The sequence below is a fragment of the Leeuwenhoekiella sp. W20_SRS_FM14 genome, assembly GCF_052119605.1.
Lineage (GTDB): Bacteria > Bacteroidota > Bacteroidia > Flavobacteriales > Flavobacteriaceae > Leeuwenhoekiella.
The window spans coordinates 115,344-169,205 of record NZ_JBGQOK010000008.1 but is presented as its reverse complement, the minus strand read 5'-3'; the positions used below and the strand labels follow the sequence as shown (position 1 = coordinate 169,205).

Sequence of the window (53,862 nt, the reverse complement as noted above, 5' to 3'; positions counted from 1 at the left end):
TAATCTGAAAGGTGAGTACGGCTCGCTGTGAGTTATCGACTTTTAAAGCTACAGGGTTTTACCGGACAATTGGTATTTAAGGAAAAACTTTAGGAAGCTCGCCACCCCAATTTGGGTCAAATAAAAAAGGTGGATAAATCCACCTTTTTTGCCCCAAATCTACCATGAACTTAACCTACTTATGCTCTGGTAGAAACTAAAATACCATGTATAATTTACAGTAAACAAACTTTTAGATAAACTGCGAAATTATCAGTTTAAGTACCGTTTTAATACGCTCTTTTTAAACTTCCCTCAACATAATTGATAAAAGCACGGTTTACAACGCGATTTCCTCCTGCAGTTGGGTAATCTCCTGTAAAGTACCAATCTCCTAAATTCTTAGGGCAAGCTAGATGTAGGTTAGATACTTTTTGATAAATAACGCTTACCTCTGTCTGTATTGTTTCATCTACAAGTAGTTGTGCAATCTTATCAGAAATTTGCTCATCTGTAAAAGGAGCATAAATTTCTTTTACATAATTGATCACATCTTTATCTTCAAAACCAGTTTGAGATAATGATTTTTTATAAACCTCATTTATTATGTGTTCTTGTTTTGTTTCTTCAAGTAACGCAATAGCGGCTCTAAAAGCTATAAAATCTTGCAACTTTGCCATATCGATTCCATAGCAATCTGGATATCGTATTTGAGGTGCAGACGATACCACAACGATTTTCTTAGGGTTTAAGCGAGATAACATTTTGATAATACTCTTTTTAAGAGTAGTTCCCCGTACAATACTGTCATCTATAATAACCAGATTATCTGTGGGCTTCACTACTCCATATGTTACATCGTAAACATGTGCAACAAGATCATCTCTACTGCTATCTTCCGTTATGAAGGTACGTAGTTTAACATCTTTAATAGCAATTTTCTCTGTTCGTAGTTTTTTTGCTAAGATCTTATTTAACCCTTCCTTGTCAAGAGTTTCGCGATTTTCAAGAATCTCTGCTGTCTTTTGCGTGTCAAGCTCTTCTTGTGCTGCTTCAACCATACCGTAAAATGAAGTTTCAGCAGTATTGGGGATATAGCTAAAAACAGTATTCTGGGTATCGTGATTGATATGTTTTAAAACTTCGGGCATTAATAAACGGCCCAGTTCTTTGCGCTCTTGATAAATTTCGGCATCACTACCTCTTGAGAAATAAATACGCTCAAAAGAACAGGCTTTGCGCTCACGAGGTTCCTGAACTTTTTCTATAGAAGTTGTTCCACTCTTTTTAATTATGATCGCATGGCCAGGATCTAATTCCTGAACATCTTCAAATTTTGCATTAAAAACAGTTTGTATCACAGGTCGCTCACTTGCAACGACAACCACTTCATCATCTTGATAGTAATAAGCAGGTCTAATCCCAGAAGGATCACGCAATACAAAGGCATCACCGTGACCTAACAGACCGGCCATAGCGTAACCACCATCCCAATCTCTTGAAGCTTTCTTTAATATTTTTGCGATATTTAAACGCTCTGCAATTTGTGGAGAAGCTTCAAATTTTGAAAACCCCTCTTTTTTTAACTTCTTATAAATTTTAGCAACCGCATCATCAAGAAAGTGACCTATTTTTTCCATTACGGTAATAGTGTCTGCTTTTTCTTTAGGATGCTGACCCAGTTCTACAAGCTTATTAAAAAGCTGAAAAACATTGGTCATATTAAAGTTACCTGCAACGATAAGATTACGATGCATCCAGTTGTTTTGTCTTAAAAACGGATGTACATTTTCAACACTGTTTTTTCCGAAGGTACCATACCGTACGTGCCCAAGCAATAATTCACCTATGTATGGTACATACTTTTTTTGCAAGGCAACATCATCTGCATACTCGGGGTGCTCTAGAAGAGTCTCATTAATTCTTGAGTTTATCTGAGCAAATATATCTTGAATAGGTTGTTGTGCTATAGATCGTTGTCTGCTTATATAACGCTCTCCCGGCGCTACGTCTAATTTAATGCTGGCAAACCCTGCGCCATCCTGACCGCGGTTGTGCTGCTTTTCCATCATTAAATACATCTTATTTACACCATAAAATGCACTGCCATACTTCTCCTTGTAATACTCTAAAGGTTTTAGTAAGCGTATTACCGAAATTCCACATTCATGCTTAATTGCATCACTCATAGCTTAGTCAAATGTTTGCGCCCCCTTCGTTAGAAGAGGGCGCGGTTGTTTTATAGGTCTATATTAAATTGCGTTAACGCTTTAAATTTTAGTAAACGCTGGTTTATTTCGTCTGGTTTTAAATCCTGCATTCGCTCGGTGCCAAATTTTTCTACACAAAACGAGGCTAAATTTGAGCCGTGTATAATGGCCCGTTTCATATTTTCAAAAGAAAGATCTCCAGAACTTGCTAGATATCCTGCAAAGCCTCCTGCAAATGTGTCACCTGCTCCGGTAGGATCAAAAACTTCTTCTAAAGGCAATGCGGGTGCAAAGAAGATATTACTACCTTCAAATAATAAAGCGCCGTGCTCTCCTTTTTTAATTACTACAAAGCGAGGTCCCATTTCTGATATTTTTTGGGCGGCAACTACAAGTGAATATTCTCCACTTAGCTGTCGTGCCTCTTCATCATTTATAGTTATGACATCAACGCGAGCGATTACCTTTTTCAAATCTTCTAATGCACTATCCATCCAGAAATTCATAGTGTCCAGAATAGCAAGTTTAGGCTTAGTATTCATCTGCTCTAATACAGAAAGTTGAACTAAAGGATGCAAATTGCCCAGAACTACAATCTCTGAATCTTTATAAGCTTCCGGCACTATAGGGTTAAAATCTGCTAATGTATTTAATTCTGTAACTAAGGTATCTCGCGAATTAAGGTCGTTATGGTATAGACCTTTCCAGAAAAATGTCTTTCCGTCTTTAACAACTTCAAGACCTTCCAGGTTAATACCTTTATTTTTTAAGATGTCTATATATTCCTGAGGGAAATCTGACCCAACAATAGATACTATAGCCTGGTCTATCTCAAAATTAGATGCTGCAAGACCTATATAAGTACCTGCGCCACCTAAAATTTTTCCTGTTTTTCCAAAGGGAGACTCTATTTCATCAAAGGCACATGTGCCTACAATTACCATTTTCTGCATTCAAATAATTTTTGCAAATATACAGTTTTGCCAGTGCAATTTTAAACAATGGTCGTTAGAGTAAAATTAAACTTACTTTCTGCCAAAATCTGCAGGAATTTCTCCCCAGGCTTTTGTTTCCCATTTAACAATTACAGTAGTATATGTATTTGTTTTTAACCAATTTTCGGCACGTCTAACCAGATCATAAACATCTTTGTTGCGCGGGCTCTCAGTAAGTTTTGTATTGCATTTTTTCTTTTGTACCCAGCCTATGGCAATTTTGGAGTCTGAGTAAATGATGCGATCACTGTTATTTTTCTTTAGAAAAGCGAGGCCGTGAACAAGAGCTAGAAACTCACCTATGTTATTAGTGCCTTGTTTAAACGGGCCTTGATGAAAGAGTTGCTTTTGGGTCTGTGTATCAACGCCCCGATATTCCATAATGCCGGGATTGCCAGAACTGGCTGCATCAACAGCAATAGAATATAGATTAGGCTCACCGTATTTTTGTTTTTCTGCTTCGGAAAGTGTTTTTTTTGTTTTAGACCTTCCTTTTACATCTTTAAAATCTTTGTTATAAGCCGCTTTCGCTTCAGTAAATGACTCAAAAGATTTAAACTGCGCACCTGCAAAACCATCTATCATAGCTTTGCAATCTTTCCACTTCGTGTAGATTCCTGGTTTTTTACCTTGCCAAACAACGTAGAACTTTTCTTTTTTAGCCATTGAAAAATTACTTTTCATTTCCACACAGGCAGAAATCTCAATAATATTTTAATTGTTTACTGCTTTTCTAAAAGTTCTGCAATAACTCTGGGAAAATGCTCGTATTCTAATTTGTGAATTTTAGCAGCAAGACTATCTGCCGTTTCTTCTGTATCAAGTTTTGTCTTAGCCTGAAAAATTATTGCACCCTCATCATAATTTTCGGTTACATAATGTATAGTAATACCAGATTCGACTTCTTTTGCCTCCACCACAGCTTTGTGTACGTGTGCACCATACATTCCTTTACCCCCGTAAGCAGGTAGTAGTGCAGGGTGTATATTGATTATTTTTCCTTTATAAGATTGTATAATCGATGTGGGAAATAACCATAAAAAACCAGCTAGTACAATTAAATCTGGTTTAGCAGACTTCACAAGATTAAGAACGTGGTCATTCTCATAAAACGCCGTTTTATTAAAACTAAAGGCACTAATATTAAGATTTGCCGCGCGATCTAGAACTTTTGCAGTCGCTTTATTGCTTAAAATGAGCGCTACCTCTACTTCATTTTGATCTTTAAAATATTCTACGATGCGCTGTGCGTTTGTGCCACTGCCTGATGCAAAAATTACGATTCGTTTCATACATTACTGGTGTTTACGAGATACAAAACAAGGTATAATAATCCTTTAATTGAAGGTTTTTTATCTAAAGTTAAAAAGGAAATGTTTATTTTAACGACACATTTTAGAGAGGGAATGTGGTAAAACCGTAAAGTTTGCTATTTTTGCCTCCTAATTAAAATTTAAAATTAAATATTATGTCAGACATTGCATCAAGAGTAAAAGCCATCATCGTAGATAAATTAGGCGTTGATGAAAACGAGGTTGTTGCAGAAGCTAGCTTCACAAACGACCTAGGAGCAGACTCGTTAGATACAGTTGAGCTTATTATGGAGTTTGAAAAAGAATTTGATATTCAGATTCCAGACGACCAGGCAGAAAATATAGCTACTGTAGGTCAAGCTATTTCCTATATAGAAGAAGCAAAATAAGAAGAAAGCAAATTACCTTATGGAGTTAAAGCGAGTCGTTGTAACAGGTCTTGGTGCGCTTACGCCAATCGGGAACAATATTGAAGAATATTGGGAAGGATTGAGTACAGGTAAGAGTGGCTGTGCCCCAATTACGTATTTTGACGCAGAGAAGTTTAAAACCAAATTCGCTTGTGAGCTCAAAAATTTTAATGCCGAAGATTTCTTTGACAGAAAAGAAGCCCGTAAACTAGATCGCTTTGCACAATATGCATTAGTATCTTCAGATCAGGCTATCAAGGATGCAGGAATAAATCTTGATGAGGTTGATAAATTTAGAGTTGGTGTTATTTGGGGAGCTGGTATTGGTGGACTGGAAACCTTTCAGGATGAAGTTACAAACTTTGCCCAGGGTGATGGTACTCCAAGATTTAACCCATTCTTTATACCAAAGATGATTGCAGATATCGCCCCGGGCAATATCTCTATCAAACATGGTTTTATGGGACCTAATTATACGACAGTTTCGGCTTGCGCATCATCTGCTAATGCAATGATAGATGCTCTAAACTACATTCGTTTAGGACATTGTGATATCATTGTTACAGGAGGTAGTGAGGCAGCAGTAACAAAAGCAGGTATGGGCGGGTTTAATGCTATGCATGCTTTGTCAACCAGAAACGAAAGTCCGGAAACCGCTTCACGTCCTTTTGACTCAACCCGGGATGGTTTTGTCTTAGGAGAAGGTGCAGGAGCTTTAATTCTTGAAGAATACGAGCACGCTAAAGCAAGAGGCGCTAAAATCTATGCAGAAATTGCCGGAGGCGGTATGTCTAGTGATGCGTATCATATGACAGCTCCTCATCCTGAAGGTATAGGAGTAGAACGTGTAATGCTTAATTGCTTACGCGATGCTAACATACGACCTGAAGAAGTAGACGCTATTAATACTCACGGGACTTCAACACCCTTAGGAGACGTAGCAGAACTTAAAGCAATTACTAAAGTTTTTGGAGAGCACGCTAAAGATATCAATATCAATTCAACAAAGTCAATGACAGGTCATTTACTTGGCGCTGCCGGTGCGATTGAAGCAATTGCTTCAATACTAGCAATGCAGCACAGTCTTGTACCACCTACTATAAACCATACGACTGTTGATGAAAATATTGATTCTTCATTAAACCTAACTTTGAACAAGGCTCAAAAACGTGAGGTAAATGTTGCTATGAGCAACACTTTTGGTTTTGGAGGTCACAATGCTTGTGTCATATTCAAAAAGTTTAGCGAATAATTATATATGAGTGCGATTCGCAACATATTTACTTCCCGTCCTGAAAAGGACGGGAATTTTTTTGCCACGATTAAGGCAATAATTGGGTTCAAACCCAGAAACATTAGACACTATGAAGAAGCATTTACACATAGGTCTATGGGATTACAAAACAGTAAAGGCCACGCCTTTAACTATGAGCGCTTAGAATTTTTAGGCGATGCTATGCTAGGGAGTGTTATAGCAGCGCATCTCTTTGATGAAGTAGGTAAAGGAGATGAAGGTTATCTTACTAAAATGCGATCTAAAGTTGTAAGTCGAGAGCATTTAAATGAATTAGGCAGAGATCTCAATTTATTAAATCTCATGAGAGCTGCAATCCCTAAAGAAAATTTCGGAACAAATATACACGGTAATTTATTTGAGTCGCTTGTAGGTGCTATTTATCAGGATCGCGGGTATAAATATTGTTGTAAATTTATAGGAAAGCGTGTTATTGACCCATATGTTGATATAGAGAAACTGGAGGGCAGGGTAATTAGCTACAAAAGTCTCTTAATTGAGTGGTGTCAAAAAGAGAAGCGCAACTTTGAATTTGATACGTATGAAGATTCAGGGCTTGATGTTATACGACACTTTTCTGTTAAGTTATCTATTGACGGTAAGCAAGTTGCAAAAGCAAGATCTACTTCAAAAAAGAAAGCTGAAGAAAAAGCTGCAAAACGAGCCTACTATGTTTTTCAGAATAAAATAGATTTGCATCGTTTTAGCTAAATCAATTTAGCATTGATTCTCATTTTACATTTAGTTAAGGTTAAACACATGCTTATCTATTAGACTTTAACTATATTTAAAAGCTCAAATAAGTCTATGGCAGCTTTAAAACTTTTATTGGACGATACGTTTGAATATGATTTTGCGTTAATCGCAATACATTGCTCTTTAGAAGATTACCGCATTGCATTTATGCTCAATAAATATGCGGGTTTGCGCCTTAAAAGCGCAAAGGATATAAATTATTATACAAAGAACGATACATATAGTTTTCCTACATTGCAATATGATGATGTAAAAAACTACGTCTATTATACATTAATAAGTAATAAACATAAGTTTAAAGATGTATCTCGGGTTTTAAATAATGATCTCTTTGCAGAATCTGCAGGAGAACATTTCAAAACCTTTAATTTAGTTCCTGAAGTTAAAAATGCAGATTATTTGCTGAAAATTGAAAGCGATTCAGGTAAAGTTAGTATACAGAATCTGGTAAATCAATTAAATCAAATATCCCAAATAATAACGGCTTACGATGTTAACGTAAGTTCCTTAAAATCTAAACAAAATTTAATTTTTGAATAATGTCAAATAAGAAGAAAACTAAAATTGTTGCAACCCTAGGACCCGCAACCAGTAAGAAAGAAGTACTACACGAAATGATTAAAGCGGGTGTAGATGTATTTAGAATTAACTTCTCCCATGCAGATTATGATGCTGTTAAAGAGCGTATTCAAATGATACGTAGCTTGAGCGATGAGTTTGGTTACAACACGGCAATACTTGCAGATTTACAAGGACCAAAACTTCGTGTAGGTATTATGAAAGAAGGGATAGAGGTTAGCCCGGGTGATATCATAACGTTCTCTACTAAAGAAGAGTTTGAAGGCAGCAAGGAGCGTGTTTATATGAACTATCAACACTTCCCAAGAGATGTAAATAAAGGCGAGCGTATTCTTCTTGACGACGGAAAGTTAATTTTTGAAGTTCTTAAAACAGATAACGAGAGCGAAGTAGAAACTGTTGTAATACAGGGAGGACCATTAAAATCTCGTAAAGGTGTAAACCTACCTAATACAAATATTTCGCTTCCGGCTTTAACCGAAAAAGATATTGAGGATGCCATTTTTGCAATAGGTCAAAAAGTAGACTGGTTAGCGCTTTCATTTGTGCGTCACGAAGGCGATTTAATTCAACTTCAGGATTTAATTAAAGAACATTCTGACCATAAAATTCCGATTATATCTAAAATTGAGAAGCCAGAAGCTGTTAAAAATATAGATAAGATTGTTGCTTATAGTGATGGTCTAATGGTTGCTCGTGGAGATTTGGGTGTTGAGATTCCTGCAGAAGAAGTTCCGCTAATTCAAAAAGAACTTGTGCTTGCTGCTAAAAAAGCACGTATCCCGGTTATTATCGCTACCCAGATGATGGAAACGATGATTGAAAGTCTTACTCCAACACGCGCAGAAGTTAACGATGTTGCAAACTCGGTTATGGATGGGGCAGATGCTGTAATGTTAAGTGGCGAAACTTCAGTAGGTAAATACCCGGTACAGGTTATTGAGCGAATGTCATCTATTTTGCGCAAGGTAGAAGATTCTGATCTTATCAAAGTACCACATACGCCACCGCATATACGTACTAACAGATACATTACTAAAGCGATTTGTTATCACGCAGCTTTAATGGCTAACGAAATTGATGCAAAAGCGATTACTACTCTTACAAATAGTGGTTATACTGCTTTTCAAATATCTGCCTGGAGACCAAAATCTCATATCCTTGTATTTACTTCTAACCGAATTATCTTAACTCAATTAAACTTACTTTGGGGAGTTAAGGCATTTTTCTACGATAAATTTGTTTCTACAGATGAGACCGTAAGAGATATTAACCGTATAGCAAGAGATCAGGGGTATTTAGAAGTAGGTGATATGGTAATTAGCCTTGCAGCGATGCCTATTAGTGAAAAAGGTATGGTTAACACATTACGTGTAAGAGAAATTCAAGGTACCTAATAAGAAGTTATTACATAAAATTAAAAGCCTTTCAGTTTTAATTGAAAGGCTTTTTTTAATTCTAAAAGTCAAATTTAAGCTGTACCGCGATTACTTTTTGTTCTACACTTTTTTGATCCCGATCTTCGGTATTCAAATTAGCAAGTGTAATACCCAGTAAGCGCACGCTGTTTTCCATCTTTTCCTGAAAGAGTAGTTCTCTGGCAGTTTCTAAAATTACTTCTTTAGAACGTATAAAATAGGGAAGGGTCTTACTGCGTGTTTTTAAGGTAAAATCGCTGTATTTTATTTTTAAAGTAACTGTTTTACCTGCTACATCAGATTTTTTAAGTCGGCGTTCTATTTCATCTGCAATATTTTCAAGACGTTCAATCATAAAAATTTCTGAAGATATATTCTCACTAAAAGTACGCTCGGCGCCTAATGATTTGCGTATGCGGTCTGGCTTAACCTGGCTGTTGTGAATTCCGCGTACCACATTGTAGTAAAACGTGCCACTTTTGCCAAATTTCTCCTGAAGATACTCGAGCGATTTTAATTTTAAATCATTCCCTGTAAAAATGCCTAATTGATACATCTTCTCAGCCGTAACCTTACCTACACCATAAAATTTACGAATATCAAGCTTTTCTAAAAACGGAATAACCTCTTCGGGTCCTATTGTTTTTTGACCATTTGGTTTGTTGATATCGCTGGCTACCTTAGCTATAAATTTATTGATAGAGATACCTGCTGAAGCATTGAGACCGGTTTTCTCTTTAATCTTTGCTCGTATTTCTTTAGCAATTAGACTTGCACTGGGATTGCCTTTTTTATTTTCGGTCACATCGAGGTAGGCTTCATCGAGTGATAGTGGTTCTACCAGGTCTGTATATTCAAAAAACACTTCGCGTATTTGTGCGCTAATTTCCCGATACCGTTCAAAACGAGTTTTTACAAAAATAAGTTCTGGGCACAGTCTGCGGGCAAGGCTACCGGCCATTGCACTACGCACACCAAATTTACGAGCTTCGTAACTAGCCGCACTAACCACGCCGCGCTCTGAGCCGCCGCCTACGGCCACAGGTTTACCGCGAAGCTCAGGATTGTCTAGCTGCTCTACAGAAGCGTAAAACGCATCCATATCAACGTGAATAATTTTTCTTTTTTTAGCAGACTCTTCCATAGCAGTCGTAAAGTTACCTACTAAGTCGTATTTATAGATAGCTTAGGTTTTATTTGGCAGTATTTTAATTTGCTTTTAGTAGTTTTCAAAACACATTTATTACAGTTTGTTTTAATGTATTAAGTTGAAAATAAGCAATAATGGGAAAGACAGCATTACTTTTAGGAATCACCGGTTTAGTAGGAGAGGCATTAGCAAAATCGATTTTAGCTGATGCCAGATATGATAAATTAATTAGTTTTCACCGAAGAAAATCGGGTATTGCGCATCCTAAACTAGAAGAGCACGTTGTTGATCTTTTTGAGTTGCAAAACCATGCAGACTCTTTTAAAGCAGATGTGGTTTTTTGCTGTATAGGAACAACGCAGGCTAAAACCAGTGATAAAGAAGAGTACAAAAAAATAGATTACGGGATACCTCTTGCTGCCGCAAAACTATGCAGCATAAACAACATTCCTAAACTCATTGTAATTTCGGCTTTAGGTGCAGATCCTAAAAGCAGTGTGTTTTACAATAAAACGAAAGGAGAGATGGAGCGTGATGTTTTAAAACAGAATGTAAAAGAAACGTATTTTCTTCAGCCTTCATTACTGGCCGGCAATCGTGAAGAACAACGCACTGTTGAGAAATTAGCTATTGGCGCTTTTAAACTGTTCAACTTATTTTTAGTGGGTCCTTTAAAAAAATATCAAAGTATAAAGCCAGAAGCAATTGTGCGAACTATGCAGTATCTAGCATTTAATACCTACAGTGAAAATCGAATTGAATCTGACGAAATAAAAAAAATAGCGAATTAGGATGCTGGAGATCGAACGTAAATTTTTAGTAAAAAGTGATGCTTTTAAGAACGAGGCTTTTTCGCAAAGCGAAATAAAACAGGGTTATTTAAACAGTAATCCTTCTCGTGCGGTACGCATTCGCATTCACAATGACAAAGGGTATCTTACCATTAAAGGAAAGTCTGATGAAAGTGGTACCACGCGATTTGAGTGGGAAAAAGAAATAGACCTAACCGAAGCAAATGCGCTTTTAAAGTTATGTGAGCCTGGAGCAATATCTAAAACCAGATATGAGGTTAAGGCAGGAGAGCATACCTATGAGGTAGATGAGTTTTATGATGATAATCAAGGACTCTGGTTGGCAGAAATAGAATTAAAGGATGCTAATGAAGCATTTATAAAGCCAGATTGGCTAGGCGATGAGGTAACAGGTGATGTGCGGTATTATAATTCACAACTTAGTAAGAACCCATTTACTAAATGGTAGAGATTTTAAATTCTAATCAAATAAAAAACCGGTAACCTTTAATAGCGTTACCGGTTTTTTTGGATATATAATTTACTTAGGGGTAAAAGACACTCCAATTTTTGTTATTCTAATCCACCGCCTAAAGCTTCATATAAATTTACTATCGCTTGTAGTTGATTAAATCGTGTATTCACAACATCAAGACTAGAATTTAGGGCATTCTGTCTTGCAGTTAATACTTCAAGATAATTTACCAGACCATTGTCTAAAAGTTCTTCAGAATAGCTTGTAGCAAGATCATAAGCCTCAAATTCGTTCTTCTTAACTTCTAGTTTTTCTGTGGCAATCTCATAGGAGTAAAGGGCATCAGAAACTTCGCGTGTAGCCGTTAAAAGGGTTTTTCTAAAATTAAGCTTCGCCTGTTCCTGCTGTGCTTGTGATACTTCATATTGCGTACGTATTTTTCGACCATTAAATATAGGCTGAGTTAAACCACCTACTATTGTTGCAAATAAAGAGCTTGTGTCAAATAATTTTTCAAAATCAAGACTTTGAAAACCACCAGAAGCCGTTAACGTCAACGAAGGATAAAAACTACTTCGGGCTATGTTAGTCAGCTCAAAGGCATTCATCAAGTCAAATTCTGAAGCTCGTACATCTGGGCGATTGCTTAAAAGCTCTGCAGGCACTCCTGTTTTAAGCGGAGTGGTTATTGACTGCTCACTAAGTTTGCTGCGAGATATAGGTCCTGGTTGTTTACCTAAAAGTATAGATAAACTATTCTCCTGTAAACGTATCTGATTTAAAATGTCAAGGCGTAGTGCTTGTGCGGTGTATAATTGCGCCTCAGTTTGTTTTACACCTACTTCGGTAACATTACCTGCCTCTTTAAGCGCTCGGGTAGTTTCTAAACTACTACTACGGGTTTCAATTGTTTCTTCAGTAACACGTAACTGCTCATCAAGTGATAAAAGCTGAAAATAAGCAGAAGCGATATTAGCAATCAGCTGTGTTTTAACCGCGCGGTGCGCTTCAATAGTTTGTAAATAAGAAGCTGCAAAAGCGCGTTCGTTACTGCGTATTTTTCCCCATATATCTGCTTCCCATGATAAATTTCCGGCAAGTTGATACACGTCAAGTTTAGAAAATTGATTTCCAAACTGACTGTTTGAAGACAGTTCTTGATGTGTGTATTGAGGAGTTACGCTCAAAGTAGGAAAATAACCTTGCTTCCCCTGTTTAAAATATGCCTGAGCGGCTAGTATTTGCTGTAAAGCCACCCGAATATCTATATTCTGCTCCAAGCCTTCCTGTATATGTTGTTGAAGCAAAGGGTCTGTAAACAGATCCCGCCACGCAATCATAGAAACATTAGAGCTGTCTGCCGCAACAGTATCTGTACGATAATTTAGATCATTCACTAACTCTTCGGGTCGCTCATAATCTTTAGCAGCAAAGCAAGACGCAAGTAGAAATGGTACAGCTCCTAAAAGGAAAAATCTATATACAATTTGTTTTTTCATAATTAGTGAGTTTCTTCAGTTTTAGGGGTTGGAGCTCCTGAAATTTTTTCTTGTAACCATTGAAAGAGAATGTATAATACGGGTATTATAAATACACCTATAACTGTACCTATCAACAGACCACCTACTGCACCTGTACCTATAGAGCGGTTACCTTCGGCACCTACTCCAGAAGCAAATACCAGTGGAAGAAGTCCCATAATAAAGGCAAATGAGGTCATCAAAATGGGTCGTAAACGAGATTCTGCGCCGTGTACTGCAGCATCTACAATACTTTCACCGGCTTTACGCCTTTGTATAGCAAACTCCACGATAAGAATTGCGTTCTTGGCGAGAAGACCCAGAAGCATTATTAGTGCAATCTGAAAGTATATGTTGTTCTGCAGTCCTGTAAACTGTGTGGTAATGTAAGCCCCAAATACTCCAAAGGGTAGCGAAAGAATTACCGCGAGCGGAATAATATAACTTTCGTATTGAGCCGCAAGTAAGAAGTATACGAAAACCAGAGACAGAATAAATATTGTCGTCGTTTGGTTACCAGCATTTACTTCTTCTCGTGTAAGACCAGAATATGCTGTTGTATAATTAGACGGAAGCGTTTTAGAAACCTCTTCTACAGCTGCAATCACATCTCCAGAACTAAAACCGGGGTTAGATGCTGCAGTAATTTTAGTCGAATTAAACAGGTTGAATCGAGTTACAGACTGTGGACCATAAACGCGTTTTAAATTTATGAACTGTGTAATAGGAGTCATCTCACCACTATCTGTTCTTACATAAAGGCCATCTAGGTCATCTAGATCTGCTCGGTCTTCTGGCAGGGATTGTATATATACTCGGTATTGTTTACCAAAACGTGAGAAATCTGAAGCAAAAATACCTCCTATATAACCTTGAAGCGTTGAGAATATGCTGCTAACCGGAACACCAAGTTCTTTAGCGACGGGCACATTAATTTCTAACTCGTATTGAGGATATTTTGTGTTAAATGAAGACTGTGCATATTGAATTTCGGGGCGCTGATTAAGCTTGCCTATAAATTCCTGATTGGTTGCGTCGAGTTCTTCAAAACTACCTCCCGAGCGGTCTAGTAAGTTTACTTCGGCACCAGCGGAGTTACCAAAACCGGGAATAGATGGTGGTGCAAAGAAAATCACCTGTGCTTCCGGAATTTGTGCGGCAATGCCAAAAAGTTTTCCGGTTATTGCTTCGATTGTAAGTTCGTCACTATCTCGTTCTGACCAGTCTGCCAATTTGATAAAGCCAAGACCGTAGTTGCTACCCGCACCGTTAATAATACTTCTACCTTCAATAAAAGACATACTTTCTACGCCTTCCATACCGTTAATCATATTGTAAAGTTTCTCATTTACTTCGTGCGTACGGTCTATAGAAGAACCTGCAGGTAATTCAGTATTTACAAATAAGAAGGCACGATCTTCATCGGGTACAAATCCTGTTTTTACAACTGATGAAGACCAGAAGATACCTCCAATTGCAAGCGCAAAGATTAAAATAGTAACCCATTTATTTCGGTATAAAAAGTGAACCGAACGACCGTAACGTTTTATGGTTGCATTAAAGCCACGGTTAAATGCGTCAAAAAAGCGCTGTGCAAAATTTTTCTTTTTACCACCCTGTTGGTCGTCATGACCCTTTAGTAATAAGGCACACAATGCAGGACTCAGCGTTAATGCGTTAATTGCAGAAATCACAATGGCAACAATAAGAGTTATACCAAATTGCTCGTAAAATACACCCGTAGGTCCCTGTACAAAGGTAACCGGTATAAATACCGCAGCCATTACCAGTGTAATTGAGATGATTGCACCTGAGATCTCGTGCATCGCTTCTGAAGTCGCCTTCTTGGGGTCATTTTCACCTGCATCAAGTTTGGCATGCACGGCTTCAACAACTACAATGGCATCATCTACCACAATACCTATCGCTAGAACTAATGCAAACAGGGTTAATAAGTTGATAGAATACCCAAACAAACTCAGGAAGAAAAATGTTCCAATAATAGAAACCGGTACCGCAATCGCAGGAATTAGGGTAGACCTAAAATCCTGTAAGAAGATAAATACAACAATAAATACCAGAACAAAAGCTTCAATGAGTGTGTGTATTACTTTTTCTATGGAAGCTGTTAAGAATGTATTAGTGTTATAAGGTACAATTACTTTAATACCCTCAGGGAAATCACCTTTAATGGTCTCTAATTCTGTTTGAATTTGCTCAATAATTTCTTGAGCATTAGAGCCTTTAGTCTGAAAAATACCCAGGTTAACCGCAGGGTTGCCATTTGTAACCGCACCGCCGGTATACGATTGCGCGCCCAATTCAATTTCAGCGATATCTTTTAGGCGTAAAAACTCACCGTTTCCTAAAGCCTTTATAACAATGTCACTGTATTGCGTTTCTGTTTTAAACCTTCCGCTATATTTGATTACATAAGAAAAAGATTCACCATCATTTTCTCCTAAAGAACCTGCAGCAGCTTCTAAACTTTGCTCTTTAAGAGCAGCGCTTACATCTGAAGGCATTAGGTCATATACAGCTAGTTTCTGAGGATTAAGCCAGATACGCATAGCATAATCTTTAGATCCAAAAACCTGAACGTTACCTACCCCATTAACACGTTGTATTTCTGGAATGACGTTTATTTTCAGATAGTTTTGAAGATAAATGTCATCATAATCTTTGTTTTCACTGTAAAAAGACAAGAACATTAAGGCACTGGTCTGTTGCTTTTGTGTAGTAACTCCCGTTTGAATAACAGCCTGTGGTAATAAAGAGTTAGCCTGAGACACCCGGTTTTGTACGTTTACTGCAGCTATATCAGGATCAACATCCTGATCAAAGAAAACAGTAATTGCAGCTGTACCGTTATTAGTAGCCGTTGAGGTTATATAGGTCATTCCCTCAACACCATTTATTTGCTCTTCAATAGGGATTATTACACTTTCTAGAATAGTCTCTGCATTAGCTCCGGGATAGGTAGCACTCACCTGGATTGTAGGTGGAGCAATATCGGGATACTGGGTAATGGGAAGAGATGAAAGGCCTAAAACCCCTAGAATTACGATAATAATTGATATTACCGTAGAAAGAACGGGACGTTCTATAAATTTTTGTAACATAATTTATTTTGTTCTGGGATTATCTAAACACTTTATTTACAGGTTTGGCAATACTGTCAAACGGAGTTTCCTGGGGCTGAATTGTGGTTTGACCACGTAAGGTATTTGTACCTTTAGCTACAATACGATCTCCTTTTTGTACACCAGAAGAGATTACATAAAGATTGTCGACATCTCCTTTAATTTCAATTTTTGAAGAGGTTGCCAGATTATTTGCATCAAGCTTGTAAACGTAAACACTTCCTTGTTGTTCAAAGGTTGCTTCTTTAGGAACCACGACTACATCTGTGTATGTTTTAGGTATTCTTATTTTACCGCTGTTTCCGTTAGTTAAAATTCGTGATGGGTTATCAAACACAGCTCTAAAAGAGATGGTTCCTGTATTTTTATTTATTTGAGAATTTATAGTCTCTATTTTACCTTCAACGTCGTATTCAGCGCCATTTGCCAATATTAATTTAACAGGAGGCAAATTTTTAATCTTTTCATCAATAGATATACCATCAGCATTTTGAATAAAATCGATATACTCTTTTTCATTCATAGAGAAGTAAGCATAAACTTTACTAATGTCAGATACCGTAGTTAAGGGCTCTTGACTAGAAGGGCTAACTAAAGAACCGGTTCTGAGGTTAATAGAACCCACAAAACCATCTACAGGACTTTTTATATTTCCATAATCAATATTAGCAGCAATACCATTGTAACCGCTTTTAGCTTGTTGCAATTGAGCTTTAGCAGTTTCTAGCTGCACATTGCTAATAATGTTTTTTTCAACAAGTGGCTTCAGTTTATCAACTTCAACCTGAGCAGCATTTACGTTTGCTTTTGCTGCAGCAGCATCCTGGTTAAGAGATTGCGTCTCTAATCTGAAAAGGGTCTGCCCTTTTTTTACTTTTTGACCTTCATCAACAGCTACACTTGTAATGTAACCTGAAATTTTTGCGTAAACCTCTGCATTTACAATACCTTCAATACGAGTAGGGTATGAGGTAAAACCGGTAACAGTCTGAGTGGGTAAAGTGACAACCGGTAAACTGGGTGCTTTAGGTGCACTTTGTGCCGGTTGTTTTGCATTGCCGTCTCCACAAGATGTTGCGGTTAACAGAATACTCAATAGTACAGGGATACAATTAATTAAAACTCTCTTTCTCATTGTTACAGATTTAATCTTAGTTTGTTTTTGAGGCTAATTTTTGACGTATGTTCTTTATTGAAGTAGTTGCTTGATTTAGATAATTGAGAAAATCATTATGAAATTCCAGATCAAACTCCAGATCGTCATTAGCATCATTAATTTGATTTGTTTTTTGCTTGTATTCTATAATTTGAATATGCAACTGCATTTCTTGCTCCCAGGTAGCTATCATTTTATCCATATTGATGATTAATCCATCGGGATTCATGATGAAATATTTTTTGCGGTCTCCACAAATCGTGTAATACGTAATGTTTTTAGAATTCTGAAGACTGTTGAGGTGCGTAGAAATAGTGCTCTTACTCGCTTTTAGACCAACAACCAGCTCCTCAAAAGTGGCTCCTTTTTTACCGGTAAGCACGAGTGTTGAAATGATTCTGGCAGCTAAAGGAGGTAATTGATCTTTGCGCTCAATGTGCACTCCTAAGCTTTCAATCAATCGTTCTTTAGATTCTTTAAGTTCTTCTTGATCCATAATATAGATTCTAAAGTGCAAAATTATAGTTAGTTCGTAAATCACCGAACTAAGCAAACTTAAATCTTTGTTAAATGAAAGGTATCGTTGTAGTAATTAAAAATGACCTTCAATATTCTCTAATTAATTTGCAGTTAAGAGGAAGCAAATTTGATCTGTATGCGCTGTTTGATTGTGTTTCCGGCAGAATCTGTAGCTGAAAGTATGTAGCTTCCGGGAGAAAGCGCTAATGATAGTTCGTGAAAGGCTTCGGTGCTGTTAATGAAAGTATTGTCTAAATACCAAAAAACAATTGTGTCTGGGTTACGGTGTGCAAGTTTAAAAATTACCTCTTGTTGCTGATCATTAAAATCTTTAGGAATAAGAATGGTTTCTCCTCGTTTAGGATAAATAAACTCCATAATTTTTTCGCTTTCGCGGAAGCACCCCAACTCAAAATCGGGAAGTGGTTTATATTCGGGATGTAGAGGGGCATAATAATATTCCCAAACCGGCGGAAGGCTAAACCACGATTGCGAGATCATTTCACCTAAGGGGTAACAATCTGCATTTACTCTATGATCACCTTCTTTATTCAAAAAAATTTGTGTGTGAAATGTGCAGGCTTCGGTACGTGTGCCTTTTTTAGGAATCCATTGAAGTTTTGTTTCTGGGCAATACAGCCCAGCGAGATTTCCGCTTTGCGTACACAGTTCTGCTTCTACCAGCTCATCAAAGGGTTTTTGAAACCAGGGAGAAGCCGGTAAAATAGATAATACATCAAAAAGAATGGGAGCGGCTGCCTGTATTCCTGTAATTCCGGGTCTGCCTTCGCCATCTGCATTACCTGCCCAGACGCCTATGGCATAATTACCTGTTACTCCTACAGCCCACGCATCTTTAAAACCATAACTGGTGCCGGTTTTCCAGGCAATGGGCTGTGCTTCATTAAAAAATTCCCAGTTTTCAGAACCTGTGGGGCGGTTTACTTCGCGTAAGGTTTGTAGTGTTTGATAGATAGCACCGGCATCAACAAATTCCGGTTGTGTAATGGTTTCTATTTCTGGGTTTTTATCGTTACAGATATAAACCGGATCATTAAATAAGCCATCACGGTATTCACTGGAGTGGGTGTTAAAATAGTTAAGCGTTGCAGCCATACCTGCATAGGCATTTGTGAGTTGCCAAAGATTACTTTCTGCACCCCCTAGGATGAGCGATAGGCCATAGTAGTCTGCAGGTTTTGTAACGGTTTTAAAATTGAGTTTCTGAAGCACATTGTAAAAACGTTTTAAGCCATATTCCCGCAACAAATTTACTGCCGGAACATTTAAAGAGCGTGCTAAAGCTTCTGAAGCCGGTACTGCTCCCTGAAAATTACGATCAAAATTCTGTGGATTATAGCCATTAATACTTGTGGGTACATCAGCAACTAAGGTGTTTGGAAGTAGCTCTCCTGCGCTCAATAAAGAAGCAAAAAGAAATGGTTTTAAGGTGCTGCCTGTACTGCGGTTACTGGTAATAATATCAACATAGTTCGCATGTTCTGCAGTTGTGGGAGCATTGCCTATATAGCCTAAAACCTCGCGGGTATTTACATCGAGAACCAGAATTGCCAGATTGTGTGTGTTATTTTGATCTAATTTGTAATGGGCTTCTGCTGCGATTTGATTCAAGCGGGATTGTAAATTAAATCGCAGCGTACTCTTAATAAATTCTCCAGATTTCTCGCGTGCTACCCGTTCTGTAAAATGAGAAGCAGCGTCAGGAAGTTCCTGAGGTTTGCCGGGTAGTTGTTCAGATAAAGCCAATTCATAAGTTGTTGAATCAATGTGTTTTTCGATATATAATTTTTTTAAAAGGCGATTGCGTTTAGCTTTAAATATGCGTTCGTTTTTCCCCGGAAAAACCAATGCAGGATTATTAGGTAAAACAGCAAGAGCTGCTGCCTGCCCCCAACTCAACTCACTCGCAGGAATACCAAAATACCGCCAGCTCGCACTTTCTAATCCTACTACATTTCCTCCAAAAGGTGCGTTTGAGGCATATAATTTTAAAATTTCAGATTTACGATAACCGGCTTCAAGTCTCGTGGCCATTGCAAGTTCAATGAATTTTTCAAAATACGTACGCCCGGGATTTTTACGTGAAAGCCGAATTACCTGTTGGGTTAGGGTGCTTCCGCCGCGTTGTTTTTTTGTGGTAAGATTTGCCCACAAGGCTTTGCTCATCGCTATGGAACCGGGATGTTTATAAAAATAAGCATCTTCAAACTCGAGAATAGCCACTTCAAATCTGTGAGGAACACTATCATTTGCAGGAAACCGCCATTGCCCGTCATCTGCAATACGAGCACCTAGTAGCAGCCCTTCTTTGCTTGTTACTACGGTTGCTGTAGGATCTTTAAATAAAGGTTTTGGTAAGCAAAATAGCCATACAAGCAAAATAATTAAAAAGGCACCAATAGATATTCGGTGCCTTTTTAAGAAGATTAAAGAAGTAGTTAATACTGCGTTATTCACACTAATTTTATTGATTAACTAAAATCCATTTTCCTTTTGTTCTTGCAAAATAATTGTGGTCATACATCGCTTCAACCTGCGTTCCCGGTAAATAGTACGTTCCTAAATACGATGCATTAAGATCAATTTCAAAAGTTTTTGAAGCTTTAGCTTTTAATTCAAAATAGAAATTTACACGGTCGTCTCGTATGTCTTTGTAGCGGGCATTGCCACTTGCTCCACCGCCAAGGCTTGTAAAACTCGTATTCACAATTTCCCATCCGCTCGGGAAAATCTGAGTTAATGCCACATTATCTATTATATTGAGAGAGGTGTTGGTTACTGTAATACGTGCTTTTATAGCGGTACCCTGACGTAACTGAGAAACATCAATAGGTTTATTTTGACCATCTAAAAACTGAGTGGAGACATTAAAATTACGTTGCTCTACAAGTTCTTTTCCTAACGGAAGTTGCCCTTGTTGAATGATACTTACGTAAACCCGATTGTTTTTATTGTTCTTTAAAGTTATCGTGTTTTTGCCTTCCATAATTTTTAAATCCGCTTTAACAAAACCTTTTTCACTCTTTAAGGCTTTTTTCAATTGTGTTTGCAAAGTGGCATCAATAGATTTTCCACCATTAGCCAAAAGCATTTTTGACAAACTCAATAATGCATAAGAAGTTGTTTGCGTGCTGTACCAGCCAGAAGTAGAAAGGTCTTTTGCGATAGAAGTCGCTAAATCTGTCTGCTGGGCATCAGCTAATAATACCATAGTTTCTAAAGCCATTGCTTTATTGCGTAAAACAGAACCATATGTAAATCTCAAATCGTCATTTTCTACAAAATTTAAATTGGCTTTTTTAGCGAGATCCTGTGCGACTTGTTTTTTACCGGCAAGAGCATAGGCGGCTGCCAGCCTCCATCTCGAATCATTTGTCAACGTACCAGACTCCCTTAGACGATTCATAGCGGCCAGTTCTGGCTGTCCTGCAAGAGCCAATGTGTACAGGCGATACGCCTGTGTAAGGCTGTTGTTGTAAGATGTTGCGCCGTTACGCCATTGTCGGGCGGCATTTTGTTGATAAGTCAACCAGTTTGATAAAAAGGTTATAGGAGGAGCAAATCCTTGTTTTTGAGCCTCAAGTATAAAATGACCGGCATAGGAAGTTGCCCACGCGTCAGAGTCGCGCTCACCCGGCCAATAGCTTACACCTCCAGAGGTGTTTTGAAGCATGCCCAGACGGCTTATGGTAGCTTTGATATTCTTTTGCGTGTCTTGCTCCTGATCTGCATTTAAATCAAAAATGCTTGATAAATAAATCTGCGGAAACCCACTTGATGTGGTCTGTTCTGCACAACCATACGGGTAGCTAATCAAATACTGCAGGCGTTTTGTGAAATCTATTTGAGGTAAAGTAGAAAGTTCTACAGTTGCTGTATTGCTTGAGGGAACACCGAAGGTTTCAAAAGAAATTTCAGTTTCAGTATTAGGCTCTAAAGTATAATAGGTTGCTTTTTGTGTTAATGGATTCGGATTTTCAACATCTATTTCGACAACGTATGAAGCTTTTTCTCCTGCACCTGTAACCGAAATCTCAAACTTTTCTACCCGGTCTGACGGAAGTACTTCAAATTCAAAATTCACAATTTGTTCTCCCGGCTCTTTAAACTGAATGGTTTTAGAAGTGCCGTTTATCGCTTTAAGAGCATTACTGGTTTTCACAGTTATGCTAGCCTGCTTTACTTTATTTTCCATAGCAAAAACAGTAACGGGCAGGGTGAGTGTTTCTCCCGGCGATAATTTGCGCGGTAGCGATGCCAGTACCATTAACGGCTTATTAACAGGTGTAGATTTTTCTACGTTACCATAAGCTCCGGTTGTATTATTACCTGCAATTAGCATGGTGCGTACGGCTCCTACATAATTAGGCATATGGAGTTTATGAGTAGCGGTTGCTCCTGCCTCAAGATTAAACGGCCCTAAAAATTGCACCACAGGCTTAAAGCGATCTGCTTTCTTATTTTTAGCTCCTGCTGCTGCGTCACCACCACCTATAGCGTAAATGTTATCAACACTGCCCGAATATGCACCTATAACATAATCGTAAATATCAAAGGTTTTTACACCCAGCGCCTGGCGAGCATAAAATGCCTCGTGTATTTTAGGAGTAGCAAAACCGGTAAGGTCTAAGAGTCCTTCATCTACCACAGCCAGTGTATAGGTCATTTTTTTATTAGAGGCTTCACTCACTTTAATTGTAAAATCCTGTTCAGGTTTGAGAACCTTTGGCATTTTAAGTTGCGGTTTTAAAAGGGTTGCCGGGTTTTCTACCAGAAGCGGAATCACACCATAAAGTCTAATGGGCCTATCATTAAGTGTTTGTGCATGTTTTTGTAAAAGAGTAATGTTTACATAAACATTAGGAGCCATATCCTGAGTAATAGGGATTTTTACTGAAGTTTCTCCTTCACGAGTTTCTACCCAATTTTTACTCAATACCTGTGTGCCATTTTCAATACTTACCAGGGCGTTACTATTAGCATCTGACGGAAATTTAATAATCGCCTCATCACCCACCTTATAATGTTCTTTGTCTGACGTAAAAACCAGCATTTTTGCACTGTCAGAATCACTGGTAGGTGCATTGCTCCAATTGCGGTAAAAATAAGTGATGAGCCCTGTTGCGTGACCAGATTCTTTATCAAGTATACGTAAAAGATAACGCCCGCCTTCTTCTTCAGGAATATTTATTGTAGTCTGTGTTTTTCCTGAAGCATCTGTAGTTACTTCAAAATCCTGTATTGGCGTATACACAGAACTATTCTCGTACCGTGAAAGGTTATCGCTACCGCGGCTAAACCACCAGCGCCATTCCATTTTAAATAGTTGTACTCGTAATTTGCGATTAGGAGCAGCCTTCCCATCTGCCTGTACACTGGCCAGGTCAAATTTTATATTTTCATCTGTAAAATAAGAGCCATATTTATGAGGTTGAGGAGCTCTTAAACCCACAAAGTGAGAGTAGGGCGCCAGCTCTTTACTAAATACATCTATAGAAAAATCGCCTCCGCCTTCAAAAACTTTAGTTAAGAATGTTGCTTGTAACATTCCCGGAGCTTTATCGCTTAAGCTAATTTTTTTACTGAAATTTATCACACCCTCATTTGATAGACTTTGCTGGTCAAGTACAGGTAGTTCAACTTCCTCAAAGCTGCGCACGGGATCTGTAAATTCATAATTTTTAAAATTCTTAAAACTGGCATTTACACTACGTAAGGTAGCGGTCATATCTATTTTAAGATTTCGGGCAGGAGAACCGTGAAGCCACGTGGCGGTTGCAGAACCTTCTAGAGGTGCTGTCGTCGTAAGCATTTGCTTTTTAAAATCTAACTTAATCTTTAAACGGTTAGGCTTTACCGTTGCTACCCGTAGGGTCTTATTAAAGTTAACGCCTCCCACGGTTATAGTTGCATTCCAGTTACCTGTGGGATCTGTGGCTTTTGTAGGAATGGGGAAGTAATAGAACCCATTAGTACTTCCGCCATCAACGCCCTTATTGGTAAGGGTAGAGCTCAAGACACTGCGTTGTACTAATTTGCCTCGTGCATCTGTAACCTCTAGTTTTACAGGGTGTTCTTTAGGCAACGGATTTGCTAAATCATTAAGAACGAAGCTTAGGTGAATGCTGTCGCCGGGGCGATGTACTCCTCTTTCAGTATAAATAAATCCTTGTAATCCTTTTTGTAGTGTAGCACCGCTTATATCAAAATTACTCAGGGATAATGCATTACCATCATCAAGTTTTGCATAGGCATAATTATTACGATGTTGCGCAACAGCAAAAGCAACACTCTTATTGCTCTTGAAGGTTGCAAGCCCATCAAGATCTGTTTTTATTGTTTTGATAAGCTGCTGTTGGTAATTGTAGAGTTTAATTTCTACGCCTATTTCCGGCTTTGCACTTAGTAGGTTTGCAGTTATAAAATCATAAGTTCCGTTTTGACCTTCTTTTACGATAAGTCCCAGGTCTGATCCTATAACATTAGTAGTTGCAAATCGCTCTTCATTATAATAAGCCGGGTGACATGGGTTGTCTTCTTCTTCCCAATTGTAAACGCGATCCCGCCAGCTGTAAAGTTCATTATCCCAAAAGCGTTCTTCTAATTGTTCTTCATCGTCTTCGGGACCCGAGTGGTAATACGCTTCATAAGCTTCTTCAAAATAAATATCTTCTTTAGTCTTTGAAGTCTTCGAAGATTTTTCGGTAGCTGCACAGGGATATAGGCTGTATTCTTGGTTAAAGCTAAATTCTACGCGGTATAATGCCCCAGGATCTGCTTTAAAAAGCTCAGATAGATCAACGGCATAGGCTTTCCAAAGCCCTGTAGCTCCAATACTATTATTAATGAGGGGTATGGTTTTTTTAGCAACACGACGCCCAACGCGTTTTAAATCCCAGGACTCTGTACTGTTGAGGTTATTTGATTGTAAATACTGTAGCATATTACTTTGATAAACCTTAATAACACGCACGTCTACGGCAGACAGGTTTACGGCTTCAAAGTAGATAGGAGTTTTCATAGAAGCAGGCAAAATACTTCCTTTAGAAATAAGTCTTACCTGAGGTTTTAATTGCTCAAAAGAGATTTCCTGTGTATAGTTGCTTTTTAAAATGCCCCCAGAACTATTTTTTATACCTCGATTAAGAGTTAGGTTTAATGTGCCACTAAGGGTTTGTCGCGGATAAATGTTTAAAACATTACCCTGAACCTCATAGCGCAAATTAGTAAGACTGTCTATTTGTACCAGTCCGTCAAAGTTTTGATCCATTTGAAGCGGATCAGAAAAATTAACGCTTACCGAAGTTTCCGGACTTAAGGCACTCACAACATCTACAATCGTAAAATTAGATTGACCTGGAATATTAAGAGTACTCTGACCTTGAGTACTGCTTTGAATAGCTTTGCCATCCCAGCTGATTCTAATTTGAGAATTCTCAACTTTTCTGCTAATACTATCTATTGTAAAATTGAAAAAAGTGCCTTCACTATTTTCTGATGGAAAGTCTATATGCAATGCTTTTTGTTCCTGATGGGATCGTAGGATTTTTCGCGCATCTTCTAGAGAAATATAGTCTGACGTTTCTACAGATCCGGTTAGATATTGCCATTCTTTCGAATATGACTGAAGATTTCCCAGATTAATTTTAAAATTAGGAGTAATGGTTTTAAAACTGAAGGTGTAGCTTTTAAACTCTGGATTTATATTTTCATAAAAACGATTCAGTTTAAGGGTTACACTATACTCAGTGTCTGGTTTTAAGTTTTTTTCGGGCTGAAATATCAACGTAGTCCCATTCTCTATATAAAGTGTTCCTTCGGTCTTCGGATTTATAATTAAATATTCTGAAGGAATCTGTTGCGACAGCTCAAACTGTGTCGTCTGTTTAGCCAGTTCTATTTGAATAGGCTTTGTAATTGATACGTTACCAAAGGTGTTGTAGGAGATGTATTCTTTAAACCGAAAGATGTTATCTGTTTCTTTGGCTTTAGGATTACAACTACTCACTAAGGCGAAAATGAGTAAAACGATTAGATGTGAATAGAATTTTTTAAGTAGCCTCATTACCTGTACGTTTTTAAATAGATCTCTTTTGTAAAGTACCTATTTTCTAGACATAGTAAGCAGCACCAATTAAAAAAATTTCTAAACTATTCTTCCTAATCCGGTTTTAAGTGGCTAGTGTCATCATTTAAATAGGGTTGTCTTCCAAATAATTTGTTCTTACAATTTGTTCTTAAATGTGCGCTTTAACCGAATAAATAATTAAAAACATCGATATAATACACATACAATAGAATTTTTATAAAATGTAGGTAAATACTATTATCGATAAAAAGCACTTTAGATAGCTGAAAAGTGTTAAAGTTTAGATTATTTATGTTAAAAAGGAGACTATAATCGACAAAATACACAAAATGACTGTTTAACGGTTGTAGGAACAAAAAGTTCATGCTATGTTTGTAACAACATAACTCATAAACCCCAAATCATGAGAACTTTTACAACTAGCCTTTTGGCCCTTACTTTCGCGTTATTTTTTACAAGCTGCTCACAGGATGAAGAGCTAATGCCTGCTCAGGAAGCAACATTAGAAATTGCAGCAGACCTTACTGTTGAAGAAGCATTTGCAGCAGAGATTTTACAAGAAGTTAACGAACACCGTACATCCTTAGGATTAACAGCACTTAAGAACAATTCAGATTCTAAAGTTAAAGCTGTAGAGCATTCTAAGTATATGGCTACAAAAGGAATTATAAGCCATGATAATTTTTTTAAGCGTTCAGATTATTTAAAAGCTAAAGGAGCTGGTCGTGTAAGTGAGAATGTTGCCTTTGGGTACCGTACTGCAGAAGAGGTTGTAGCAGCGTGGATCAAGAGTGAAGGTCACAGAGAAGCTCTTGAAGGAAATTTCACACATAGCGGTATTTCAGTAGTAAAGAATGAAAAAGGCACTGCCTATTTTACACAGATTTTTATTACAAAATAATACCCCAAATCATACCCCAAATCATACCCCAAATCATACCCCAAATCATACCCCAAATCATAATTGATTAATTAATCATAAAAAACCCCCGGTTTTAAAAATCCCCCACAGAAACCAATTCAATTACAATATTTAAAACATTTACAAACTCGAAGACTTTAAGTTGGTTTTGTTATGTTAGATGCAGCGGGCGGGGGCCTGCTGTTTCGCTTTTACCCACAGTGTGGGATTTATCAATTTTTTAAACCTCTGTTGCTTGTATGCTTCAGAGGTTTTCTTCTTTTTTAAAGTGATACTCCCGTTCAACTTTACAAATACGTATGCTGTATTTAGAATACCAGCGTTGTTTACCTATTCGCTGAGCCTCTTGATGCTGTAAGTTTTTTTTCCATTCGAGAATACTTTGTTGATCTTTCCAGTAGGATATGGTGATCCCTGTTTCATTTCTTGCGCTTTCCAGTCCTAAAAACCCTGGCTGTTGCTTTGCGAGACGCTCCATTTCTTCGGCCATCTCAGCATATCCTGAAATGTCAGATACTAAAAGAGAAGTAAAAATCACCGCATAGTAAGGTTTATCGTACATAACCTAAATTGCTACTCATTATTTTTATAGATACCTAAGGTAAGTTCACCCTGATCATTCATATAGGCTCTGTACATTCCTTCGGTATTAAACTCCATTGAAGGGTTGCCATAGTGATCAAGAGCTACGATACCTCCAGTGCCTCCCAGATTTGTTAGTTTTTCCTGTATTACATTTAAAGTAGCCGCTTTTAAGGTCTTGCCGGCGTATTCCATTTGAGCGCTAATGTCATAAGCAACCTGACCTCTAATGAAATATTCACCCCACCCTGTAGATGATACCCCGCAGGTGGTGTTGTTGGCATATGTACCAGAGCCTATAATGGGTGAGTCGCCAATGCGGTTGTAACGTTTGTTGTTCATTCCTCCTGTAGAGGTGCCGGCAGCGAGATTTCCAGCTTTATCAAGCGCTACGCAACCTACAGTACCATATTTATCATCTTTTATAAAGGGATCGTAAAATGCAGTCGTATTAGTTGTAGAATCTTGTTTTTCTCGAGCCAATGTGCGCTGTAATGCATCATATCTATTTTGTGTAAAGAAATAGGATGGATCTACCAATTCAATATTATGCTCTTTAGCAAACGCTTCTGCACCTTTACCGCTTAGAAGTACATGCTCAGAATTGGTCATCACTTCGTAAGCCAGATTTATAGGGTTTTTAACATTTGTAACACCGGCAATTGCTCCCGCATTTAATGTGTTCCCATCCATTATAGAAGCGTCTAGTTCGTTAACGCCATCGTGATTAAATACAGCGCCTTTAGCTGAGTTGAATAAGGGTGAGTTTTCCATAACATTTATGGTGCGTTGCACAGCTTCCAGGCTTGTGCCGCCATTTTCCAGAATTGTATATCCGGTTTGTATGGCTTCTGTTAGCGCGGCTTTATAGGCTTGCTCCAGAGAGTCTGTCATATTCTCTTTTAATATGGTACCCGCGCCACCATGAATTATAATAGCAAATTCTTGTTGCTTGTGGGTAGATTGCTGCTGTTGTGTTTCTTGGGTTTCCTTTTGCTTGCATGATACACATGCTATTAAACCAATTAAGAAAATAGAAAGAGTTCTCATAGAATAAAATTAGATCTGTAAAGTACATAAAATCAATTTTTCATCAAACAGGTAATGGTATAGGTTTAGTTCTGAAATTCACTAACAATTAATTTGTTCTTACAATTGTTTCTTAATTATGCACTTTAACCGAATAAATAATTAAAAACATCGATATAATACACATATAATAGAATTTTCATAAAATGTAGGTAAATACTATTATCGATAAAAAGCACTTTAGATAGCCGAAAAGTGTTAAAGTTTAGATTATTTATGTTAAAAAAGAGACTATAATCGACAAAATACACAAAATGACTGTTTAACGGTTGTAGGAACAAAAAGTTCATGCTATGTTTGTAACAACATAACTCATAAACCCCAAATCATGAGAACTTTTACAACTAGCCTTTTGGCCCTTACTTTCGTGTTATTTTTAACAAGCTGTTCACAGGATGAAGAGCTAATGCCTGCTCAGGAAGCAACATTAGAAATTGCAGCAGACCTTACTGTTGAAGAAGCATTTGCAGCAGAGATTTTACAAGAAGTTAACGAACACCGTACATCATTAGGATTAACAGCACTTAAGAACAATTCAGATTCTAAAGTTAAAGCTGTAGAGCATACTAAGTATATGGCTACAAAAGGAATTATAAGCCATGATAATTTTTTTAAGCGTTCAGATTATTTAAAAGCTAAAGGAGCTGGTCGTGTAAGCGAGAATGTTGCCTTTGGGTACCGTACTGCAGAAGAGGTTGTAGCAGCGTGGATCAAGAGTGAAGGTCACAGAGAAGCTCTTGAAGGAAATTTCACACATAGTGGTATTTCAGTAGTAAAGAATGAAAAAGGCACTGCCTATTTTACACAGATTTTTATTACAAAATAAGACCCCAAATCATACCCCAAATCATACCCCAAATCATACCCCAAATCATAATTGATTAATTAATCTTAAAAAACCCCCGGTTTTAAAAATCCCCCACAGAAACCAATTCAATTACAATATTTAAAACATTTACAAACTCGAAGACTTTAAGTTGGTTTTGTTATGTTAGATGCAGCGGGCGGGGGCCTGCTGTTTCGCTTTTACCCACAGTGTGGGATTTATCAATTTTCAGAAAACCTCTGTTGCTTATATGCTTCAGAGGTTTTCTTTTTAGATGCAGTAATAAGACACAGCGAGATCTTTCAGAAAATCGTAATTTTAGCTTTAAACACTTTGTTATGGCTATTGCAAAACCGTTCAACCTTACACAATGGGTTGAAGAAAACCGCGATCTTTTAAAACCTCCCGTAGGAAATAAGAATCTTTATAAAGAGGCAGACGACTATATTGTTATGGTGGTCGCAGGCCCCAACGCGCGTAAAGACTATCATTATAATGAAACCGAAGAGCTTTTCTATCAGTTAGAAGGTGAGATTGAAGTTCACGTACAGGATGAAGGTAAAAAGCGTACGATGAAACTGGGACCCGGAGATATGTATTTACATCCTGCAAAAGTGCCACATTCGCCGGTGCGCAAAGAAGGTTCTATAGGGTTAGTGGTAGAACGTAAGCGTGCACATTTAGAGGGTAAAGACGGTTTATTATGGTTCTGTGATAATTGCAATCACAAATTATATGAAGTGTATTTTCCGCTCAATGATATTGAAACAGATTTTTTAAAGCACTTTAAAGCGTTCTATGGAAGCAAAGAATTACGCACTTGCGACGCTTGCGGTACTGTGATGGAAGCAGATCCCAGATTTACAGACTAAAGTCAATATAAACAGTATAATACGTGCGCTCAAGGGCGCACTTTTTATTTTATGAATCTCTTAATAAATACTTTAAAACCCTTTAGTGATTTAGTAACTTGGCAGATATCAAATATATTCAATCAGAAAAATACAATATAATGGCTAAAAACCAAATAAATACTGCAATTGAGGATGCACTTAAAGCCTTAGAAATACTGCCTGAAAATCCCGGTACATCAACGGGCTCTGAGTCCTCAAGCAAAGGAGAAGCATTTGATTCAATCTCACCGGTTGATGGAGCGACTATAGCAAGCGTTACACAAACTACTCCCGAAGAGTATGAGCAGGTAGTATTAAAAGCACAGGAAGCCTTTAAAACCTGGCGTACTATGCCCGCACCTTTGAGGGGAGATATTGTTCGTCAATTTAATGAAGAGTTACGACGCTTAAAAGAACCTTTAGGTAAACTGGTTTCTTATGAGATGGGAAAAAGCTATCAGGAAGGGCTGGGAGAAGTGCAGGAAATGATAGATATCTGTGATTTTGCTGTGGGACTTTCCCGTCAATTGCATGGCTTAACAATGCACAGTGAGCGTCCCGGTCATCGTATGTATGAGCAGTACCACCCATTAGGAATTGTAGGTGTTATTTCAGCATTTAATTTCCCGGTTGCTGTATGGGCGTGGAACACGGCTTTAGCCTGGGTTTGCGGGGATGTGTGTATCTGGAAACCTTCAGAAAAAACGCCACTTACCGGTGTTGCCTGTCAAAAAATAGCAGCCCGAGTGTTTGCAAAAAATAATCTGCCTGAGGGGATTTCGTGTTTGATTAATGGTGATTATAAAGTAGGTGAACTGATGACTCAGGACGAGCGCGTACCGCTTATCTCCGCTACAGGTTCTACCCGAATGGGAAAACAGGTTGCGCAAACCGTGGGTGCAAGACTGGGTAAATCCCTTTTAGAATTAGGCGGAAACAATGCCATAATTGTAACCCCAGATTCAGATTTAAAGATGACGGTTATTGGAGCTGTTTTTGGCGCAGTAGGTACTGCCGGTCAGCGTTGTACCTCTACACGTAGATTAATTATTCATGAAAGCATATATGATAAGGTAAAAAATGCCATTGTTGATGCTTATAAGCAATTGCGAATAGGAAATCCTTTAGATGAAAAAAACCACGTAGGACCTTTAATAGATACTGAGGCGGTTAAGAATTATCAAAAGGCTTTAGAAAAAGTAGTTCAAGAAGGTGGAAGCATTTTAGTTGAAGGCGGAGTGGTAGATGGTGAAGGTTTTGAAAGTGGTTGTTATGTTAAACCTGCAATTGCCGAAGCTGAGAATCATTTTGAAATTGTACAGCACGAGACTTTTGCACCTATTCTATACATTATGAAATACAGCGGAAACGTAGAACAGGCAATTGATTTACAAAACGGAGTGCGCCAGGGTCTTTCTTCTGCTATAATGACCAACAATTTGCGCGAAGCTGAACGATTCTTGAGTGTAATGGGTAGTGATTGTGGTATCGCAAATGTAAATATAGGAACCAGCGGAGCCGAAATAGGCGGAGCTTTTGGAGGGGAGAAAGAAACCGGTGGCGGTCGTGAAAGCGGTAGCGATGCCTGGAAGGTGTATATGCGCCGTCAGACCAATACGATTAATTATACTACAGAACTTCCGCTTGCGCAAGGGATTAAGTTTGACTTGTAATTAACTTTATAATTAGGTTTTTTGAGGGTTTAGTTTTATTAAAACTTAACTATTTAACGCAACCTTTTTTGGTTACGGGTATCTATTTAATAAACAACCATTAAATGAATTTTATGAGAAGAATTATTTTTATGCTTATTGTTTTAGCTACCCTTAGTTGTTCTAATGATGATGATGGGGTTAAAAGTGTAGAAGCTAATTCAGTGATTTTTGGCGAAGTATATGGCCAATGTGCAGGAGACTGTAGGACGCTTTTTCTTATTAATGACACTGGGATTTTTGCAGATTCTGATAGTGATACAGATTTTGGAAATTGGGATAATACTAATTTTGAAGAAGAAGCATTATCAGATGCCAAATTTCAATACTCTAAAGGTGTTATTGAAGTTCCCGAAAGTATACAGCGCTTTGAAGGGGAGCTTGGAAGTCAAACCATTGCAGATTTTGATTATTACATTAGTATTGAAATTGGTGGAGAAAGAAAATCCTGGACCTTTGATGAAATAAATGATGATTTACCGTCAAATATTAAAAGTTACTTGGAGAACGTTATTCTGGTCATTTCAGAGTTAAGAGAAGAATAAGATAATTAAGAAGGCCGCTATTTAAGCGGCTTTTTTATTTGCTAAATAAATAAATCAACCCGAAAACAAATAAACCGGCAAGTATAGTCAGAAATATTTTCCAGAATGAATAAGGTCGTTTTCCGGAGATGCTTCCGTTTTCTCCGTTTACAAAGAAGCTGTACTCCTTATTCTTATAGCGGTACGCGCTTATGTAAACTGGGAGTAAAATGTGCTTAAACGTTTCTTCCTCGAGATTTATATCGAGCTTGCTTATTTGTTGCTCGTCTCCGCCAATGTCACGTCGCGCCCAGCTGTTTGCAATACTGCGCATTTCTTCCTGTGATTGTAAATGACCATTTTTAAGAGGAATGGTATATTTTTCAGTAACAAAACCAGATAAAAAACCGCTTTCAAAGGGTTGTAGCTTCTTTAAATTCCACAACGATACACCTTTTGGAACTTTACCGGTATGTTGTTTTGAAGCACTTATTAAGGTGTCGTCTATAAAACCTTTAATAGAACCGCTTGCCGGTGTCCATCTGGTTTTACGCACCCTTCGGGTTTGTCTCTTTCCGTTACTGTCTTTGTACGATTGGGTTTCATAATAATAATCACCTCGCATACCGCTGTAATTTCCGTAGAGTTGGGCATCAAAAGTCCAATAGGGTAAATACAAACCTTTAGTAAATTGAGGATCTAGTGTGGCTTTTTTTAAATCGTCTGGCGCCCACCATAACCCATTAACCCATTTTTTAAAGCGTAAAATGGCTTCCTGTTGTGTAAGTTGAAAAGGCAATACAGCTCCGGGTAAAATCCATTGCTCGGTTTTTGCATCTTCCCGAATAAGCGGCGTGCCGCAGTACACACAGTGTAGTGATTTATAATTTTCTTCAATATGTTGATTTGCACCGCAATTCTTGCAGTGTAAAATGCTTATCTCTTCGCTATTTGCCTGGCTGCCTTGATCCTGTAAATACTGTCTAAGGGGTAATTCTTTAATAGGATCTGTGTCTAGATTTATCTGCTCTTCGTGACCACAATATTCACATGTAATACTTGTGGTGCCGGGCTTATATTTAAGTTCGGCACCACAATTTTTACAGGCTTTTTTAATTTCAGATTTTAAAATTGTGGGTTCAGACACGCTGTAAGTGCTACTTTAAATTAAACTCCGGGTAATGGAGGAGGTGTGTTTCCCCCTAGAAATGATTTAAGCTCTTCTACTTCCTGTAGAGCTTTCCATTCTGTTAAACCTTGTTTCCAGATTAAAGAATCTCTGTTAATCGTACGTGAAGCAAAGAGTGCCTGTAACTGTTCAAAACTTACAGGGCCTTGCTGCTGGCTGTTGTGCGCATAAAAATATTGAGTTGCAGCCGGCATTGGAGGCGGCGTTGCTGCGGCTTGTGGTTGCCTTGCTGCTTGTGGTGCACCACCCATCATCGCGCCACCCATTTGTTGCGCTAAAGCAAAACCCATGCCCATGCCCATGCCTGCCCCTGCGGTGCCCCCTTCGTTACTTGCAGCAGCTTCAATAGCTTTTGCTGTTTTAAACTTAGTTAGCTTGTCAAGATCAAGTTTATCTATACGGCTGTACTCAAAGATTTCTTTTTTAAGCTCTTCGGGCATTGAGACGTTCTCGATGTAGAATTTTTCTAGTGAAATACCCACACTTAAAAATTCGGGCTGCATTACTTCTTTGCAGGTTTCTGATAGTTCTGTGGTGTTAGCCGCGTATAATTCTATAGGTAGTTTTGCTTCGCCTACGGTGTCTGTAAAGCGCGTAGCGATTAGACTTTTTAGGTGTTCATTAATTTCAAAGTTTGTAAAATTATTATCTGTCCCTACAATGTCTTTAATAAACTTTCCGGCGTCATTTATACGGAAAGCATACGTCCCAAATGCGCGTATTTCTACCAGACCAAAACGGTCATCGCTAAGTGTAATCGGGTTTTTTGTTCCCCATTTTTCGTCTGTAAATAAATGGGTGTTTAAAAAATAAACCTCAGCTTTAAACGGACTGTCAAAACCATATTTCCAGCCTTTGAGAGTAGCTAGAATAGGAAGGTTTTGCGTATTTAAAGTATAGGTGCCGGGAGTAAAAACATCTGCGAGCTGCCCTTCATTTACAAAAACGGCTGTTTGACCTTCACGCACAATGAGTTTTGCGTTGTTTTTAATTTCGTTTTGATAGCGCTCAAACCGGTGCGCAATAGTATCATCTGTATAATCGAGCCACTCAATAATATCTATGAATTCGTGACTCAGTTTTTCTTTAATTGTGTCAAATATTCCCATAGTTGCTTGTTTTACAGATTTATGCTTCTTTTTAAGTTAGTAGCAGAAATCTTATTATTGTTTCAGAAAAATAACATTTTAATTTCTTCCTTCTTCGTTAGGGTATAATTTATAAAGAGGTTCGCTTTGCCAAAATTGTTTTGAATCAACATCTAAGATTGAGAGTTTTCCCTTAAAAGCCGCACCGGTATCTATATTCCACACATTAGCCATTTGAGTGGGTATGTCTCTATTTATTCTGGTAACGGGTGTATGACCAATATAAATTTCTTTGTGATGCGTTAAGCGTTTAGGGTATTCAAGATCTTCTTTTTTGAGATTTTTATCAAGGGCAACGGCCATTTCCCAAAAGGTACGATCCCAGTAGAACGCCGTCTTATGGTGCTCGTGTTCGGGACCATTGTGATTTTGAAAACCTGCATGTACAAACATTCGGTTTTGATCGTCTATATAGTAATCTTCGAGAGTTTTATAGAATTCAAGATGTTCTGCTTTTTGCTTTTGAGAGTATTCTTTATAAGAATCTATGGTACTTTTCCCGCCGTGGTTAAGCCAGATTTCATTGCGTTTATTTGTTTTTAGCCAGTCATAAACCAGATCATCGTGATTACCTCGTATAAAGATGCATTTATGATTTTTTGATAGTGATATAAGAAAGTCTACTGTTTGAGCACTTTCACTCCAGCCATCAACATAATCACCTAAAAACAGGAGTAAATCATCTTTTGAAACCATTGCGTTTTGAAGTACTTGTTTTAAACCTTTAAGGCCTCCGTGAATATCGCCTATTGCAAGTGTGCGTGTCATTAATTGTATTTTACTTTTCGTAAGATTCGTAAATTTTCTTTGTATGCGTTATAGAGCTTACTGCCGTATTTTTTTAAAAACGGGTGTAAACTTTCAAGCTTTTCTAAGGCAGATTCAAAACCGTTTAGATAGCAGATTAGATAGGTTGCCGGGAGATTGTACAAATCTTCAAGTTCGCCTTTATTTAATTCTTTATGCGCTAAAACCTTATTGAGAATACTTGTATTGTTATTATAAATATGATGTAATAATTTTTGATCAAATTTGGGTGGTTCAAAAACCAGATTACTATCAATTACATAAGAGCCGTTTTCTTTAAAGTAAATTGTTAGCTCTTCTAATGGATAGTATTTATAGCTGTTTTGTACGCCAAGCAAAACATACTCTAGAATATAAAATTTATCATCTGTCATAGCGATAGAAACTTCATCAAGTGCAGAGTAGAATAAGCGTACCTGCTCATTAATGAGCTCGATATCAACTCTGCTATAAAAGGTGTTGCCTTTAATTACTTTTTTTGTACCTGCCCAGCAAACTACAAACTGCTCTTTAAAGACCTTGTAGTCTGTAAATAAATCTGCGTGACGCACATTTATAAAATCTATAACTCCGTCTAAAGTATGCTCAATACTGTTATTAGCGTGCTTTTCTATAGCTGCAACCACAGTACTGTTAACATCCTGAAGTTCACTTTTAAATGATTTAGGCATAGAGATGCTTCCGTCCCGATAAAAAACCGTTCCTCCCCAATACTTCCAGATATTCTTCTTAAGAGCGGTAAGTAAATTATTAGGTTTAATGGTGACCAAACCCACAACAAGATCTAGAGGTAAATGTGGAAACGGTATGTTTTCATATGAAACTAAAGGAGGATTATCTAAGTAGGCATTTACAAGGTTCTGAATTTTACTATCGTCAAAAAATGGAACGCCCACAATCTCATTAGATTCGTCTTCAATCCCAATAACGATATAACTGTTATTTTTAGGGTTTGAGTTAGAAAGTGCACAAATATGTTTTAGAAATTTAGCCTTACCTTCTTTATTACCTATATCTACTTTACGCTTCTTATCATAAAAACTGTTCTCGTCATTGTGTGCGAGCAGATTTTTAACAAGTAAGCGTTTGTTAATCATTTGCTTATTAATTTCTATTAACTACCGTACTCGAAGCCTGATCAACACTCATAACAACGAGATCTGCAATATTTACATGATACGGTCTGGTAACTACAAAGTGAATGATATCTGCAATATCTTCGGCTTGTAAAGGTTTAAATCCTTGATAGACTTTGCCGGCTTTATCGTCATCTCCTTTAAAACGTACTTTACTAAATTCGGTTTCTACCATTCCCGGATGTACTGCTCCTACCCGAATGTTATAAGCATTCAAATCAATACGCATTCCTTGATTTATTGCATCTACAGCATGTTTACTGGCACAATAAACATTTCCTTTAGGATACACTTCTTTAGCGGCAGTAGAGCCTATGTTTATTATGTGTCCGCTATTTGCTTTAATCATCTTAGGGATAATCATATTGCTTACATAAAGTAAGCCTTTTACGTTTATATCTAGCATAGCATCCCAGTCGTCTGTGTTACCATCTTGAAGGGTGTCTAACCCGTGGGCATTGCCTGCATTGTTGATGAGAATATCTATTTGCTGAAAATCTATAGGCAAACCATTAATAGATTCTTGCACGATCTCTTTATCTCTCACATCAAAACTTAGGGTGTGTACCTTTACGTGCTCACTTAACTCTTTCTGCAGCGCTTCAAGACGATCCTGTCTTCTTCCGCAGAGAACAAGATTAATATTGTTTGTGGCAAAAATGCGTGCTGTCGCGGCGCCTATTCCACTAGTAGCACCGGTTATTAGAGCTGTTTTATTTGACATAGTTTTTTATTTTTTGAACCCTAAAATTGATGAATCAAGATTTGAATTGCTATTAAAACTATATTAAACTTAGCAAGTTTAAAAATGACTACTTAAAAAAGGGAGTTGATTAAAATTTCAAGATCATTTATCTTTGAAGTGCAATCTAAAAAGGGTTGCATTTTTTTTGCAACATTTTTAAAAAAAAGCGGTCTGTTATAGAGCCCTTTCAGAAGACTTCTAAGCCTTTAAAATGTAGGGTTTTAACGATAGCTTAACAAAATCATTAGTAATAAAATTTAACCTTGTAGGCCTTAGAGTCATATAAAAAATAGCATACATATTATGGAAAACACCAATGCGTCTGTTGATATAGGAGCGCTTAATGAAAAGATAGAAAGAGAAAGTGCATTTGTAAAAATTCTTACGATGGAGATGAATAAAGTCATCGTAGGTCAAAAACACATGATAGAGCGCTTGTTAATAGGTCTTTTAGGTCGCGGGCATATTTTATTAGAAGGAGTTCCCGGTTTAGCTAAAACACTTGCTATTAATACACTAGCACAAGCTGTGCAGGGTAGTTTCAGTCGTATTCAGTTTACACCAGATTTGCTTCCGGCAGATGTTGTAGGTACGTTGATTTACAATATGAAATTGAATGATTTCAGTATAAAAAAGGGACCTATTTTTGCAAACTTCGTTCTTGCAGATGAGATAAACCGTGCTCCTGCAAAAGTGCAGAGTGCGTTGCTTGAAGCGATGCAGGAAAAGCAGGTGACCATTGGTGACGAGACCTTTAAATTAGACGCACCGTTTTTAGTAATGGCGACTCAAAACCCGGTAGAGCAGGAAGGTACTTACCCGCTTCCAGAAGCACAGGTTGACCGTTTTATGCTAAAAACAGTTATCGATTATCCTAAAATTGAGGATGAGCAGTTAATCATACGTCAAAATTTAAAAGGTTCTTACGAGAAAGTAAATGCTGTAGTGACAGTAGAGCAGATTCTAAGAGCTCAGGAGGCTGTGCGTGAGGTGTATATGGATGAGAAAATCGAGAAGTATATTCTTGATATTGTATTTGCAACCCGTTATCCTGAAAATTATAATCTTGCAGAGCTTAAACCTTTAATAAGTTTTGGTTCTTCACCTCGTGGTAGTATTAACCTGGCTACTGCTGCAAAATGTTATGCATTTATTAAAGGTCGCGGGTATGTGATACCTGAAGATGTACGAGCAGTCATACACGACGTATTGCGCCATCGTATAGGGATTACCTATGAAGCCGAAGCAGAAAATGTAACTACCGAAGAAATCATTAATAAGATCGTAAACGAGATTGAAGTACCATAAGAGCTGAAAATTCAAAGTAAAATTGAAAATTTAATTAAAACGGAAAGCAATACTTTTTTCTTTTTAAGAAAAAGGATTAAGGAAGAGCGGGTTTATGGATACTAAAGAGCTTTTAAAAAAAGTACGCAAAATAGAGATCAAGACTAGACGGTTATCTGATCATATCTTTGGTGGTGAATATCATTCTACATTTAAAGGTCGCGGGATGACCTTTAGTGAGGTGCGTCAATATCAGTTTGGAGATGATGTACGTAATATAGATTGGAATGTTACCGCGCGTTACAGCGAACCTTATGTAAAAGTTTTTGAAGAGGAGCGCGAACTTACGATGATGCTTGTTGCAGATGTAAGTGGCTCAGAATTCTTTGGTACAGACCAGCAGTTTAAATCTGAAATCGTGACCGAGGTTGCTGCAACATTAGCTTTTTCGGCGATGCAGAATAATGATAAAATAGGATTGATTCTATTTTCTGATGGCATCGAACTTTATATTCCGCCTAAAAAAGGAAAATCTCACGTTTTACGTATTATACGTGAATTACTAGAATTTAAACCAAAAAGCAAACAAACTGATGTTGCGCAGGCTTTAAAGTTTCTTTCGAGCGTGATGAAGAAAAAGGCAATTGTTTTTGTGCTTTCAGACTTTATTGCAGACGGTTACCGCGACACTATGAAAATCGCTGCAAAGCGCCATGATATTACAGGAATTCGTATCTACGACCAGCGCGAAGAAGAGATTCCAAATTTAGGTGTTGTGCAGATGGAAGATGAAGAGACCGGCGAGTTACTTCTTGTAAATACAACCTCTAAAAGCGTACGTAACAACTACTCAAAATATTATAAAGAGCGGGTTGCGTATTACAAAGAAAGCTTTACACGCAGTGGTGCAGGCGTTATAGACGTGCGTACCGATGAGAGTTATGTAAAAAAATTATTAGGTTATTTTAAACGAAGAGGATAAGAGTATAATGAATAATAACCCCAATACATTCCTAAGTAGTATTACCGCAAGTGCTTGCAAAAAGAGATTCTTGTTCTTGATACTGTTTTTTATCGGAATAGGAATCTCACAGGCACAACAAGTTAAAGGTACTATAGACAGTACTTCTATACGTATAGGAGCGCAAATTACCTATGAATTTCAAGTAGAGGCAGACGCTAAAGATCTTGTGATTTTTCCCGAAGGACAAACTTTTTCTCCTTTAGAGATGATTGAGTCCTACAAAGTAGATACTTCTTTTGCCGGGGCAAAAATGAGTCTTATAAAGCGCTATGGCCTTACCCAGTTTGATAGTGGTTCTTACACCATACCGCGCCAACTTGTTACGATAAACCAACAGCCTTTTTACACAGATTCTATTGCTGTTGAGGTTAATAATGTGCAGGTAGATACCACAAAACAAGGTCTTTATGATATTAAAGATATTGTTGAGGTTGATCACGCTACCAGTAAAGTGTGGGAATATCTGCTGTATTTTTTAATTATTGCGTTACTTATAGGAGTGTTCTTGTATTTTATAATACGTAGAAGCCGTAAAAAAGCAGAGACAGAACGCAAATTACCGCCTTTTGAGCAAGCTTTATTTTCATTGCGAAAACTTGACGAAGAATTTAAAGAACCCGCTCGCGGTATAGAGCAACATGAGATTACTAAAGCTTACTATTCTAAACTTACAGATATTGTTAGACGTTATCTTGATGAAGAAGTTTACAGCCGTTCGATGGAAAGTACTTCGGCAGAATTAATAGATAAATTATTACAGGAAAAACAACAGGGTAAAATAGACCTGAGTAAAGAAACTATTCTCAAACTAGATCAGATTTTAAAACGAGCAGACCTTAGTAAGTTTGCGCGTATGTCGCCGGGAAGTGGTCAGGCTGAAGCAGATCGTATTGTAGCAGAAGAGATAGTTAAAGAAACAAAAGAAGCAATCCCAGCACCTACAGAAGAAGAGTTAATGCGGGATGCTGCTTATCGCAATGCACTGGCAAAACGTAGAAAGCATAGACTAATAATCTCAAGTATTGTAGGGGTATTTACTATTCTGGTACTTGCAACTGGTATTTTAATAGCGGTTAAAGGTTTTGATTTTGTAAAAGATAATTTTATAGGTCATCCTTCAAAAGACTTATTAGAAGGCGAGTGGGTGCGTAGTGAATATGGCTATCCTCCAGTTATTGTAAGCACACCACGTATTCTTGAGCGTAATGACATTCCTATTCCAGATTCATTAAGAACGCAGATGGATATGAGCACCTTTACCTACGGAAGCTTAATCGATCAATTTTATGTCGTTGTTAATAATACCCGCTATGGCGGAAATCAAGAGGCAGATTTAGAAAAAGCAACTCAAGGTTTCATAAGTACTTTAGAAGCTAGTGGTGCAAAAAATCTTATCGTAAAAACAGAAGAATATACCACACCCGAAGGAACAAAGGGACTTCGTGTATTTGGTTCTGGTGCATTCCCTGACGCACTAAATAATAAGAAATTTAGTCCAGGTACTTACGAGATGTTATTATTTACTGCTCCGGGAGTATTGCAGCAAGTTCTTGTCGCCTGGCGAGATGATGATAAATATGCTATAGATATGGCATCACGCATCATTAATTCTGTAGAATTACAAAAAACAGTACCTACCGATGTTAAGTAATTTTGAATTTCAAAATCCTGAGTTTTTTTGGTTGCTGTTGCTTATTCCGGTAGTAGCAGTATGGTATTTCTTTAAACGCAACAAAGTAACTGCGCAGGTTAAAATATCTAGCTTAAAAGGATTTAAAGCAGGAAGCGGTTTCTTAGCAAAATTAAGACCCATACTTTTTGTGTTGAGACTTCTCGCTATTGCCTTTATCATTGTAGCTCTGGCTCGGCCTCGCACTGTAGATGTTTCTACGCGAACGAAAACCACACGAGGTATTGATATTGCTATCGCAATAGATGTCTCTGCAAGTATGCTTGCAACAGACTTAAGGCCAAACAGACTTGAGGCGCTTAAAGATGTGGCTTCAGAGTTTATTAAACAACGCCCTAACGATCGTATAGGTCTGGTAGAATATGCCGGAGAAAGTTATACACGTACACCTATCACAAGTGATAAGGGTATTGTGTTGAGTTCGCTAAATGACATTAGGTACAACAGTATTATTGAAGGAGGTACTGCAATAGGTATGGGGCTTGCAACTTCAGTAAACCGTTTAAAAGACAGTAAAGCAAAAAGTAAAGTCATTATTTTAATGACAGATGGTGTTAATAATGCGGGCTTTATTGAGCCGGTTACAGCTAGTGAACTAGCGGTAGAGTTTGGTATTAAAGTTTATACAATAGGTTTAGGTACAAATGGGACTGCGCTTTCTCCTGTAGCTCTACGGCCAGATGGCAGTTTTCAATATGGGAGTATTCCTGTAGAAATTGATGAGGCCCTGCTTAAAGAAATCGCAGATAAAACTGGCGGGCTCTACTTTAGAGCGACAGATAATGAGTCTCTTGAGGAGATTTATGCTGAGATTAATAAGCTTGAGAAGACAGATGTTGAGGAGTTTAAGTACACTAATTACGAAGAAAAGTATCGTCCATTAGTAATTTTGGCAGGTTTGCTACTACTGTTTGAGTTGTTGCTTAGAAATACTGTTTTCAGAAGTTTTGTATAGTTAGAAATAGTAATAACAATAATAATTGAGTTTGTGTATTTACTAGAAGAAAAAATATGGTTTTGGGCGCTACTGGCAATTCCGCTGGTAGTAGTACTGTTTTTTGCAGTTGCATTATGGAAACGTAGCGCTCAAAAACGATTTGCAGCAAATAGAACGTTATTTAATCAGTTAACACCTAATCGCTCTGTTTTTAAGCCGGTATTTAAGTTGGTTATAATTTGTTTGGCAATTGCATTTATGGTGATTGCGCTGGTTAATCCAAAAATAGGAACCAAGCTTGAGACGGTAAAACGAGAAGGGGTAGATGTAGTCTTTGCTGTGGATGTATCTAAAAGTATGGATGCTGAAGATATCGCACCAAGTCGTATAGATAAAGCAAAACAACTTGTCGCGCAGGTTATTAACAATCTGGGAAGCGACCGTGTAGGCATTATCGCTTATGCAGGGAGTGCATATCCGCAGTTGCCTATAACAACAGATTACAGCAGCGCAAAAATGTTTCTCAACTCGATGAATACAGATATGTTATCGAGCCAGGGAACCGCAATTAAAGATGCTATTGAGCTCGCTAAAACCTACTATAATGATGAGGAGCAGACAAATCGCGTATTGGTAATTATCTCAGATGGTGAAGATCATGAAGGTGATGTTGCCGCTATCGCAGAATCTGCTGAAGAAGTAGGTATTAGAATTTTTACCATTGGTGTGGGTACAGAGGCTGGTGACCGCATTCCATTAAAACGTAATGGAGTTGTTCAATCTTATAAAAAAGATCAAAATGGAGAAACGGTAATTACTAAGCTAGATCCTGCTATTTTGCAAGAGATTGCTGCTTCGGCAAATGGTGAGTATATAAATGGGAATAGTACTCAGGAAGTCGTAGATAAGATGGGAACTGCACTCAATCAAATGGATAAAAAGGAGTTTGAAGCAAAACAATTTGCAGACTTTAAAGATCAGTTTCAGTGGTTTTTAGGAGCGGCATTATTGTTGCTTGTTTTAGATGTATTCCTTTTAGAGCGTAAAACTGCCTGGGTACGAAAATTGAATTTGTTTAATGAGAATACGACTAAGTCTTAAACAAAAGTTGATGATGATGAAGAGACAAAACCTATTAAATAAAATACATTATTTAGGAATTTTAATAGTTCTAATATCCTTAAGTGCTTCCGCACAAAGCGATAAACCAGATCCTGCAATTTTAGAGGCGCAGGATTTTGTTGCAGATGGCAACGAAGCGTTTGCTTCTAAAGAATTTACTTCCGCAGAAACAGCGTATAGAAAAGCAGTGGCAAAGAATCCTGCTAATGCAACTGCAAAATACAATATGGGTAATAATTACTACCGCAATAAAAAATATGCAGAAGGGATGACACGTTACATTCAGGCTACTGAAGTTGCACAAACTAAAGCCGAAAAACATAAAGCCTTTCATAATTTAGGCAATGCTTTTTATCAGCAAAAGGATTATAAGAAAGCAGTTGAAGCTTATAAAAATGCGCTACGCAATGATCCTACAGATGAAGAAACCCGTTATAATCTAGCTCTTGCTAAAAAAGAAGAAGAGAAAAACGGCGGAGGCGGCGGTGATGATCAGAAAGATGATAATAAAGACAAAGGCGACGACCAAAAAGACAAAAACGGGGACGGCGACGATGAGAAAAGTGATGATGGCAAGCCAAAAGATTCTGATGATGAAGGCGATAAAAAGGATAAGGGCGACGAGAATAAAGATGAGAAAGGTAAGCCTGAAGATAAAGAAGGTGATAAACCTAAAGATGGTAAAGATGGCGATAAGCCTAAAGAACAACCTCAGCCACAACCCGGGCAGGGTCAATTGTCACCACAGCAGGTAAAAAGTTTACTTGAGGCAATGAAGAATGAGGAAAATAAAGTTCAGGATAAAATGAACGCCCAGAAAGTTAAAGGAGCCAAAGTCAAAACAGACAAAGACTGGTAATTAACAGAGTTGTATATAAATTTAGCCTGTTTAAGGCAAAGCAGAAGTTATAATGAAGATGAAGCTAAAATTTTTGCTGATTGTTTTTTTTGCCGGTTTCTCTGCCTGGTCTCAGGTAAAGTTTGATGCCGTAGTTAGTAAAGAAACGTTAGGAGTTAATGAGCGCTTACGTGTAGATTTTGAGATGAATGAAGATGGAGACAATTTTAGACCTCCCAGTTTTCAGGGGTTTGTAGTTGTAGGTGGACCTAATCAATCTATTAGTAAACAATGGATAAACGGTAAATCTAGTTTCTCTAAGACATTCTCGTATTTTTTACAGCCTAAAGGAACGGGTAAGTTGCAAATAGGTGCTGCAGAAATTGAGATAAATAATACAGTTTATAAAACCCTACCCATAGAAATAAATGTTACGGGAGCAGTAGATCTGGCAAAAGATCCTAATGATCCCGCATCTTCTGCGGCAGAAAATGTGCATCTGGTTGCTGAGGTTTCTAAATCTAATCCCTATTTAAATGAAGCGATCACCGTTGTTTATAAGCTGTATGTTTCTCGCGAAACAGCTGTAAACGGATGGAATGAAATAGACGCGCCCAAGTTTGCCGATTTCTGGAGTCAAAGCTTAGATGAGAAGCAATTTAAAGTGTACGACGGGACCTTTAACGGCAAACCCTATCGGTATGTGATTTTGAGAAGAACCTTATTATATCCTCAAAAAACAGGTGAATTGGATATTGAATCGCTTGCGCTCAATATTAATGTTGAAGCACCTACAAACAGACGCGATATTTTTGGTATGCGCATTACGCGACCGGCACAAATAACAGTGTCTGCACCTAAGAGAACAATAAAAGTTAGAGAATTGCCAGAAGCAGGTAAGCCCGATAATTTTACGGGAGCTGTTGGTAAATTTGATTTTAGTGTAACTGCCAGTAAAACTAAACTGGATGCCCAGGATGCATTAGATTTGACACTTACTGCAAAAGGAAACGGAAATCTAAAACTCTTTAAACTTCCTAAGCCTACATTACCCAGCACTCTAGAGGTTTATGAACCCGAAAATTTACAGGATGTAAACGTATCTTTATCTGGTATGACCGGTAAAAATGAAGAGCGTTATACGGTTGTTCCACAACGCAAAGGAGCCTATCCTATACCACCCATACGCTTTTCTTATTTTGATCCCACAACAGAGCGTTACAATACGGTAAGTAGTGATGAGATTGTAATTACCGTAGAAAATGGGCCAGATGCTCTAGCTTCGGCTAGTGGAGTGAATAAATCTCCTGTAAAAGCAGCTGTTCAATTTAACTATATTAAATCGGAAGCAGATTTAATAGCTCAAAATAAAGATTCATTCTTTATGAGTAAGCTGTTTTGGGGACTACTTGTAACTCCGTTAGTTTTAATTCCGTTTGCTATATTTTTTGGTCGTAAGCGTGAAGCTTATCAAAATGATATCAAGGGTAACAGGCTGCGTAAGGCAGATAAACTTGCCCGAAAGTATCTGGGAGAAGCAAAGAAAAATTTAGGAGACCAGAAAGCGTTTTATCTTGCTTTAGAGAAGTCATTACATAATTTCTTAAAAGCACGATTAAATATTCAGACCAGTGATATGAGTAAGGAGCGCATAAGTAGATTACTACAGGAGCGTGGCGCAACCGTGACTACTACCGCAGATTTTATTAAGTTACTTGAGAGTTGTGAATTTGCACGATATACACCTGCGAGCATAGATGCTATGCAACAGGATTATAACAATGCCGGCAGTGTAATCTCTGAAATTGATAAGCAATTATGATAACACAGAATATGTATTATACCTATCGCAACTTAATTCTTGTTCTGTTATTGGGAGTAGTAACGATAAGCAGCAGCTTAGCTCAAACTCCTGAGCAATTATTTGAAACCGGAAACTCCCAGTATGCACAGAATAATTTTGAAGCAGCTATTGTTAATTATGAGAAAGTTCTAGAGTCGGGTTACGCATCTGCCGCGGTATATTATAATCTGGCTAACGCTAATTATAAACTTAACCGTATAGCAGCAAGTATCTATAATTATGAGAAAGCACTGGCATTAAAACCTAACGATAAAGAGATTAAAAACAATTTACAGTTTGCCCAAAATATGACCATAGATGCGATAACCCCGTTGCCGCAAAATATATTTAAAAAATGGTATAATCAGATTTTGGGTATTTTTACTATAGATGGCTGGGCAACCGTAACGGTGGTATTTATACTCATATTTACACTGAGTTTTTTAATCTATTTTTTTAATAAGAGGGTAGGCAGTAAGCGTGTTTTTTTCACGCTGTCTTTTGTAGCATTGGGGCTAGGAGTATTGAGTTTAGCTCTTAGTTTTCAGGCAAAATCAAATGAGAATAATCGAGAATATGCTATTATTTTTTCGCCAGAGGCGGAAGTGAAAAGTGAACCGAACAACACCAGCGAGCAGACTTTTATTTTACATGAGGGTACTAAAGTTAGAGTTCTTGAACAAAAAGACGATTGGCAATTAATACGACTTGCAGACGGCAAGGAAGGTTGGATTGCTAGTGTCGCTATAAAGATTCTTTAGATTTATTTTATTATTGACTTGAAATACAAGGAGCTTTTCTAAATTTGTTTTTTAAATTTTTAAAAACGTTGAAACAACAATCCGTATTTTTTTTAATTCTATTTGTGACATTTTTAGTCACACCTGCTGTTGTGTCATATCTTAATCGTGGTGATAAAGTGCTGGTAGTATCTGTTTTAGAGGAGGAAAATACTGGAAAAGGTTTCAATCAGAATTTTGAAAAAGACGTTAAATTAATAAGTTCGATTTTAATTATAGATACATTCTTGACAGAGCAGAAAACGGCTTTATTTTTTCATAATAATTCAATTGAGTGCTCTGTATATTTAGATCCGGTATCCCCACCTCCACGATTAGTTTAATAAGATGGTATAGAAGTTATTTTTTAATTTCAGTATAGCATCAATTTAATTGCGCATTTAATTAAATACATTTTAAACTAAAAAATATCAAAAATGGACATTTCAAAAATTTTCGAAAATAATAAAGAGTGGGTTGCAAGTCGTTTAAAGTCAGAGCCTAATTACTTCAAACAATTATCTGAAGGGCAATCCCCAAAAATTTTATATATAGGTTGTAGCGATAGTAGAGTTTCTTCCGAAGAACTTATGGGCGTGGGCCCGGGTGACGTTTTTGTACATCGTAATATTGCTAACATGGTACCTAATACAGACTTAAACTCCATGTCTGTAATTAATTATGCTGTAGAGCATCTAGAGGTTGAGCATGTTGTGGTATGTGGCCATTATTATTGTGGTGGTGTTAAAGCAGCAATGCAATCTGCAGACCTGGGTATCTTAAACCCGTGGTTGCGTAACATACGTGATGTATACCGTATTCATAAAGATGAACTTAATCTTATTGAAAACGAGGAAGAACGTTATAAAAAGTTTGTTGAGCTTAATGTTCAGGAGCAGTGTGTAAATGTGATTAAAACTTCAGATGTACAAAAGGCAATACGCAAGCGTAAGCTTACAGTACATGGGTGGGTTTTCGATATTCATTCGGGAAAACTGATCGATTTGAAAATTGATTTTGATGCAATTCTTAAAAACATCATGGAAATTTACAGATTAGACGAGTTGTAATAACATCTAGTTTTCGGTAAAAAATCAATTTGTGTAGTGTAAAGCTGCACAAAATTCTCATTTTTCAATTTCAGTTTTATGTGCTGCGCAAAGCGTATGACTTGAACTGAAATTCTCATTTTTAATACTAAGCTTATGTTTAAAAATTTAAAAAACGACTTCCCGGCGAGTGTCGTGGTGTTTTTTGTAGCGCTACCCTTGTGTTTAGGAATTGCTTTAGCAAGTGGTGCTCCACTCTTTTCAGGTCTAATTGCGGGTATTGTTGGCGGTATTGTAGTAGGGGCAATGAGCGGTTCTAGTCTGGGGGTTAGTGGTCCTGCGGCAGGTTTATCTGCAATAGTTTTAGTGGCTATATCTACCTTAGGCGGGTATGAAAACTTATTAGTTGCTGTAGTTCTTGGGGGGGTCATTCAGTTGATATTTGGTCTTCTAAAAGCCGGTATTATAGGGTATTATTTTCCATCATCTGTAATTAAAGGAATGCTTACCGGTATAGGAATTATTATCATACTTAAACAAATTCCACACTTTTTTGGTTATGATGCAGATCCAGAAGGAGACTGGGCTTTTTTTCAGGTAGATGGTAGAAATACGTTTACTGAAATAGGGCAGATATTTGATAGTATAAGCCCGGGTGCAACAGCAATAGCATTTATCGCGATGTTTATTTTAGTGCTATGGGATGTTGTACTTAGCAAAAAAGGTAAAATATTTAAGTTAATACAGGGACCATTAGTTGCTGTGGTGTTGGGTATTATTTATTATGTATTTACACAGGATTCTGAAGCCTGGGGTATTTCTAATGATCATCTAGTAAAAGTACCTGTGCCAGATGATTTTAGTTCATTTATAGGGCAATTTACCTTTCCTAACTTTAGTGTTATTACAGAGCCACAAATCTGGATCACTGCATTTACGCTTGCCCTGGTCGCGAGTCTGGAAACTTTGCTTTGTGTTGAAGCAACAGATAAACTAGATCCTAAAAAACGTACAACGCCTACAAACCGTGAACTTTTTGCTCAAGGTGCCGGTAATATAATTTCTGGGATGATAGGAGGTTTGCCTATTACCCAGGTAATCGTACGTAGCTCTGCAAATATCCAATCTGGTGGGCAAACTAAAATGTCTGCGATAATTCATGGTTTTCTATTATTAATTTCCGTGATTCTGGTGCCTAATGTTCTTAATTTAATCCCACTCTCTGTATTGGCAGCGGTATTATTTTTAGTGGGTTATAAGCTTGCTAAGCCTTCTACTTTTAAGCGTATGTGGACGCTGGGTTGGAAACAATTTATTCCCTTTATCATAACAGTATTAGGTATCGTATTTGCAGACTTACTTGTGGGTATTAGTTTGGGTCTGGCTGTAGGTATTGTTGTTATTCTTATTAAGAATTATCAAAATTCACATTTCTTACATATTGTAAGAGAAGAAGAAACAGGTCTTGATATTGTAAAAATGACATTAGCTGAAGAAGTGACGTTTATAAATAAAGGAGCGATTATGAAAGAGTTAAACAAGCTTCATGAAAATTCATATTTAGAGGTTGACGTGCGCAAAACACGTTATTTAGATCAGGATATTATAGAAATTCTAGATGATTTCAGATTTAGAGCGCAGGATAAAAATATTAATGTCAAGATTATCTCTGAGCGCGGTACAATTGAAAACCCCGAAAGTTACGAGCAGTTTTTCAATCAGGAAAAGAAAGATAACTTGAAAGTTTCAGCATAACAAACACTTTGTACAAATTCAAAACGCCGGTAATTTACCGGCGTTTTTTATTAAATAACATTCTGTCTAACACTATTTCTAAACTAAGCCGATTCAAGCTGTAATTGAGAATCTTCATTAGATTCTGGGTTTTCGGTTTTTAATTTATCTACTTCTCTGAGTAAATTAGGAAGAACTAATGGAGCTATAGGCTGTATGGCATTGTAAACAACAGACTCTTCTCTAATTTTTTCATCTATAAGAGTCATCGTAAGTGCAGAGCTAAACATAAGAATTACACTTAGTATAAAAGCAACTTTAAGTACACCGAATAGACCACCTAAAATTTTATTTACTATACCTAGCATTATTAATGAAGCAACTTTAGTTAATAAGCGCCCGGCCAAACTAATTATGAGTACGATGGTGATAAAGGTAAGTGCAAAGGCAAGTAGATTAATGGTATGTTCACTCCACGCTACTTTATCATTAAGGTAATCTACAGCGTAATATGAAAAGTGAATAGCACCGTAGATGCCAATCACTAAAGCAATTATTGATGCTAATTCAATTAAAAGTCCGTTTTTAATGCCTTTATAAAGCCCTAGAATCAAAAAAATGCCTAGAATAATATCAAGATAGTTCATACGTTAAAGATACTATTTTTAAGAAGCTTGTTGATTATATTTGCGGCTATGGCAAGAGATGAACAACTTAAAGAGCGCTGGGATCAGATAGTAACTAAACTCTCTGCACGATTTGCAGACGGTGATACTTTAGATCTTGATGCGATTATATATTTAATAGGAGTGCAGGAATTAGGGCAACCCGGTAAAAAATTTAAAAAAGACGATAAGCTTGATTTAATGCATATTGCAATCTGCAGATTGTTAGAGCCTTTTGGCTATTATAAGTTTGATTATCAAGACGCAGATGGTTGGCCTCATTATGAGGTTGTAGATCAATTACCTACCCTTAAAGCAGGTGAGCAAGCGCTGCTTATGAAAGAGGCAATTGTGCAGTATTTTTTAGAAAAAGAATTAGTTCATTAATTGAAAGTAATTCAACCTATGTTATTAGCGCTATTGCAAGATGTATTTCCTAATGATACCGGCCCTATTTACAAAGAGACCATTGCAGGGCGGTTTCCTGTAGAGCCTTTTAACACATATAGTAACCTCATTTTTCTATTTATCGTTATCTATTTTGGGATACGTATCTATAAAGAACCGCAAAAGCAATGGTTTTTAATGCTTACGATTCCCTTTATATTTATAGGGTATATAGGAGGCACATTATACCACGGGCTTCGCAGTTCTGAGGCATATTTGCTTATTGATTGGGTACCTATAAGAGGTCTTAGTTTTGCGGCCATATTGTACTTTGTCTTTAAATGGAAAGATACCTGGAAGAAACGTCTGTTTTTTATAATTGCAATAGGTATTGCTTTTATAGGCTTGAGGTACTTACCAGTAAGTGAAAGCTTAGAACACAACCTGGGTTATTTAATAAGTGCGCTTACCATACTTATACCTATAATAGGATATTTATCTAAAACAAACTGGCGCAATGCACGCCCCGCAATCATTGCTTTTGTGATTTTTGGCTTTGCAGTAGCGTTTAGAGTACTTGACAACAAACTTGATTTTGAAATATTTTGGATGGGAACCCATTGGTTATGGCACCTCTTTGGCGGCACAGCTGTTTTCTTTATACTCTTATATATTTTTAGAGACAATAAAGCCCAAGCCACCTATATTTCTTAAATTTGTGCCTTCCTAATTTAAAGGAATTATGCTAGAAAAAATAAAAGAGCTTATTGCAGAAGCGGAAGCGTTTACAACTACTTCACTTGAGGAAACAGAATCTTTCAGAATTAAATTTTTAGGGAAGAAAGGCCTGTTTAATGAGTATTTCTCCGAGTTTAAGAATATACCCAACGAAGAGAAAAAAGAGTTTGGTCAAACGATTAACACTCTTAAAACTGTAGTTCAGGAGAAAGTAGATGCCTTAAAAGCCAGCCTGGAGGTAGCAGAAGATAATGGGGTTTATGGTGATTTAACCAGACCTGGAGAACCTGTAGTATTGGGTTCACGCCATCCCATATCTATTGTTAAGAATCAAATCATAGATATATTTTCACGTATAGGCTTTGACGTGTCTGAAGGTCCTGAGATTGAAGATGACTGGCATAACTTTACAGCACTCAACTTGCCAGAGTATCACCCTGCCCGTGATATGCAGGACACCTTTTTTATACAAACTAATCCAGATGTATTGTTGCGTACGCATACTTCATCTGTACAGGTGCGTTATATGGAAGCCAATAAGCCGCCTATACGTACCATATCACCGGGACGTGTTTACCGCAACGAGGCAATTTCTGCACGGTCACATTGCTTTTTTCATCAGGTGGAAGGCTTGTACATAGATAAAGATGTTTCATTTGCAGACTTGAAGCAAACGCTTCAGCATTTTACGACAGAGATGTTTGGAAAAAGTAAAATACGTTTAAGACCTTCTTATTTTCCATTTACAGAACCTAGTGCAGAAGTAGATGTATACTGGGGTCTGGAGACTGAGACAGATTATAAAATGACAAAGGGAACCGGATGGTTAGAAATAATGGGATGCGGAATGGTAGATCCTAACGTACTTGAAAATTGCGGTATAAACTCTAAAGAATACAGTGGGTTCGCATTTGGTATGGGTATAGATCGTATCGCATTATTATTACATCAGATATCAGACATTCGTTTACTTAGTGAAAATGATTTACGCTTTTTAAATCAGTTTAAGAGCGCTCTTTAACATTTAATAATTTCACATCCTTCCTGCGGAACTTTTTCCTCGGGTTTAAAAAATTTGTAGTTGCTATGAAAAAGTATCTTGTAATTGCGGTTCTTGCTATCGCACTTGTCGCTGTAGCTTATTTGACTTTTGTCATAGCAGCTATTAAAATTATGATAGGCAGTATATTCTTAGGGATTATGGCAATTGCGCTTTTGGCCCTCTGGATTATGTGGAAAGTAAACGACTAATATGCGTAAAGATATAGATATACCTGAGGTTTACGATGTTTATGTTGCTGCGGTAAAGGAGTTTAATGAAGACCATCGCACTACAGACTGGAATGCTTATATTATAAACAATACAGACGAGCCATTAGAGTTGGTCATGATTGTTTCTGATGGTTATAGTGCAGATCAAGTGACGAGTCAAATGCGTCATAAATTAGAAAAGCTGCCTTCAAAATCCTTTGCTAAAATTGAATTTATTGAAGACCATGTCCTTGAACTAACAAACCAGTTTGCAGTTACCTATTTTCTAGGAGGAAAGCTCTACGAGAAAACCTTTGTGTTTACTGCGGGCAACATTAAAGATCAAAATCTGGGACCTGTGCCCGCTATGCTGAAAGAAGGCATCCTGGCTGAGTAATTAATCTACTTTTTCAGTAAGTTTTATAAATGTCTTTTTAGGGTCTTTTCCCTTGTAAAGAATATCGTAAACAGCATCTATAATTGGCGTTTTTGCGCCTAACTTCTCATTTATTTTAAAAGCACTTTCCGCTGCATAGTAGCCTTCAGCAACCATACTCATTTCCATTTGAGCGCTTTTAACCGTGTAGCCTTTACCTATCATATTTCCAAACATTCTATTGCGGCTAAAAACAGAATACCCTGTAACTAATAAATCTCCCAAATAGGCAGAATCATTAATGTTGCGTTTCATTTTATGTACTTTTTTGATAAACTTTTTCATCTCGCGTATTGCATTGCTCATTAATACACTTTGAAAATTATCTCCATAACCCAGCCCGTGTGCAACACCGGCAGCAATCGCGTAAATATTTTTAAGCATTGCAGCATACTCGGTACCTATAGTGTCATCGCTTATTGTGGTTTTAATATAATCACTGCTAAGATGTTTTGCCATTACTTTAGCGTGGGCTTCATCTGCACAGGCAATTGTGAGGTATGAAAGACGCTCAAGAGCCACTTCTTCTGCGTGACAAGGACCGGTAATTACTCCTATGTTTTCAAAAGGGATGTCATATTTATCGTGAAAATGAGCCCCTACAATTTGGCCCGTTTCAGGTACAATACCTTTAATAGCCGAAAAAACTATTTTATCCTTAAAACTAGCGGTTACCTGTTCTAATTCTTTA

General features: G+C 37.5%; 48 protein-coding genes (1 of these 48 cut by a window edge). 28 read left to right on the top strand and 20 right to left on the bottom strand.

From position 1 onward, the window contains the following. Positions 1 to 269: 269 nt before the first annotated feature. From ACEN25_RS14415 to purN, 4 genes are all read right to left on the bottom strand, one after another. Positions 270 to 2,168, bottom strand: a complete 1,899-nt coding sequence (locus ACEN25_RS14415; protein WP_441803517.1) for an amidophosphoribosyltransferase — start codon at positions 2,166 to 2,168, stop codon at positions 270 to 272. A gap of 50 nt (positions 2,169 to 2,218) precedes the next feature. Continuing rightward, complete coding sequence (locus tag ACEN25_RS14410; protein WP_441803516.1) at positions 2,219 to 3,142, bottom strand: PfkB family carbohydrate kinase; 924 nt, start codon at positions 3,140 to 3,142, stop codon at positions 2,219 to 2,221. Between the two features lie 72 nt (positions 3,143 to 3,214). After that, positions 3,215 to 3,850 carry a ribonuclease H1 domain-containing protein gene (locus ACEN25_RS14405; protein ID WP_441803515.1) on the bottom strand — a complete coding sequence of 212 codons (636 nt, stop codon included), beginning with the start codon at positions 3,848 to 3,850 and terminating at the stop codon, positions 3,215 to 3,217. Between the two features lie 56 nt (positions 3,851 to 3,906). After that, the gene (gene purN, locus ACEN25_RS14400; protein WP_441803514.1) at positions 3,907 to 4,476 is read right to left on the bottom strand and encodes a phosphoribosylglycinamide formyltransferase; all 570 of its coding nucleotides are present in this window, start codon (positions 4,474 to 4,476) and stop codon (positions 3,907 to 3,909) included. A gap of 176 nt (positions 4,477 to 4,652) precedes the next feature. On the opposite strand from purN, the gene ACEN25_RS14395 reads away from it, so the two are divergent. The 5 genes from ACEN25_RS14395 to pyk all read left to right on the top strand — a co-directional run bounded on the left by ACEN25_RS14395 (position 4,653) and on the right by pyk (position 8,933). Next, positions 4,653 to 4,886: an acyl carrier protein gene (locus ACEN25_RS14395; protein ID WP_009778413.1), complete on the top strand. Its 234-nt coding sequence runs from the start codon at positions 4,653 to 4,655 to the stop codon at positions 4,884 to 4,886. 19 nt (positions 4,887 to 4,905) lie between these two features. Continuing rightward, positions 4,906 to 6,159 (top strand): beta-ketoacyl-ACP synthase II, encoded by a 1,254-nt coding sequence (fabF, locus tag ACEN25_RS14390; RefSeq protein WP_028377013.1) that lies wholly within the window; start codon positions 4,906 to 4,908, stop codon positions 6,157 to 6,159. A gap of 6 nt (positions 6,160 to 6,165) precedes the next feature. Further along, positions 6,166 to 6,912 (top strand): ribonuclease III, encoded by a 747-nt coding sequence (gene rnc / locus ACEN25_RS14385; RefSeq protein WP_441803513.1) that lies wholly within the window; start codon positions 6,166 to 6,168, stop codon positions 6,910 to 6,912. 96 nt (positions 6,913 to 7,008) lie between these two features. Beyond that, a complete protein-coding gene (locus ACEN25_RS14380; RefSeq protein ID WP_028377011.1) occupies positions 7,009 to 7,497 on the top strand; it encodes an IPExxxVDY family protein in 489 nt (162 codons plus the stop codon). Continuing rightward, positions 7,497 to 8,933 carry a pyruvate kinase gene (gene pyk / locus ACEN25_RS14375; RefSeq protein ID WP_441803512.1) on the top strand — a complete coding sequence of 479 codons (1,437 nt, stop codon included), beginning with the start codon at positions 7,497 to 7,499 and terminating at the stop codon, positions 8,931 to 8,933. Before ACEN25_RS14380 ends, pyk begins: the two co-directional genes overlap by 1 nt. Positions 8,934 to 8,994: 61 nt before the next feature. Here pyk and dinB read toward each other — a convergent pair whose 3' ends face one another. Then, on the bottom strand, positions 8,995 to 10,098 hold the full coding sequence (gene dinB / locus ACEN25_RS14370; RefSeq protein WP_441803511.1) for a DNA polymerase IV: 1,104 nt from the start codon (positions 10,096 to 10,098) through the stop codon (positions 8,995 to 8,997). A gap of 140 nt (positions 10,099 to 10,238) precedes the next feature. On the opposite strand from dinB, the gene ACEN25_RS14365 reads away from it, so the two are divergent. Continuing rightward, complete coding sequence (locus ACEN25_RS14365; protein WP_441803510.1) at positions 10,239 to 10,895, top strand: NAD-dependent epimerase/dehydratase family protein; 657 nt, start codon at positions 10,239 to 10,241, stop codon at positions 10,893 to 10,895. Between the two features lies 1 nt (position 10,896). Continuing rightward, positions 10,897 to 11,364, top strand: coding sequence for a CYTH domain-containing protein (locus ACEN25_RS14360; RefSeq protein ID WP_441803509.1), 468 nt, complete (start codon positions 10,897 to 10,899; stop codon positions 11,362 to 11,364). A gap of 104 nt (positions 11,365 to 11,468) precedes the next feature. On the opposite strand, the gene ACEN25_RS14355 is transcribed toward ACEN25_RS14360, so the two are convergent. The 6 genes from ACEN25_RS14355 to ACEN25_RS14330 all read right to left on the bottom strand — a co-directional run bounded on the left by ACEN25_RS14355 (position 11,469) and on the right by ACEN25_RS14330 (position 25,794). Further along, entirely contained in the window at positions 11,469 to 12,869 is a 1,401-nt protein-coding gene (locus ACEN25_RS14355; protein WP_441803508.1) for an efflux transporter outer membrane subunit, read from the bottom strand. Positions 12,870 to 12,871: 2 nt separating this feature from the next. Further along, complete coding sequence (locus ACEN25_RS14350; RefSeq protein WP_441803507.1) at positions 12,872 to 16,012, bottom strand: efflux RND transporter permease subunit; 3,141 nt, start codon at positions 16,010 to 16,012, stop codon at positions 12,872 to 12,874. 19 nt (positions 16,013 to 16,031) lie between these two features. Then, positions 16,032 to 17,168: an efflux RND transporter periplasmic adaptor subunit gene (locus ACEN25_RS14345; RefSeq protein ID WP_441803506.1), complete on the bottom strand. Its 1,137-nt coding sequence runs from the start codon at positions 17,166 to 17,168 to the stop codon at positions 16,032 to 16,034. A 16-nt stretch (positions 17,169 to 17,184) separates the two neighbouring features. Then, complete coding sequence (locus ACEN25_RS14340; protein ID WP_441803505.1) at positions 17,185 to 17,685, bottom strand: GbsR/MarR family transcriptional regulator; 501 nt, start codon at positions 17,683 to 17,685, stop codon at positions 17,185 to 17,187. Between the two features lie 134 nt (positions 17,686 to 17,819). After that, positions 17,820 to 20,186 carry a penicillin-binding protein 1C gene (gene pbpC, locus ACEN25_RS14335; protein WP_441803504.1) on the bottom strand — a complete coding sequence of 789 codons (2,367 nt, stop codon included), beginning with the start codon at positions 20,184 to 20,186 and terminating at the stop codon, positions 17,820 to 17,822. A gap of 7 nt (positions 20,187 to 20,193) precedes the next feature. After that, positions 20,194 to 25,794 carry an alpha-2-macroglobulin family protein gene (locus tag ACEN25_RS14330; protein WP_441803503.1) on the bottom strand — a complete coding sequence of 1,867 codons (5,601 nt, stop codon included), beginning with the start codon at positions 25,792 to 25,794 and terminating at the stop codon, positions 20,194 to 20,196. Between the two features lie 427 nt (positions 25,795 to 26,221). Between ACEN25_RS14330 and ACEN25_RS14325 the strand changes: the two genes are divergently transcribed. After that, positions 26,222 to 26,719, top strand: coding sequence for a CAP domain-containing protein (locus ACEN25_RS14325; protein ID WP_441803502.1), 498 nt, complete (start codon positions 26,222 to 26,224; stop codon positions 26,717 to 26,719). A gap of 265 nt (positions 26,720 to 26,984) precedes the next feature. Here ACEN25_RS14325 and ACEN25_RS14320 read toward each other — a convergent pair whose 3' ends face one another. After that, positions 26,985 to 27,302 (bottom strand): antibiotic biosynthesis monooxygenase family protein, encoded by a 318-nt coding sequence (locus tag ACEN25_RS14320; RefSeq protein ID WP_441803501.1) that lies wholly within the window; start codon positions 27,300 to 27,302, stop codon positions 26,985 to 26,987. An 11-nt stretch (positions 27,303 to 27,313) separates the two neighbouring features. Then, the gene (locus ACEN25_RS14315; protein WP_441803500.1) at positions 27,314 to 28,372 is read right to left on the bottom strand and encodes an isoaspartyl peptidase/L-asparaginase family protein; all 1,059 of its coding nucleotides are present in this window, start codon (positions 28,370 to 28,372) and stop codon (positions 27,314 to 27,316) included. A 367-nt stretch (positions 28,373 to 28,739) separates the two neighbouring features. Here ACEN25_RS14315 and ACEN25_RS14310 point away from each other — a divergent pair, with 367 nt between their 5' ends. The 4 genes from ACEN25_RS14310 (at position 28,740) to ACEN25_RS14295 (ending at position 32,387) form a co-directional block, all read left to right on the top strand. Continuing rightward, positions 28,740 to 29,237, top strand: coding sequence for a CAP domain-containing protein (locus ACEN25_RS14310; RefSeq protein ID WP_441803499.1), 498 nt, complete (start codon positions 28,740 to 28,742; stop codon positions 29,235 to 29,237). Between the two features lie 338 nt (positions 29,238 to 29,575). After that, positions 29,576 to 30,109 (top strand): 3-hydroxyanthranilate 3,4-dioxygenase, encoded by a 534-nt coding sequence (locus tag ACEN25_RS14305; RefSeq protein WP_441803498.1) that lies wholly within the window; start codon positions 29,576 to 29,578, stop codon positions 30,107 to 30,109. A 140-nt stretch (positions 30,110 to 30,249) separates the two neighbouring features. Then, on the top strand, positions 30,250 to 31,803 hold the full coding sequence (gene amaB, locus ACEN25_RS14300; RefSeq protein ID WP_441803497.1) for an L-piperidine-6-carboxylate dehydrogenase: 1,554 nt from the start codon (positions 30,250 to 30,252) through the stop codon (positions 31,801 to 31,803). Between the two features lie 113 nt (positions 31,804 to 31,916). Next, positions 31,917 to 32,387 (top strand): hypothetical protein, encoded by a 471-nt coding sequence (locus ACEN25_RS14295; protein ID WP_441803496.1) that lies wholly within the window; start codon positions 31,917 to 31,919, stop codon positions 32,385 to 32,387. Between the two features lie 34 nt (positions 32,388 to 32,421). Here the strand turns inward: ACEN25_RS14295 and ACEN25_RS14290 are convergent, their stop codons facing one another. From ACEN25_RS14290 to ACEN25_RS14270, 5 genes are all read right to left on the bottom strand, one after another. Next, a complete protein-coding gene (locus ACEN25_RS14290; RefSeq protein WP_441803495.1) occupies positions 32,422 to 33,513 on the bottom strand; it encodes a DNA helicase PriA in 1,092 nt (363 codons plus the stop codon). Between the two features lie 20 nt (positions 33,514 to 33,533). Then, a complete protein-coding gene (locus tag ACEN25_RS14285) occupies positions 33,534 to 34,664 on the bottom strand; it encodes an SPFH domain-containing protein (protein ID WP_441803494.1) in 1,131 nt (376 codons plus the stop codon). Between the two features lie 78 nt (positions 34,665 to 34,742). Continuing rightward, positions 34,743 to 35,471 (bottom strand): metallophosphoesterase family protein, encoded by a 729-nt coding sequence (locus ACEN25_RS14280; RefSeq protein ID WP_441803493.1) that lies wholly within the window; start codon positions 35,469 to 35,471, stop codon positions 34,743 to 34,745. After that, positions 35,471 to 36,607, bottom strand: coding sequence for an ATP-binding protein (locus ACEN25_RS14275; protein ID WP_441803492.1), 1,137 nt, complete (start codon positions 36,605 to 36,607; stop codon positions 35,471 to 35,473). Before ACEN25_RS14275 ends, ACEN25_RS14280 begins: the two co-directional genes overlap by 1 nt. Positions 36,608 to 36,614: 7 nt before the next feature. After that, the gene (locus tag ACEN25_RS14270; protein ID WP_441803491.1) at positions 36,615 to 37,370 is read right to left on the bottom strand and encodes an SDR family NAD(P)-dependent oxidoreductase; all 756 of its coding nucleotides are present in this window, start codon (positions 37,368 to 37,370) and stop codon (positions 36,615 to 36,617) included. Positions 37,371 to 37,694: 324 nt separating this feature from the next. On the opposite strand from ACEN25_RS14270, the gene ACEN25_RS14265 reads away from it, so the two are divergent. The 11 genes from ACEN25_RS14265 to ACEN25_RS14215 all read left to right on the top strand — a co-directional run bounded on the left by ACEN25_RS14265 (position 37,695) and on the right by ACEN25_RS14215 (position 49,715). Beyond that, positions 37,695 to 38,699 (top strand): AAA family ATPase, encoded by a 1,005-nt coding sequence (locus ACEN25_RS14265; RefSeq protein WP_028376989.1) that lies wholly within the window; start codon positions 37,695 to 37,697, stop codon positions 38,697 to 38,699. Between the two features lie 94 nt (positions 38,700 to 38,793). Next, a complete protein-coding gene (locus tag ACEN25_RS14260) occupies positions 38,794 to 39,660 on the top strand; it encodes a DUF58 domain-containing protein (RefSeq protein WP_441803490.1) in 867 nt (288 codons plus the stop codon). 76 nt (positions 39,661 to 39,736) lie between these two features. Further along, on the top strand, positions 39,737 to 41,353 hold the full coding sequence (locus ACEN25_RS14255; RefSeq protein ID WP_441803489.1) for a hypothetical protein: 1,617 nt from the start codon (positions 39,737 to 39,739) through the stop codon (positions 41,351 to 41,353). Further along, positions 41,343 to 42,347, top strand: coding sequence for a vWA domain-containing protein (locus ACEN25_RS14250; RefSeq protein WP_441803488.1), 1,005 nt, complete (start codon positions 41,343 to 41,345; stop codon positions 42,345 to 42,347). The genes ACEN25_RS14255 and ACEN25_RS14250 overlap by 11 nt, the downstream gene beginning before the upstream one ends. Before the next feature lie 33 nt (positions 42,348 to 42,380). Next, positions 42,381 to 43,430, top strand: coding sequence for a vWA domain-containing protein (locus ACEN25_RS14245; protein WP_441803487.1), 1,050 nt, complete (start codon positions 42,381 to 42,383; stop codon positions 43,428 to 43,430). Further along, positions 43,408 to 44,310 (top strand): tetratricopeptide repeat protein, encoded by a 903-nt coding sequence (locus ACEN25_RS14240; RefSeq protein WP_441803486.1) that lies wholly within the window; start codon positions 43,408 to 43,410, stop codon positions 44,308 to 44,310. Before ACEN25_RS14245 ends, ACEN25_RS14240 begins: the two co-directional genes overlap by 23 nt. 58 nt (positions 44,311 to 44,368) lie before the next feature. Continuing rightward, complete coding sequence (locus tag ACEN25_RS14235) at positions 44,369 to 46,111, top strand: BatD family protein (protein WP_441803485.1); 1,743 nt, start codon at positions 44,369 to 44,371, stop codon at positions 46,109 to 46,111. Beyond that, complete coding sequence (locus tag ACEN25_RS14230; RefSeq protein ID WP_441803484.1) at positions 46,108 to 46,893, top strand: tetratricopeptide repeat protein; 786 nt, start codon at positions 46,108 to 46,110, stop codon at positions 46,891 to 46,893. Before ACEN25_RS14235 ends, ACEN25_RS14230 begins: the two co-directional genes overlap by 4 nt. Positions 46,894 to 46,961: 68 nt before the next feature. Continuing rightward, positions 46,962 to 47,255, top strand: coding sequence for a hypothetical protein (locus ACEN25_RS14225; protein WP_441803483.1), 294 nt, complete (start codon positions 46,962 to 46,964; stop codon positions 47,253 to 47,255). Positions 47,256 to 47,348: 93 nt separating this feature from the next. Further along, complete coding sequence (locus ACEN25_RS14220; protein ID WP_028376980.1) at positions 47,349 to 47,981, top strand: carbonic anhydrase; 633 nt, start codon at positions 47,349 to 47,351, stop codon at positions 47,979 to 47,981. A 135-nt stretch (positions 47,982 to 48,116) separates the two neighbouring features. Continuing rightward, on the top strand, positions 48,117 to 49,715 hold the full coding sequence (locus ACEN25_RS14215) for a SulP family inorganic anion transporter (protein WP_441803482.1): 1,599 nt from the start codon (positions 48,117 to 48,119) through the stop codon (positions 49,713 to 49,715). 83 nt (positions 49,716 to 49,798) lie between these two features. On the opposite strand, the gene ACEN25_RS14210 is transcribed toward ACEN25_RS14215, so the two are convergent. Continuing rightward, on the bottom strand, positions 49,799 to 50,341 hold the full coding sequence (locus tag ACEN25_RS14210; protein ID WP_441803481.1) for a CvpA family protein: 543 nt from the start codon (positions 50,339 to 50,341) through the stop codon (positions 49,799 to 49,801). 48 nt (positions 50,342 to 50,389) lie between these two features. On the opposite strand from ACEN25_RS14210, the gene ACEN25_RS14205 reads away from it, so the two are divergent. The 5 genes from ACEN25_RS14205 (at position 50,390) to ACEN25_RS14185 (ending at position 53,132) form a co-directional block, all read left to right on the top strand. Then, positions 50,390 to 50,746, top strand: coding sequence for a hypothetical protein (locus ACEN25_RS14205; RefSeq protein WP_441803480.1), 357 nt, complete (start codon positions 50,390 to 50,392; stop codon positions 50,744 to 50,746). A gap of 18 nt (positions 50,747 to 50,764) precedes the next feature. Continuing rightward, positions 50,765 to 51,460 carry a ceramidase domain-containing protein gene (locus ACEN25_RS14200; protein ID WP_441803479.1) on the top strand — a complete coding sequence of 232 codons (696 nt, stop codon included), beginning with the start codon at positions 50,765 to 50,767 and terminating at the stop codon, positions 51,458 to 51,460. 28 nt (positions 51,461 to 51,488) lie between these two features. Next, positions 51,489 to 52,505 carry a phenylalanine--tRNA ligase subunit alpha gene (gene pheS / locus ACEN25_RS14195; protein ID WP_028376975.1) on the top strand — a complete coding sequence of 339 codons (1,017 nt, stop codon included), beginning with the start codon at positions 51,489 to 51,491 and terminating at the stop codon, positions 52,503 to 52,505. Positions 52,506 to 52,570: 65 nt separating this feature from the next. Beyond that, positions 52,571 to 52,735: a hypothetical protein gene (locus tag ACEN25_RS14190; protein WP_199907792.1), complete on the top strand. Its 165-nt coding sequence runs from the start codon at positions 52,571 to 52,573 to the stop codon at positions 52,733 to 52,735. A 1-nt stretch (position 52,736) separates the two neighbouring features. Further along, positions 52,737 to 53,132, top strand: coding sequence for a hypothetical protein (locus ACEN25_RS14185; RefSeq protein ID WP_441803478.1), 396 nt, complete (start codon positions 52,737 to 52,739; stop codon positions 53,130 to 53,132). Here the strand turns inward: ACEN25_RS14185 and ACEN25_RS14180 are convergent, their stop codons facing one another. Further along, a protein-coding gene (locus ACEN25_RS14180; RefSeq protein WP_441803477.1) for an NAD(P)H-dependent glycerol-3-phosphate dehydrogenase crosses the window boundary here: on the bottom strand, positions 53,133 to 53,862 show its 3' portion. It continues 260 nt past the right edge of the window; the window shows 730 of its 990 coding nt (coding positions 261–990); the start codon falls outside the window, past its right edge; its stop codon occupies positions 53,133 to 53,135. It abuts the gene before it with no gap.

Coding starts and splice junctions, on each gene's coding strand:
- ACEN25_RS14285 (WP_441803494.1), bottom strand. CDS start 34,664: ATGGGAATATTTGACACAATTAAAGAAAAACTGAGTCACGAATTCATA.
- ACEN25_RS14320 (WP_441803501.1), bottom strand. CDS start 27,302: ATGTACGATAAACCTTACTATGCGGTGATTTTTACTTCTCTTTTAGTA.
- ACEN25_RS14270 (WP_441803491.1), bottom strand. CDS start 37,370: ATGTCAAATAAAACAGCTCTAATAACCGGTGCTACTAGTGGAATAGGC.
- ACEN25_RS14280 (WP_441803493.1), bottom strand. CDS start 35,471: ATGACACGCACACTTGCAATAGGCGATATTCACGGAGGCCTTAAAGGT.
- ACEN25_RS14345 (WP_441803506.1), bottom strand. CDS start 17,168: ATGAGAAAGAGAGTTTTAATTAATTGTATCCCTGTACTATTGAGTATT.
- rnc (WP_441803513.1), top strand. CDS start 6,166: ATGAGTGCGATTCGCAACATATTTACTTCCCGTCCTGAAAAGGACGGG.
- ACEN25_RS14200 (WP_441803479.1), top strand. CDS start 50,765: ATGTTATTAGCGCTATTGCAAGATGTATTTCCTAATGATACCGGCCCT.
- ACEN25_RS14365 (WP_441803510.1), top strand. CDS start 10,239: ATGGGAAAGACAGCATTACTTTTAGGAATCACCGGTTTAGTAGGAGAG.
- ACEN25_RS14315 (WP_441803500.1), bottom strand. CDS start 28,372: ATGAGAACTCTTTCTATTTTCTTAATTGGTTTAATAGCATGTGTATCA.
- ACEN25_RS14350 (WP_441803507.1), bottom strand. CDS start 16,012: ATGTTACAAAAATTTATAGAACGTCCCGTTCTTTCTACGGTAATATCA.
- ACEN25_RS14275 (WP_441803492.1), bottom strand. CDS start 36,607: ATGATTAACAAACGCTTACTTGTTAAAAATCTGCTCGCACACAATGAC.
- ACEN25_RS14260 (WP_441803490.1), top strand. CDS start 38,794: ATGGATACTAAAGAGCTTTTAAAAAAAGTACGCAAAATAGAGATCAAG.
- ACEN25_RS14215 (WP_441803482.1), top strand. CDS start 48,117: ATGTTTAAAAATTTAAAAAACGACTTCCCGGCGAGTGTCGTGGTGTTT.
- ACEN25_RS14340 (WP_441803505.1), bottom strand. CDS start 17,685: ATGGATCAAGAAGAACTTAAAGAATCTAAAGAACGATTGATTGAAAGC.
- ACEN25_RS14230 (WP_441803484.1), top strand. CDS start 46,108: ATGATAACACAGAATATGTATTATACCTATCGCAACTTAATTCTTGTT.
- pyk (WP_441803512.1), top strand. CDS start 7,497: ATGTCAAATAAGAAGAAAACTAAAATTGTTGCAACCCTAGGACCCGCA.
- ACEN25_RS14355 (WP_441803508.1), bottom strand. CDS start 12,869: ATGAAAAAACAAATTGTATATAGATTTTTCCTTTTAGGAGCTGTACCA.
- ACEN25_RS14405 (WP_441803515.1), bottom strand. CDS start 3,850: ATGGCTAAAAAAGAAAAGTTCTACGTTGTTTGGCAAGGTAAAAAACCA.
- dinB (WP_441803511.1), bottom strand. CDS start 10,098: ATGGAAGAGTCTGCTAAAAAAAGAAAAATTATTCACGTTGATATGGAT.
- ACEN25_RS14330 (WP_441803503.1), bottom strand. CDS start 25,794: ATGAGGCTACTTAAAAAATTCTATTCACATCTAATCGTTTTACTCATT.
- ACEN25_RS14210 (WP_441803481.1), bottom strand. CDS start 50,341: ATGAACTATCTTGATATTATTCTAGGCATTTTTTTGATTCTAGGGCTT.
- ACEN25_RS14295 (WP_441803496.1), top strand. CDS start 31,917: ATGAGAAGAATTATTTTTATGCTTATTGTTTTAGCTACCCTTAGTTGT.
- ACEN25_RS14410 (WP_441803516.1), bottom strand. CDS start 3,142: ATGCAGAAAATGGTAATTGTAGGCACATGTGCCTTTGATGAAATAGAG.
- amaB (WP_441803497.1), top strand. CDS start 30,250: ATGGCTAAAAACCAAATAAATACTGCAATTGAGGATGCACTTAAAGCC.
- ACEN25_RS14235 (WP_441803485.1), top strand. CDS start 44,369: ATGAAGCTAAAATTTTTGCTGATTGTTTTTTTTGCCGGTTTCTCTGCC.
- ACEN25_RS14185 (WP_441803478.1), top strand. CDS start 52,737: ATGCGTAAAGATATAGATATACCTGAGGTTTACGATGTTTATGTTGCT.
- purN (WP_441803514.1), bottom strand. CDS start 4,476: ATGAAACGAATCGTAATTTTTGCATCAGGCAGTGGCACAAACGCACAG.
- ACEN25_RS14190 (WP_199907792.1), top strand. CDS start 52,571: ATGAAAAAGTATCTTGTAATTGCGGTTCTTGCTATCGCACTTGTCGCT.
- ACEN25_RS14380 (WP_028377011.1), top strand. CDS start 7,009: ATGGCAGCTTTAAAACTTTTATTGGACGATACGTTTGAATATGATTTT.
- ACEN25_RS14325 (WP_441803502.1), top strand. CDS start 26,222: ATGAGAACTTTTACAACTAGCCTTTTGGCCCTTACTTTCGCGTTATTT.
- pheS (WP_028376975.1), top strand. CDS start 51,489: ATGCTAGAAAAAATAAAAGAGCTTATTGCAGAAGCGGAAGCGTTTACA.
- fabF (WP_028377013.1), top strand. CDS start 4,906: ATGGAGTTAAAGCGAGTCGTTGTAACAGGTCTTGGTGCGCTTACGCCA.
- ACEN25_RS14395 (WP_009778413.1), top strand. CDS start 4,653: ATGTCAGACATTGCATCAAGAGTAAAAGCCATCATCGTAGATAAATTA.
- ACEN25_RS14240 (WP_441803486.1), top strand. CDS start 43,408: ATGAGAATACGACTAAGTCTTAAACAAAAGTTGATGATGATGAAGAGA.
- ACEN25_RS14310 (WP_441803499.1), top strand. CDS start 28,740: ATGAGAACTTTTACAACTAGCCTTTTGGCCCTTACTTTCGTGTTATTT.
- ACEN25_RS14220 (WP_028376980.1), top strand. CDS start 47,349: ATGGACATTTCAAAAATTTTCGAAAATAATAAAGAGTGGGTTGCAAGT.
- ACEN25_RS14415 (WP_441803517.1), bottom strand. CDS start 2,168: ATGAGTGATGCAATTAAGCATGAATGTGGAATTTCGGTAATACGCTTA.
- ACEN25_RS14205 (WP_441803480.1), top strand. CDS start 50,390: ATGGCAAGAGATGAACAACTTAAAGAGCGCTGGGATCAGATAGTAACT.
- ACEN25_RS14305 (WP_441803498.1), top strand. CDS start 29,576: ATGGCTATTGCAAAACCGTTCAACCTTACACAATGGGTTGAAGAAAAC.
- ACEN25_RS14360 (WP_441803509.1), top strand. CDS start 10,897: ATGCTGGAGATCGAACGTAAATTTTTAGTAAAAAGTGATGCTTTTAAG.
- ACEN25_RS14265 (WP_028376989.1), top strand. CDS start 37,695: ATGGAAAACACCAATGCGTCTGTTGATATAGGAGCGCTTAATGAAAAG.
- ACEN25_RS14250 (WP_441803488.1), top strand. CDS start 41,343: ATGTTAAGTAATTTTGAATTTCAAAATCCTGAGTTTTTTTGGTTGCTG.